At 71.0% G+C, this 47,667-nt stretch carries 45 protein-coding genes and 1 rRNA gene; 14 read left to right on the top strand and 32 right to left on the bottom strand.

The window, feature by feature from the left end:
- Positions 1-917: IS256 family transposase (locus AB4Z14_RS20395; RefSeq protein WP_442276814.1), on the bottom strand; the 917-nt coding region annotated here is incomplete at its 3' end.
- Between the two features lie 630 nt (positions 918-1,547).
- Between AB4Z14_RS20395 and AB4Z14_RS20400 the strand changes: the two genes are divergently transcribed.
- Complete coding sequence (locus AB4Z14_RS20400; protein WP_442276815.1) at positions 1,548-2,048, top strand: GNAT family N-acetyltransferase; 501 nt, start codon at positions 1,548-1,550, stop codon at positions 2,046-2,048.
- A 90-nt stretch (positions 2,049-2,138) separates the two neighbouring features.
- On the opposite strand, the gene AB4Z14_RS20405 is transcribed toward AB4Z14_RS20400, so the two are convergent.
- Positions 2,139-3,017, bottom strand: coding sequence for a cytochrome P450 (locus AB4Z14_RS20405; RefSeq protein WP_442276816.1), 879 nt, complete (start codon positions 3,015-3,017; stop codon positions 2,139-2,141).
- Positions 3,018-3,579: 562 nt separating this feature from the next.
- Here AB4Z14_RS20405 and AB4Z14_RS20410 point away from each other — a divergent pair.
- Positions 3,580-4,251: an ABC transporter ATP-binding protein gene (locus AB4Z14_RS20410; protein ID WP_442276817.1), complete on the top strand. Its 672-nt coding sequence runs from the start codon at positions 3,580-3,582 to the stop codon at positions 4,249-4,251.
- Positions 4,245-5,300, top strand: a complete 1,056-nt coding sequence (locus tag AB4Z14_RS20415; protein ID WP_442276818.1) for an FtsX-like permease family protein — start codon at positions 4,245-4,247, stop codon at positions 5,298-5,300. The genes AB4Z14_RS20410 and AB4Z14_RS20415 overlap by 7 nt, the downstream gene beginning before the upstream one ends.
- A 73-nt stretch (positions 5,301-5,373) precedes the next feature.
- Here AB4Z14_RS20415 and AB4Z14_RS20420 read toward each other — a convergent pair whose 3' ends face one another.
- The 10 genes from AB4Z14_RS20420 to AB4Z14_RS20465 all read right to left on the bottom strand — a co-directional run bounded on the left by AB4Z14_RS20420 (position 5,374) and on the right by AB4Z14_RS20465 (position 18,383).
- Positions 5,374-7,050, bottom strand: a complete 1,677-nt coding sequence (locus tag AB4Z14_RS20420; protein WP_442276819.1) for a PucR family transcriptional regulator — start codon at positions 7,048-7,050, stop codon at positions 5,374-5,376.
- 65 nt (positions 7,051-7,115) lie between these two features.
- The gene (menC, locus tag AB4Z14_RS20425) at positions 7,116-8,234 is read right to left on the bottom strand and encodes an o-succinylbenzoate synthase (protein ID WP_442276857.1); all 1,119 of its coding nucleotides are present in this window, start codon (positions 8,232-8,234) and stop codon (positions 7,116-7,118) included.
- A 2-nt stretch (positions 8,235-8,236) separates the two neighbouring features.
- Positions 8,237-9,034: a GNAT family N-acetyltransferase gene (locus tag AB4Z14_RS20430; protein WP_442276820.1), complete on the bottom strand. Its 798-nt coding sequence runs from the start codon at positions 9,032-9,034 to the stop codon at positions 8,237-8,239.
- Positions 9,024-10,190 (bottom strand): M20 family metallopeptidase, encoded by a 1,167-nt coding sequence (locus AB4Z14_RS20435; RefSeq protein WP_442276821.1) that lies wholly within the window; start codon positions 10,188-10,190, stop codon positions 9,024-9,026. The genes AB4Z14_RS20430 and AB4Z14_RS20435 overlap by 11 nt, the downstream gene beginning before the upstream one ends.
- Complete coding sequence (locus AB4Z14_RS20440; protein WP_442276822.1) at positions 10,187-11,590, bottom strand: serine hydrolase domain-containing protein; 1,404 nt, start codon at positions 11,588-11,590, stop codon at positions 10,187-10,189. The genes AB4Z14_RS20435 and AB4Z14_RS20440 overlap by 4 nt, the downstream gene beginning before the upstream one ends.
- Positions 11,587-12,354 (bottom strand): ABC transporter ATP-binding protein, encoded by a 768-nt coding sequence (locus AB4Z14_RS20445; protein WP_442276823.1) that lies wholly within the window; start codon positions 12,352-12,354, stop codon positions 11,587-11,589. The genes AB4Z14_RS20440 and AB4Z14_RS20445 overlap by 4 nt, the downstream gene beginning before the upstream one ends.
- Positions 12,351-14,261, bottom strand: coding sequence for a dipeptide/oligopeptide/nickel ABC transporter permease/ATP-binding protein (locus AB4Z14_RS20450; RefSeq protein WP_442276824.1), 1,911 nt, complete (start codon positions 14,259-14,261; stop codon positions 12,351-12,353). The genes AB4Z14_RS20445 and AB4Z14_RS20450 overlap by 4 nt, the downstream gene beginning before the upstream one ends.
- A 2-nt stretch (positions 14,262-14,263) precedes the next feature.
- Positions 14,264-15,274 carry an ABC transporter permease gene (locus AB4Z14_RS20455; protein ID WP_442276825.1) on the bottom strand — a complete coding sequence of 337 codons (1,011 nt, stop codon included), beginning with the start codon at positions 15,272-15,274 and terminating at the stop codon, positions 14,264-14,266.
- Positions 15,275-15,292: 18 nt separating this feature from the next.
- Positions 15,293-16,882 (bottom strand): ABC transporter substrate-binding protein, encoded by a 1,590-nt coding sequence (locus AB4Z14_RS20460; protein ID WP_442276826.1) that lies wholly within the window; start codon positions 16,880-16,882, stop codon positions 15,293-15,295.
- 79 nt (positions 16,883-16,961) lie between these two features.
- Positions 16,962-18,383, bottom strand: coding sequence for a serine hydrolase domain-containing protein (locus AB4Z14_RS20465; protein WP_442276827.1), 1,422 nt, complete (start codon positions 18,381-18,383; stop codon positions 16,962-16,964).
- 116 nt (positions 18,384-18,499) lie between these two features.
- Here AB4Z14_RS20465 and AB4Z14_RS20470 point away from each other — a divergent pair, with 116 nt between their 5' ends.
- Both AB4Z14_RS20470 and AB4Z14_RS20475 read left to right on the top strand, forming a co-directional pair.
- Positions 18,500-19,969, top strand: a complete 1,470-nt coding sequence (locus tag AB4Z14_RS20470) for an amidohydrolase family protein (RefSeq protein WP_442276828.1) — start codon at positions 18,500-18,502, stop codon at positions 19,967-19,969.
- A gap of 445 nt (positions 19,970-20,414) precedes the next feature.
- The gene (locus AB4Z14_RS20475; RefSeq protein WP_442276829.1) at positions 20,415-20,714 is read left to right on the top strand and encodes a WhiB family transcriptional regulator; all 300 of its coding nucleotides are present in this window, start codon (positions 20,415-20,417) and stop codon (positions 20,712-20,714) included.
- 23 nt (positions 20,715-20,737) lie between these two features.
- Here AB4Z14_RS20475 and AB4Z14_RS20480 read toward each other — a convergent pair whose 3' ends face one another.
- The 8 genes from AB4Z14_RS20480 to AB4Z14_RS20515 all read right to left on the bottom strand — a co-directional run bounded on the left by AB4Z14_RS20480 (position 20,738) and on the right by AB4Z14_RS20515 (position 29,655).
- The gene (locus AB4Z14_RS20480) at positions 20,738-21,298 is read right to left on the bottom strand and encodes a hypothetical protein (RefSeq protein WP_442276830.1); all 561 of its coding nucleotides are present in this window, start codon (positions 21,296-21,298) and stop codon (positions 20,738-20,740) included.
- Positions 21,299-21,340: 42 nt separating this feature from the next.
- Positions 21,341-22,468, bottom strand: coding sequence for a PEP/pyruvate-binding domain-containing protein (locus AB4Z14_RS20485; RefSeq protein ID WP_442276831.1), 1,128 nt, complete (start codon positions 22,466-22,468; stop codon positions 21,341-21,343).
- Positions 22,469-22,565: 97 nt separating this feature from the next.
- Positions 22,566-23,309, bottom strand: coding sequence for an alpha/beta fold hydrolase (locus AB4Z14_RS20490; protein WP_442276832.1), 744 nt, complete (start codon positions 23,307-23,309; stop codon positions 22,566-22,568).
- Positions 23,306-24,166: an alpha/beta fold hydrolase gene (locus AB4Z14_RS20495; protein ID WP_442276833.1), complete on the bottom strand. Its 861-nt coding sequence runs from the start codon at positions 24,164-24,166 to the stop codon at positions 23,306-23,308. Before AB4Z14_RS20495 ends, AB4Z14_RS20490 begins: the two co-directional genes overlap by 4 nt.
- Positions 24,167-24,289: 123 nt before the next feature.
- Positions 24,290-25,966, bottom strand: a complete 1,677-nt coding sequence (locus tag AB4Z14_RS20500) for a helix-turn-helix domain-containing protein (protein WP_442276834.1) — start codon at positions 25,964-25,966, stop codon at positions 24,290-24,292.
- Positions 25,967-26,002: 36 nt separating this feature from the next.
- Complete coding sequence (locus AB4Z14_RS20505) at positions 26,003-27,424, bottom strand: FAD-binding oxidoreductase (RefSeq protein ID WP_442276835.1); 1,422 nt, start codon at positions 27,422-27,424, stop codon at positions 26,003-26,005.
- On the bottom strand, positions 27,421-28,725 hold the full coding sequence (locus AB4Z14_RS20510; RefSeq protein ID WP_442276836.1) for an MFS transporter: 1,305 nt from the start codon (positions 28,723-28,725) through the stop codon (positions 27,421-27,423). Before AB4Z14_RS20510 ends, AB4Z14_RS20505 begins: the two co-directional genes overlap by 4 nt.
- Before the next feature lie 195 nt (positions 28,726-28,920).
- On the bottom strand, positions 28,921-29,655 hold the full coding sequence (locus AB4Z14_RS20515) for a DUF72 domain-containing protein (RefSeq protein ID WP_442276837.1): 735 nt from the start codon (positions 29,653-29,655) through the stop codon (positions 28,921-28,923).
- Positions 29,656-29,790: 135 nt separating this feature from the next.
- On the opposite strand from AB4Z14_RS20515, the gene AB4Z14_RS20520 reads away from it, so the two are divergent.
- Positions 29,791-30,183, top strand: a complete 393-nt coding sequence (locus tag AB4Z14_RS20520; protein WP_442276838.1) for a VOC family protein — start codon at positions 29,791-29,793, stop codon at positions 30,181-30,183.
- Positions 30,184-30,294: 111 nt separating this feature from the next.
- Here the strand turns inward: AB4Z14_RS20520 and AB4Z14_RS20525 are convergent, their stop codons facing one another.
- The 4 genes from AB4Z14_RS20525 to AB4Z14_RS20540 form a co-directional block, all read right to left on the bottom strand.
- Positions 30,295-31,335: a zinc-dependent alcohol dehydrogenase family protein gene (locus tag AB4Z14_RS20525; protein WP_442276839.1), complete on the bottom strand. Its 1,041-nt coding sequence runs from the start codon at positions 31,333-31,335 to the stop codon at positions 30,295-30,297.
- Entirely contained in the window at positions 31,332-32,231 is a 900-nt protein-coding gene (locus tag AB4Z14_RS20530) for an NAD-dependent epimerase/dehydratase family protein (protein ID WP_442276840.1), read from the bottom strand. Before AB4Z14_RS20530 ends, AB4Z14_RS20525 begins: the two co-directional genes overlap by 4 nt.
- Before the next feature lie 100 nt (positions 32,232-32,331).
- Positions 32,332-33,021, bottom strand: a complete 690-nt coding sequence (locus AB4Z14_RS20535) for a response regulator (RefSeq protein WP_442276841.1) — start codon at positions 33,019-33,021, stop codon at positions 32,332-32,334.
- 112 nt (positions 33,022-33,133) lie between these two features.
- Positions 33,134-33,739 (bottom strand): TetR/AcrR family transcriptional regulator, encoded by a 606-nt coding sequence (locus AB4Z14_RS20540; protein ID WP_442276842.1) that lies wholly within the window; start codon positions 33,737-33,739, stop codon positions 33,134-33,136.
- Between the two features lie 68 nt (positions 33,740-33,807).
- On the opposite strand from AB4Z14_RS20540, the gene AB4Z14_RS20545 reads away from it, so the two are divergent.
- Positions 33,808-34,656: an alpha/beta fold hydrolase gene (locus tag AB4Z14_RS20545; RefSeq protein ID WP_442276843.1), complete on the top strand. Its 849-nt coding sequence runs from the start codon at positions 33,808-33,810 to the stop codon at positions 34,654-34,656.
- 98 nt (positions 34,657-34,754) lie between these two features.
- On the opposite strand, the gene AB4Z14_RS20550 is transcribed toward AB4Z14_RS20545, so the two are convergent.
- On the bottom strand, positions 34,755-34,970 hold the full coding sequence (locus AB4Z14_RS20550) for a hypothetical protein (protein ID WP_256793928.1): 216 nt from the start codon (positions 34,968-34,970) through the stop codon (positions 34,755-34,757).
- 126 nt (positions 34,971-35,096) lie between these two features.
- On the opposite strand from AB4Z14_RS20550, the gene AB4Z14_RS20555 reads away from it, so the two are divergent.
- On the top strand, positions 35,097-36,347 hold the full coding sequence (locus tag AB4Z14_RS20555; RefSeq protein ID WP_442276844.1) for a threonine/serine ThrE exporter family protein: 1,251 nt from the start codon (positions 35,097-35,099) through the stop codon (positions 36,345-36,347).
- Positions 36,348-36,555: 208 nt separating this feature from the next.
- On the top strand, positions 36,556-37,362 hold the full coding sequence (locus AB4Z14_RS20560) for a GTPase (RefSeq protein ID WP_442276845.1): 807 nt from the start codon (positions 36,556-36,558) through the stop codon (positions 37,360-37,362).
- A gap of 42 nt (positions 37,363-37,404) precedes the next feature.
- On the opposite strand, the gene AB4Z14_RS20565 is transcribed toward AB4Z14_RS20560, so the two are convergent.
- The 3 genes from AB4Z14_RS20565 to AB4Z14_RS20575 form a co-directional block, all read right to left on the bottom strand.
- A complete protein-coding gene (locus AB4Z14_RS20565; protein ID WP_442276846.1) occupies positions 37,405-38,982 on the bottom strand; it encodes a phospholipase D-like domain-containing protein in 1,578 nt (525 codons plus the stop codon).
- Between the two features lie 84 nt (positions 38,983-39,066).
- Entirely contained in the window at positions 39,067-39,945 is an 879-nt protein-coding gene (locus AB4Z14_RS20570; protein ID WP_442276847.1) for an RNA polymerase sigma-70 factor, read from the bottom strand.
- A complete protein-coding gene (locus AB4Z14_RS20575; protein ID WP_442276848.1) occupies positions 39,942-40,526 on the bottom strand; it encodes a carboxymuconolactone decarboxylase family protein in 585 nt (194 codons plus the stop codon). Before AB4Z14_RS20575 ends, AB4Z14_RS20570 begins: the two co-directional genes overlap by 4 nt.
- A 143-nt stretch (positions 40,527-40,669) precedes the next feature.
- Here AB4Z14_RS20575 and arr point away from each other — a divergent pair, with 143 nt between their 5' ends.
- Complete coding sequence (arr, locus tag AB4Z14_RS20580; protein WP_442276849.1) at positions 40,670-41,617, top strand: NAD(+)--rifampin ADP-ribosyltransferase; 948 nt, start codon at positions 40,670-40,672, stop codon at positions 41,615-41,617.
- 22 nt (positions 41,618-41,639) lie between these two features.
- Positions 41,640-42,203, top strand: a complete 564-nt coding sequence (locus AB4Z14_RS20585; protein WP_442276850.1) for a GNAT family N-acetyltransferase — start codon at positions 41,640-41,642, stop codon at positions 42,201-42,203.
- On the opposite strand, the gene AB4Z14_RS20590 is transcribed toward AB4Z14_RS20585, so the two are convergent.
- On the bottom strand, positions 42,181-43,233 hold the full coding sequence (locus tag AB4Z14_RS20590; RefSeq protein ID WP_442276851.1) for an NAD(P)-dependent alcohol dehydrogenase: 1,053 nt from the start codon (positions 43,231-43,233) through the stop codon (positions 42,181-42,183). The two genes, AB4Z14_RS20585 and AB4Z14_RS20590, sit on opposite strands and share 23 nt — an antisense overlap.
- 116 nt (positions 43,234-43,349) lie before the next feature.
- Here AB4Z14_RS20590 and AB4Z14_RS20595 point away from each other — a divergent pair, with 116 nt between their 5' ends.
- A complete protein-coding gene (locus AB4Z14_RS20595; protein ID WP_442276852.1) occupies positions 43,350-44,039 on the top strand; it encodes a TetR/AcrR family transcriptional regulator in 690 nt (229 codons plus the stop codon).
- A gap of 38 nt (positions 44,040-44,077) precedes the next feature.
- Here the strand turns inward: AB4Z14_RS20595 and AB4Z14_RS20600 are convergent, their stop codons facing one another.
- Positions 44,078-44,422 carry a DUF2200 domain-containing protein gene (locus AB4Z14_RS20600; protein ID WP_442276853.1) on the bottom strand — a complete coding sequence of 115 codons (345 nt, stop codon included), beginning with the start codon at positions 44,420-44,422 and terminating at the stop codon, positions 44,078-44,080.
- 106 nt (positions 44,423-44,528) lie between these two features.
- Here AB4Z14_RS20600 and AB4Z14_RS20605 point away from each other — a divergent pair, with 106 nt between their 5' ends.
- On the top strand, positions 44,529-44,888 hold the full coding sequence (locus tag AB4Z14_RS20605) for a VOC family protein (RefSeq protein ID WP_442276854.1): 360 nt from the start codon (positions 44,529-44,531) through the stop codon (positions 44,886-44,888).
- Between the two features lie 117 nt (positions 44,889-45,005).
- Here the strand turns inward: AB4Z14_RS20605 and xylA are convergent, their stop codons facing one another.
- On the bottom strand, positions 45,006-46,184 hold the full coding sequence (xylA, locus tag AB4Z14_RS20610) for a xylose isomerase (protein ID WP_442276855.1): 1,179 nt from the start codon (positions 46,182-46,184) through the stop codon (positions 45,006-45,008).
- 65 nt (positions 46,185-46,249) lie between these two features.
- On the opposite strand from xylA, the gene AB4Z14_RS20615 reads away from it, so the two are divergent.
- A complete protein-coding gene (locus AB4Z14_RS20615) occupies positions 46,250-47,440 on the top strand; it encodes an ROK family protein (RefSeq protein WP_442276856.1) in 1,191 nt (396 codons plus the stop codon).
- 101 nt (positions 47,441-47,541) lie between these two features.
- Here AB4Z14_RS20615 and rrf read toward each other — a convergent pair.
- A 5S ribosomal RNA gene (rrf, locus tag AB4Z14_RS20620) occupies positions 47,542-47,658 on the bottom strand.
- Positions 47,659-47,667: the final 9 nt, after the last annotated feature.

Consider the following 47,667-nt stretch of genomic DNA (forward strand, 5'->3'; position numbering starts at 1 on the left):
GGGAGCTTCTCGTACAGTCCCTCGAGGACCCGGTCGAACTGGGCGTTCACGGCCTCGGAGTCGGGCTGGTCATACACCGAGTGCAGTAGCGCCTTGACCCACCCCCACTGCGACTTCGGCGTCACGGCCATCAGGTTCGCGGCGTAGTGGGTGCGGCAGCGTTGCCAGGACGCGTTCGGCAGGGTTGCCCCTATGGCCTCGACGAGGCCGGCGTGCGCGTCGCTCGTGACGAGCGCGACGTCGGTGAGKCCGCGGGCSGTCAGGTCCCGGAAGAACCCGAGCCAGCCGGCGCTYGATTCTGTTGTGGCCGTGTGGATCCCGAGGACCTCACGGTAGCCGTCAGCGTTGACGCCGGTCGCGACCATCACCGCCACCCTCACGACCCGGCCGGCCTCGCGGACCTTCATCGTCAACGCGTCCGCGGCCAGGAACGTGTACGGCCCCTCGTGCAGGGGCCGGGTGCGGAACGCGGCGACCTGCTCGTCGAGGTCCTTGGCCATCACCGACACCTGCGACTTCGACAGGCCGGTGATCCCGAGCGTCTTGACGAGCTTGTCCATCCGCCGGGTGGACACCCCGAGCAGGTAGCAGGTCGCCACGACCGTCGTCAGSGCCGCCTCCGCACGGCGATGCCGCTYGAGCAGCCAGTCCGGGAAGAAGGTCCCCTCACGCAGCTTCGGCACCGCGACATCCAAGGTGCCGGCGCGGGTGTCGAGGTCACGGTGCCGGTAGCCGTTGCGCGTGTTGACCCGGTCGGGGCTGCGGACCCCGTACTCSGCGCCRCACACGCTGTCGGCCTGCGCGGACAGCARCGCGTTGATGAACGTGCCGAGCAGCTCACGCATCAGATCRGGRCTSGCCTGGGACAGCTGTTCGTGCAGGAAAAGGGCAGGGTCGATACTGGTGTTCGCGGTCATCGCGATGCTCCATTCGAGGGTTCTGTGAGAGGTTCACTCGAAGGATCACGCGGTGACCGCACCTGCATGTGCAGGGACACGCTCACCGGTGTCGTCGTACACCAACGCTATGGACTCAACTCCTCGGTACATCCAGACCGAAGCTCGAGCGATAACACTTCATTCCACTTCATTCCCTGGGGCGCCGGAGGAGGGGGAGGCATCTTCTGAATCGCCACCGACAACAGCTGCGACCTCGGCACACAGGACCTTGCAAGGCATTGTTCGCGACCGGGCACCGAGCGCACTCGACGCAGACCTGCACCGCCCCGCGTCACCTCGCCGCGTACGTCCTCCGTGGCGTTATGAGCGTCTTGACCTGCCGAGCAATCAGGTGCAGCGTGGACGGCTGGGGCCCTAGACCAGTGGGCCACTTCTCTGCACGAGGCCACCCCGCCTGGCGAACCCCACAAACGGCGGCCGAGCTGGGCAAGTACCTCCGCGTAGCCTTCTGCCAAGCGGAGCAGGTCGACCGGGATCGGTTCCCGACGTATGGCCAGCATGTGCTTCAGACATACCTGAGGGCTCTCATCGACTCTGCCCAAGTCACACAGGGGCACTGCCCAGTCTGCGGTGAGGATGTGAGTGGCCGTGTCGACAGACTTCGAGGTGGCGGTGCCGCGTCTGGCTGATGCTGAGGAACTGGCCCGGGTCCACGTTCAGGCGTGGCGGGAGGCCTACGCAGAGCTGCTCCCACAGCATTTCTACGATGACGCCGCGCGCGAGAGTCGGCAGGCGATGTGGTCGGGTCTGCTCTTACGGGAGGATGCCGGAGAGCGGTTCCGTGTCGCCCGGCGCGAAGGCAGGATCGTGGGTCTGGTCGCGTACGGTCCGGCCGCCGACCACCAAGGGCACCCGCCGGAGCGCGATGAGCAGCTGTATGCGCTCTACGTGCTGTCCAGCTGCTACGGCCACGGTGTCGGTCAAGCTCTCCTTGACCAGGCTCTCGGCGAGCGGCCCGCACAACTGTGGGTGGCCAAGGACAACGCGCGGGCTCGACGGTTCTACGAGAAGAACGGATTCACTGCCGACGGGACCGAGCACGTCGATCAAGATCTCGACGGGCTGGTCGAGATACGCATGGTGCGATAGCCGACGCCGCCGGCACGCCAGCAGGGCCCCGTGGATCCCGGCCGGCCGAACTCGAACGCCGCTTTCCGGGTCCATGAGCCACGAGGCGCATCATCCGCCGTCGAGCAGGACGGGAACGGCTGGAAGACCGTAGATGAAGGAGAGCTGCTCGCCGGTGACAAGGCTTGGCTCAGCCGCGCGCAACCGGGGAAAGCGCACAGCCAACCGGGGCAACACCGCTCGCAGCTCGACGCGCGCCAGTTCGGCACCGATGCACCGATGCAGTCCATGACCGAACGCCAGATGACTCCGAGGCGCCCGATCCGGCATGAAGTGGGCGGCCGAGTCACCGAACCTTGCGTCACGGTTGGCTGCGCTGAGCGAGCAGACGACGAGGTCACCGGCGAGGATCTGCTCGCCACCGAGTTCCCCCTCGGTCAGGGCCACCCGTGGAAACGCCACCTGCACGACGGAGCTGTAGCGCAGGAGCTCCTCGACCCAGCCGTCCACACCGTCGGGGCCACCCTCTCGAAGGACGCAGGCCGCCGCGGGATCCGTCGCGAGCAGATGACCGCCGAGGGCGATCGCGCTCGCCGTGGACTCGAGCCCTCCCGTCCACAGACCGTCGGCCAGCCCCGCGATCTCGGTGTCGGTCAGCTCGGTGCCGTGATCGCGCACGAGGCGACCGATGAGCCCGGGTCCCGGGTGCTCACGTTGACGGCGCACGATGTCGAGGAAGTGGTCGATCGCGTCGGAGATCGATCCGAAAGGGCCGGATCCGGATCCCATCAGGTCGAACCGTGGGGAGCTGATTCGATGGAGCACGGCGTGGTCATCCTCATCCAGACCCAGCATCACCGAGATGGTGTGCGAAGCGACCGGACGAGCCAGGTGTGGCACGAGATCGACCGGATCTCCCTCTCCCCCCAGCTCGGAGACGTCGTCCAAGGCCTGCTCGACGATCCCTTCGATGAGCGGCTGCAGGTCCACGAGGCGGCGCCCGGTGAACTCAGGGACGAGCAAGCGGCGCAACCGCGTGTGCTCGGGTGGGTCGCAGAAGCCCAGTCCTCCCGGTCGGTGCTCCGCCGCGGCAGGTGCCCCGAGCCGGCCGACGAGGTCGTTGCTGTACGTCGCGGAGTCCGCGAGCACCGAGCGCACTTCTGCGTATCCGGTCACCATCAACCCACGGAAGCGGAGCGGCAGACGGAGCCTCGTCACCGCGGATCGGTCGAGCAGTGCCGGCACCGGGTCGAGCCCGTCCCGCCGCACGAGGGTGTAGGCGTCCTCCGGCAGCCGGGACCACACTCCCGCGTGCCAGCCGCGAGAATGGATCCAGCCGAGCATCCGAACGAGCGCGCGTCCGGCGGCCCTCTGGAGCAGCCCGGTTCGCATGGCACACGGTGGCACGTCGACGCGCGACGGTCCCGCTTTTCGCAACTTTGACAGCATGTCTCCGGATGCACCGCGAGATCGAGCCGGCACTGCCACGATGACCACTGAGGGACCGGCTGACGGCCGGGCCAGGGGCACCTCGGGGCGATGGGGGGTGAGGGTGGTGACGCGTCGTGCCGACCTCAGTGTGTCCGGCCTCACCGTGGACCTGGGGTCCGGCCCGAGCCGGGCTCGGCCGCTCGAGAACCTGTCCTTCACGGGCGGCGATGGTCGGCTCGTGGTGGTGTGCGCCCCGAGCGGCAGGGGCAAGACCACCCTGCTCTCGGTGCTCGCCGGCTTGTTGATACCCACTCAGGGCTCCATCAATTTCGCGGGCCGCGAGCTCGCACTCTCGTCACGCAGGGAGATGCTGCAGCACCGTCGCCACTGTGTGGGTCTGGTGTTCCAGTCGTTCAACCTGATCGCCAGTCTGGATGCAGTGGAGAACGTCATGGCGCCACTGCTGATGACGGGAGTCAGGCAGTCGGTCGCTCGTCGGCGCGCTGCCGAACTCCTGTCCGGGATGGGCCTCGACCACCGCCTGCACCACCGACCGGGCAGCCTCTCGGGCGGCGAACAGCAGCGGGTCGCCATCGCGCGCGGCGTCGTGGGGGATCCTCCGCTGTTCCTCGCCGACGAGCCCACGGCCCACCTGGACCAGGCGCAGGTCGGCGCGGTGCTGACACTGCTGCGCTCCCTCGTGCGCCCGGGTCGGCTGGTGCTCGTGGCCACGCACGACGCGCGGGTGGTGCAGGTCGCCGACGACGTCGTGGACCTGACTGCGCCATGCTGACCATCACGTTTCGCGATCTGCAGTGGCGAGCCCGGCGCATCGTCGTGGGCGTCTGCGCGGCCATGCTCGTCTTCGCCGTGACGCTCCTGCTCCAGTCCGTCCACGACAGCTTCCTCAACGAGACCGACCGGACCATCGCCTTCTTCGGGGGTGACAGCTGGGTCGTGACTCGGGGTCTGGCAGGTCCCTTCACCACGAACTCCCCGATGAAGGCAGAGGTGGCGCAACACCTCGCGGACCCGTCGCGAGCAGTCACAGCGACCCCGGTCGCGATCTTCCGACACGTCATCGAGGGGGCCGACGCGCGCGGTCTCAGCGACGTCAACGTCATCGCCTACCGCCCGGACGGTGTCGTCGAGCCTCGACCGACCGCTGGTCGCCCTCCTCGCGCCGACGGCGAGGTCGCGGTGGACGACAGCCTGGGCGTCCCCATCGGAGCGACCCTGACGCTCGCCGGCGTCCCGCTCACAGTGGTCGGAACCGTTGCGGGGCTGACCTACAACGGGGGCACGCCGACCGTGGTCATGACACTGTCTCAAGGCCAGTCCATCGCCTACGACGGCGAGGACATGGCCAGCGCGATCGTCATGCAAGGCCACCCCTCGGTCCTCCCGCCGGATCTGGCTGTCATGACGCCGCATGAGGTGCGCGACGACCTGCGCCGCCCACTGCAGGTCGCGACGCGGACCCTCGGCCTCCTCTCCCTCTTGCTCTGGCTCGTGGCCGGCAGCATCGTGGCTTTCGTCTGCTACCTCTCGGCCCTGGACCGGGTGCGCGACGTGGCCGTTCTCAAGGCCATCGGTGCCCCCTCGTGGCGGCTGTGCGCGACCCCGCTCATCGAGGGCCTCGCCGTGTCCCTTGCTGCCGCGGCCGGTGCGATCGTCCTCGCCTGGGCACTCGTGCCCGCCTTCCCGCTGACCATCAGCCTCGGCCTGTCCGCCTGTCTCGTGCTAGCACTGGTGGCGGTCGGCCTCGGGATCCTCGCGAGCCTTGCCGGTATCGCGCGAGTGCTCCGGGTCGACCCAGCGCTCGCCTTGGCCGGTGCCTAGGCGACGTCGCCACATCCGTGACCCAGCAACACGACCGCGCAGCACCGAGCGGTCGGGCCCCGCCCCCCTCGACTCAGCGAGGCGCCAGCATCCGCAGCTGGACCATCGCGGCGAACCGCTGCTCCGGATCGGTGATGTCTAGTCCGCTGACCTCCTCGAGCCGCCGCAACCGGTAGCGCAGCGTGTTGGGGTGGACGAACAGTGCTGCGGCGGCGGCGCGGACGTCGCCGAGCGCGTCCAGCCACGCCGCGAGGGTCCCGGTCAGGTCCGAGTCGTTGTCCTCGTCGTACGCCAAGAGGCGCGCGACGGGACCCACCGGCCGCTCACCGCGCGCCGCGGCGAGGTCGCGCAGCTCGAGCAGCAGGGACTGGGCGTGGACGTCGGCGAGGCGAGCGACCCGGTGTGCTCCGTGCCCCTCGCGGAGAACCCGCAGCACCCGGGTCGCCGTCTCGCGCGAGTCAGTCACGCCGCGGACGTCTTCGCCGACGCCGCCGATGCCGACCACGACCGGCAGGCGACTCCCGACCCGCTCGCAGAACTCCTCTGCCAGGCGGGCGGCTCGTTCCTCCGGCTCGCTGCCGGCCACGACAGCCAGCAGGCCGTATGCGATACCGCCGACCACAGCGACGGCCGAGCTGGGCGAGGATGCCGACAGGTGCAGGCTGAGCGCATCGGCAACCCGCTCGAGGTCACCGGAGCCACCGCCGGCCCCACCCCCGGTCGCACCGCCACTCCCACCGGCGGGCTGGGAGGCGCCGACCGCGCGGCCGTCCGGGTGGTCGGCACGCAAGGTCGCAGCGAGTACGACCACCGGCGCGCCGGCCAGGCCGAGCCGGCTCAGCGCGTCGCGCGCGCCGACACCACCCTCCAGAGCGGTGCTCACGAGGTCGGTGCGCAGCCGGCGTTGCACGTCGGCACCGGCGCGGACACGCAGCATGTGCAGGGCAACCAGCTTCGCGGAGTCCTGAAGCACGGCGCTCCGCTCGGGCGTGACCTCGCCGTCCATCGCCGCCCAGATGGAGCCCAGCACCTCGTCGCCCGCACGGACCGCGATCGCGACCCGCTGCTTGTTGACCGCGTCGGCCCCGAGGTCGGCCGGGTTCACCACCACGGGGCGGTGCTCACGGTAGAGCTCCCTGAAGACGCCGAGCTCGGTGAGCGTCTTCGCATACTTCTCCGGCACCTGGCGTCCGATGATCGTCTCGACCCGGGACGAGTCCGCCTCGTCCTGCCGACCGGAGAAGGCCAGCACGCGCGAGCTGCGGTCCTCGATCGTGACCGGCGCGTCGAGGAGTGCACCGACAGCGTTGGCCACGGCGAAGAGGTCGCCTGACGGCAGCCCGCCGATCGACTCTGCCCCGGCTGGCCCGATGTCGTCCTGGGCGAGGAGGGAGCGGAGCAGCGCGGTGAGCTGACCCCACGTCGCGCCACGGCGCAGGCCGAGCAAGGCGAGCCCGGCTTCCCGGACCGCCGCGTCGAGCGTGGGGCTCATCACCACGGGCGCACGGACGATCAACCCGATGGCGCCCTGGCGTCCGGCGTCGTGGACCAGGTCCGGGAGAGCGACGGACGGCACGCCGACGCCGAGCACGAGCGCGCCCGGTGGCTGGACCGGCTCGTCGTCCGGGTCGTGGATGACGATGCCGCCGATCTCTCCCTCGTGCTCGGGGTCGCCCGCGACCAGCTCCAGGAAGGAGTCCCCCAGGTCTTCGAGGACCCGTCCCAGGCTCGCACGGGGGCGTTGGCTCACCGACTCAGAATAGGGCTCGCCGGTGAGCCGAAAGGCGAGGCCGCCTTCCGTCGGCCCGACGCCCGTCAGAGCGTGATCCACTCGCTGGACGTGGTGACGGCGTCCAGGAGCTCGGGGATCGGGCTGACCCCGAGACCCGGCCCGGCGGGAACGTCCATGTACCCCTCGGAGATGGTCAGCGGCGCGGTGATGTCGGTCCGGTAGAAGCGGTCCGAGGCCGAGATGTCACCGGGGAGGGTGAAGCCGGGCAGTGCGGCGAGGGCCGCGTTGGCGGCCCGGCCGAGTCCGGTCTCGACCATGCCGCCGCACCACACGGCCAGCCCGTGGGCGGCTGCCACGTCGTGGATGCGCACCGCCTCGAGATACCCCCCGACGCGTCCGGGCTTGATGTTGATGATCGAGCACGCACCGAGCGAGATGGCGGCCGCCGCGGACTGCGCGGAGACGATCGACTCGTCGAGGCAGACCGGCGTCTTGATGAGCCGAGCGAGCTCGGCGTGGCCGAGGATGTCCTCCTCCTCGAGCGGCTGCTCGATGAGGAGCAGGTCGAAGTCGTCGAGCTTGGCCAGGTGACGCGCGTCGCGCAGGGTGTATGCCGTGTTGGCGTCGACCTGCAGGGGCACGTCGTCCCCGAAGCGCTCGCGTACGGCGCGTACCGGCTCGACGTCCCAGCCCGGCTCGATCTTGAGCTTGATCCGGACGTAGCCGGCGTCGAGGTAGCTGCCGACGACGTCGAGCAGCTGCGGGATGCTGTCGAAGATGCCGACCGACACCCCTGAGGGCACGCGTTCGTGGACGGCGCCGAGCTCGCGCGCCCAGGACCGCCCGTCGGCCCGCAGGTCGGCGTCGAGCACGGCCATCTCCAGAGCCGCCTTGGCCATCCGGTGGCCCTTGAACTTGTGGAGCACCGCGTTGACCGCGTGCGCGCCGTGCCGCTGCAGCTCCTCCGTCGAGGCCGCTAGCGTCGGGAGGAAGAAGCGACGCAGTACGTCGGCTGTCGCGTCGACGTACTCCGACGAGTAGAGGGGGTCCGACATCGCGACGCACTCGCCCCAGCCCTCACCGTCGGAGGTGACGGCGCGGAGCAGCAGGATGTCGCGCGCGGTCTGGGTGCCGAACGAGGTCCGGAACGGCGACACCAGCGGCATCGCGATACGGCGCAGCTCGACGCCTTCGAGCTTCACGCTCACGACAGATCTCCTTCGTGTGGCAGGACGAGGTAGCCCCGTTCCTTGTCGAAGCCGGCGACGTGCCCGCCGACGTCCAGGGCGCCCACCAGCTGGTCGCGCACCTTGGCGCGCCAGGCCCTCGCCTGCTCGGGGTCGGTGAGCCGAAGGGCCCCGATGTCACGCGGGACCTGCACCCACGAGGCAGCGGCACCGGGGGGCACGGTCGCCCGCACCGGCGACCCCGCACACGCCTGCGCCACCTCAGGCGAGGTCAGCGACCAGTGCACGAGGATCCGGTCGCTGTCGTTCCCACGGTTGATCGCATCGCTCATGGAGCCGTAGAAGTCGGGGAGGTACTCGGCGACACGGGCGCCGAGCTTCGCCAGGTTGAAGTAGGCGTTGCGGGAGACGAGCGGGTCATAGGTCCACTCGGTCAGGTCGATGCCGCGATCCAGGCACCAGGCCCGCTGGTGCAGCTTGAGCGCGAACCCGGCGTGGCGGCCGGCGACCGCATCCGTGACACCGGCGATGTGGCTGTGCATCGCGCGGGCGGCGGGCGTCGAGTGGAAGCCGACGCAGACGCCGACCATGCCCGCCTCGGGGCGCTTGGCGTCGAAGGCCCCGGCGACGTAGCTCTCCGCCTTGCCCATGGCGCGCAGCAGCTCGGCGCTCATCGGCGGGTTGTCGGGAGTGCCCCAGATCCGGCCGAGGACGGCGGCCGCATCCTGCAGCTCCTCGAGGGTGAGGAGCTCGCGCACGACGACGCGGGACGCGGCGGCGGCGGCGTCATAGGACGCCCACGGCTCAGTGGTCATGATGTGGCTCCTGGTTCGGTGGCGACGGTGCGAGCAGCTCCTCGATGAGTACCCGCAGCAGCAGGGTCCGGTCACCCAGTCGGTCGACGAGCACGTGCTCGTCCTCGGCGTGTGCTCCTCCGCCGACTGCTCCGAGCCCGTCGAGGGTCGGCACCCCGAGGCCGGCCGTGAAGTTGCCGTCCGAGGCGCCACCGACGGCCGCACGGGTCAGCTCGGGCAACCCGATTCGTGCGGCGATCGTCTGCGCCCGCTCGAAGAGCGGCAGCGACGCCGCCTCCTCCAGGGGGGGCCGGTTGATGCCTCCGTCGACCTGCACCTCGGCACCGGGCAGCACCGGCCGGAGCCCACGCAACGCAGCGTCGACGCGCTCCTGCTCCGACGCCGTCCACGCCCGTACGTCGACCGAGAACCGGGCGGAGGCCGGCACGGTGTTGACGGTGGTTCCGGACGTCGCCGCCGTGGGCGTCACCGTGGTGCCGGCACCGGGGTCGGCCAGCGCCGCGACCTCGTGCACCAGGTGGGCCAGCTCGAGGGTCGCGTTGACCCCCTTGTGCGGCTCCAGCCCGGCATGAGCGGCCCGGCCGGCGATGCAGATCTCGTAGAGCGACGTGCCCTTGCGGGCGGTCTTGAGCGCACCCCCGTCGGCCGAGGCCTCGAGCACGAGGACGGCCTCGGCACCGCGAGCCTCGTCCTCGATCAGCGCACGGGAGCTCGCGGAGCCGACCTCCTCGTCGCCGGTCACCAACAGCGTGACGCCGTCGCGCTCGCCCAGGTCCGCGAGGGCGTGCAGGGCCATCACCAGACCGGCGATCATGTCGAAGCACCCCGGCCCGCGCAGCACCCCGTCAGCGATCGTGAACGGTGACCGCGTCAGCGTGCCGAGCGGCCATACCGTGTCGTGGTGCGCCAGCACCAGGACACGGTGTGGCGCCGTCGGCGCACCGAAGCGCCAGCGCACGTGGTGTATGCCGTCGACGACGAGGCGCTCCGGCGCGACGCCGAGACGTTCCGTACCGATGCGAGCGACCAGGTCCGCCGAGCGTTCGACGGCGACAAGGTCGTCGGACGGCGACTCGCACTCGACCAGCTCGCGCAGGTCCGCGAGCAGCTCGTCGAGAGCCGGCCCAGCCGGACGAGTGTCGCCGAGCGTCGTCATGCACGCCTCTTCGGAGTGGCGCGCGCGCCGAAGTGGATGTACTCCTCGCCGGTGGGCAGGGCGTAGAAGCGGACCGGGTAGTACGCCTCGCTCTTGTCCGGCTTGACCGCGAAGAGGGCGTCGCCGACCGGGACCAGCTCGTGCACCTCGGGCTCCGCGGCGCCGGACGCCTCGGCGACCGGCCCCGAGACGGTGGTCCGCATCCAGGTCTTGCCGTCCTCGAGGTAGACCTCCTCGACGACGGACTCGCGGGCGTACGTGCCGAGGTACGGCGTCGCGTCGACCTCGACCGGCTCGGCGGGCAGCTCGAACCGCGCGGGGAGTCGCACGTCGGCGAGCGCCGAGAAGATCTCCTCGTAGAGGTCCTGGTAGAGCGTGATCGCGCTGCCGAGGTTGGTGTTGAGCGAGACGGCGATGCCCGCCTCCGGCAGCAGCCTGAGGAATGCGGCTTGGCCGATCGTGTTGCCGTCGTGGCCGATGGCTCGGTGACCGTTCCAGTCGCAGCGGAACCAGCCCAGGCCCCAGGAGTCGCCGAGCAGGATCTTCTCGGGGCACTCGGTCTGGTAGTCAGCCATGGCAGCGACGCTCTCCTCCGAGAGGACCCGCGTGCCGTCCGCCGCCAGGCCACCGGTCAGGTGCATCCGCGCGAAGGCCAGCACGTCGGCAGGAGAGGACGTGATGAGGCCGGCCGGTGCGATCGAGCGGGGCAGGCCCCAGACCGGTGCGGTCTCCGGCTCGTCGCCGCCCTTGAGGTGGCCCATCGCGTGGGCGAAGACCATGGCCTCCTCGGGCAGGGTCGTCGTGTGCGTCAGGCCGAGCGGGGCGAAGAGCCGCTCCCTCATCGCCTCGTCCCACGTCTTCCCGGTGACGACCTCGATGATCCGGCCGAGCACGGAGAAGCCGGAGTTGCAGTAGGACCACGTGGCACCGATGGGGTGGTTCTGCGCTGCATCACCGAGCTGGGCGACGTACTTCTCGAGCGCGTCGTCACCGCGGCCGGTGTCGGTGAAGACGTCACCGTCGACACCGCTGGTGTGGGTCAGCAGGTGCCAGACCGTGACCTTCTTGGTGACCTCCGTGTCGCGCAGCGCGAGCTCGGGGAGGATCTCGACCACCGGGGTGTCGAGCGCGAAGCGTCCCTCGTCCACGAGCTGCATGACGACGGTCGCCGTCCACACCTTGGAGACCGAGCCGATCTGGAAGACCGAGTCGGGCGTGGCGGGCTGCCCGGTGCCGGCGTGCAGGACACCGGTCGCGGTCGTGAAGACCTCGTCGTCGGCGCCGTCGGCACCGAGGCGCAGGATGCCGAGCTGGGCGCCGGGGACGCCGTGCTTCTTCACGAGCTCGGCGAACCGGGCTTCCCAGTGGGCGGTGTCGAGGTCGGGTCGGTTCGTGGTCATGGGGTGGTCTCCTTCGTGGGGATGTCGTGGCCGCCGGGGATGGCGGCCAGGAGCTGGCGGGTGTAGTCGTGTTGCGGGCGTCCGAGCACCTCGGCCGTGGGGCCGTGCTCGACGATCCGGCCGCCCTCCATGACGGCCACCTGGCTGGCGACGTAACGGACGACCGCGAGGTTGTGCGAGATGAAGAGCATCGAGAGGCCCAGCTCGCGCTGCATCTCCCGGACGAGGTTGAGCACCGCGCCCTGCACGGAGACGTCCAGCGCCGAGGTGATCTCGTCGGCGATGACGAGCCGGGGCCGGCCGGCGAGGGCCCTGGCGAGCGCGACGCGCTGCCGCTGGCCACCCGACAGCTCTCCGGGAAGGTGCCCGGACCGGCCGGGGTCGAGGTGGACCAGCTCGAGGAGCCGGGCGATCTCGGCACGACGGCCGGCGCGCGAGAGGCGTCCCGACTCGGGCCGGTAGAGCGCCTCGGCGATGCTCTCCCCGATGGTCATCCTCGGGTCGAGGGAGGAGAACGGGTCCTGGAAGACCATCTGGACGGGCCGGTGCCGACCCCGAAGACGGATCGGTTCACCGTCGAGCAGGATCTGTCCACCGTGGACCGGCGCGAGCCCGACGGCCGCCTTGGCCAGCGTGGACTTGCCCGACCCCGACTCCCCGACCAGGCCGACGATCCCGCCGTCGGGAACGGTCAGGCTCACCTCGTCGAGGACGGTGCTCGCGCCGTAGCGGACTGTCACGTGGTCGAACTCGAGCGTGCTCATGCGAGCGCCTCCTCAGCCGTCAGGACGTCGGCCGGCTCGTCGGCGTGCCAGCACGCGACGCGGCTCCCGCCCGGGCCTGCCGTCAGGGTCGGGTCCTGCTCGCGGCAGCGGACGGTGGCGAGCGGGCAACGCGCGGCGTACGCGCAACCCACCGGGACCTGCGCCGGCTCGACCGGGTGGCCGGGGATCGTGGCGAGGGGGGTGTCGATGTCGGTGGTCATCGCCGGCACGGCGGCGACGAGCGCGCGGGTGTACGGGTGTCGTGCCCTGGTGCGCAGGTCGGCGGTCGGCAGGTCCTCGACGATCCGGCCGGCATACATGACGAGCACGCGGTCGCAGACGTCGGCGACGACCGAGACGTCGTGGCTGATGAGCAGGAGAGCGGCCCCCTCCTCGCGGCGTACGTCCTGGAGCAGCGCGAGCACCTGGCTCTGCACGGTGACGTCGAGTGCGGTCGTCGGCTCGTCGGCGATGATGAGCCGGGGGCTGCCCATCAGCCCCATCCCGATCATGGCGCGCTGACGCATGCCACCCGAGAACTCGAAGGGGTACTGGCGGGCCCGGCGCTCGGGGTCGCGGACGCGGACGGCGCGGAGACGGTCGACGGCACGGGCCGACGCCTTCTTGCGATCGAGTCCCTGGTGGTGACGGCCGACCTCGGCCAGCTGGGCGCCGATCCGCATCGTGGGGTTGAACGAGGTCATCGGGTCCTGGAACACGACGGCGAGCGAGGTGCCCAGCAGTGTGTCGCGGGTCTGACCGGACGCCGCCTCCTCGAGCAGGTCGGTCCCGCAGAAGGTGAGGTGCCGGGCGTCGATGCTCGCCGGCTCCTCGATGAGGCCGGCGATCGACAGCGCCGTCAGTGACTTGCCGGAACCCGACTCGCCCACGACGCCCACGGCCTCGCCGGCGGCGATGCCGAACGAGACGCCGCGGACCGGCCGGACCGGACCGTTCGTCCCCGGGAAGGTGACCGAGAGGTCGCGGACGTCGAGCACCAGGTCGCCGTCGGCGGCGTGGTCGTGGGGGATGTCGGTCACCGGCGTCTCGTCGGTCGGCACCCGCAGCGTGCCGGTGCCCGTCGGCGTGGAGATCCCGAAGACCCCGGCGATCGCCTCGCCGGTGAGGTTGAAGGCCAGCCCGGCGAGGACCACCATGATGCCGGGGCCGAGCGCCGCGAGCGGGTGCACGAAGATGCCGCTCAGGCCGTCCTGCATCAGCCGGCCCCAGTCGTACTCCGGCGCCTGGACGCCGAGCCCGAGGAACGACAGCCCGGCGAAGCTCAGCAGGATGGCGCCGGCGGTGATGGTCACGTTGACGATGAGTGGCTCGGCCACGTTGGGCAGCACGTGCCGGGCCATGATCCGGAAGCGGTTGACGCCCGTGATCCGCGCCGCGGCGACGTACTCGAGCCCGGTGACTCCGGCGACGAGCGTCTGGCAGAGGCGGGCGAGCCCCGGGGCGACCGCGAGGCCGATCGCCAGGACCGCGCCCCTCGCCCCGACGCCGAAGATGACGGCGAAGACGAGGACGAGGAGCAGCCCGGGGAACGCCACGAAGACGTTGACGAGGGCCGTGACGAGCCGGCCGAGCCGGCCGCCGAGCAGCTCCGGGGCGGTGCCGAGCACGAGGCCGATCACCGTTCCGAGCGCGGTGGCCACGAGCGTCAGCGTCAGCGAGAGTCGCGTGGCGACCAGGACCCGGAAGAACAGGTCGCGGCCCAGGTTGTCGGTGCCGAACCAGTGCTGCGCCGACGGACCGGCGAGGAGGTTCTCGGTGTCGACGACACTGGCCTTGTCGCCCCAGAGGATCGGGGCGAAGACGGCCAGGAGCACGATGAGCGCGAGCAGGCTCAGCCCGACGAGGCCGACGGGCGTCTTGACGATGCGAATCCAGCGCTGGGACATGACTAGAGCTCACCGATCGTGGAACGGGGGTCGAGCACGGCGAGCGCGACGTCGACCAGGGTGTTGATGACGAGCACACCGAGCCCGTAGACGAGGACCGTGCCCTGCACGACCGGGTAGTCCTTGGTGACGATCGACTGGACGATCGTGCTGCCCAGCCCGGGCCAGGAGAAGACGTTCTCGACGAGGACCGTGCCGGCGACCATCGAGGCCAACAACATGCCGCCGAGGGTGAGCGTCGCCGTGACCGCGTTGGGAAGCGCGTGCCTGAGGTAGATGCGTCGGGCGGGCAGTCTCTTCCCCCGAGCCGTGCGGACGTAGTCGGTCTCCAGCACGGCGAGCATCTCGACGCGGACGATGCGCGCCAGAACGGCCGCCGGACCGATGGCCAGGGCCAGCACGGGCAGGACGTACGACGAGGCGTCGGTTCGGCCTGCGACGGGGAACCACCCGAGGCCGACCGCGAACACGGCGACGAGGGCGACGCCGACGAGGAAGTCGGGGATCGCGCCGAGCACGACGCTGCCACCGGCGAACGCCAGTTCCGTGCGGCGGCGCCGGCCGCGCCTGGTCGCGACCGCGACGGTCACGCCCAGCGGGACGGCGACCGCGATGGCGACGAGGAACGCCAGGACAGCCAGGGAGGCCGTGGCGGGAAGCCGCTGGCTGATGGTCTCCGAGACGGGTAGCTGGGTCGTGATCGACTCGCCCAGGTCGCCGTGGAGCAGGTTGCCGAGGTAGTGCACGTACTGCGTCAGGAGTGGGTCGTTGAGGCCGAGCGCCTGTCGCTTGGCCTCGACCAGCTCGGTCGGGGCCGTCATCCCGAGGGCCGCTCGGACCGGGTCGCCCGGGACCAGGTGGATCATCAGGAACGACACGGTGACGAGCACCCACAGCGACACCAGCAGCCGCCCCGTACGACGGAGCGCGAAGCGTGTCCACCTCCCACCCAGCCGGCCCTGTGGTTTCGGGACGGACCGGGGCGGAGCGGCTGCCGGTGTCAGTGTTGTCATCTCGCGGTCACTTCCCGATCAGCCGAGCATCCGGATGCTGGTGGGCACGATGCTGCCGAGGACGTCCATCTCGGCGCCCTTGCTGAAGAACGGCAACAGGCTGTTGGCGAACAGGACCACGTCGTTGGCCTTGAACAGCGCGGCCTCGGCAGCCAGCCAGTCAGGACAGCTGTCGGCGCCGACCTTGCCCATCGACTTCTGGACGCTCGCGGAGTAGTCCGCGTTGGTGATGCCCGACATGTTGTTGCCGCCATCCGTCACGGCGGGCCCGGAGAAGAAGGGCACACCCTGCTCAGGCGTGTTGAGGTTCAGCGGCTCCCAGGCGAGGTCCCAGTCGCCGGTGCCGAACATCGCGTTGACCATGCCGGTCTCGTCGAGCTGCTTGGCCTTGACGGCGACGCCGAGCTTCTTCCACGCGTCCACGGCGAGCTCGGACGCGGCGCTGCCGCCGGAGCCGAGCGAGGAGTCGTAGAGGAAGGAGAGCGACAGCGGCTTCCCGGCCTTGGCGCGCATGCCGTCGGCGCCCTTGACCCAGCCGGCGGCGTCGAGCGCCGCCCCGGCGGCGGCCACGTCCGAGCCGAGGACGTTGCCCTCGACCGACGAGCCCGTGCAGGCGGCCGGCGCGACGACGGCGAGCTGGGTCGCCGGGCCGCCACGGTCGGAGGTGATGACCTTCTGCAGCTGGGCCAGGTCCAGCGCCTGGGTCAGGGCCTGCCGAACGGCCGGGTCAGAGGTGGCGTGGGCCTTGTCGTGGTTGTACCACTGCTCGCCGACGATGGCTTGGGCGTCGTCGTGGTCGAGCTTGGCCGCCTCGAGACGGGTGGCGTCCGGCCCGTGGATCGCTGCCGCGTTGAGCGCGCCGGAGAGGAGCTGGTTGGCGGCCGTCGTCTCGTTGGGCACGACCTTGACCTGGATCGTGGCAGGCATGCCCGTCGTGGCGGTCGTGGCGCCGGCCGGGCCCCACGTGTAGCCGGTGCGGATCGCGTAGGTGTAGTGGTCCCCGGGCACGGCCTCCTTGAGCGTGTAGGGACCGGTGCCGGCCGTGCCGGCCTTGAGCGAGGCGCGGTCCTTCAGGCCGGAGTCACAGACCATGGGCAGGTTGGCGAACGAGTCCAGCACGAAGGGCGACGCGGAGGCGAGGGTGACCGTGAGGGTGCTGCCACTGGCCTTGGCCGTCGCACCTGCCGGCACGAACACCCCGAGGAACGGGCTCTTGTTCTTCGGGTCCTCGACGTAGCTGATGTTGTCGGCCGCGGTCTGCGCCGTGAACGCCGCACCATCTGCGCACGTGACCTTGGGTGCGATGTCGAACGTCACCGTCTTGCCGTTGACCGACCACTTCGACGCGAGGCCGGAGGTGACCTGCCCCTTGGCATTGACGGAGACGAGGCTGTCGTAGGCGAACTTGCTGACCTGGAAGAGCGGGCTCGACGCGCTGCCCTGGGGGTCGAGTGCCCCGGGGTCTGCGGAGAGCGCCATCGTGAAGGTCTTGCCGGCGGCATACGTGCTGGCGCTCGAGCCGCCGTCGGACCCACCGCAGGCGGTGAGGCCGACAGTGGCCACGGAGAGGGAGAGCGCCAGGATGGCGCTCGAGCGGACCGGCCTCATGGGCGTTCCTCTTTCTTCGGGCTGCTTCGGGTGGGGCTGTGACATGCGGATGGGTACAGCTGGTTCGACCGGTGCCGCGTCACTCGACGCGGGCGACCACACGGCCGTAGTGGACGTACTTCGCCTGGTCGGCGCCCGAGGCGCTCGTCACCGAGCCGATGAAGGCGAAGACGACGTGGATGCCGCGGTAGTCCTCGACGGTGATGAGGCTGTCGTCGACGAGGTGCACGAGCTCGAAGCGGATCGGCTTCTCACCGATCTCGGCGTGGATGTCCTTGGGCTGCCGGTCGAGCCAGACCCGGCCGTCCGGGTCCTGGCTGACGGTGATGTCGTAGATGGTGTCGGCGTAGTGGCCCAGGTAACGGCTGACGTCCACCTGCTGGGGGTCTGCCGGTGGGGTCGGGCGGGCCGGCAGCTCGACGCCGGTGAGCCGGGTGAGGAGCGTGGCGACCACGTCGTTGAAGAGACCGAACACGTCGCCGCCGTTGGTGAGCATCGCGATGGCGACGCCCGCCTCGGGGACGACCCGCAGGAAGGCTGCCTGGCCGATGGTGCCGCCGTCATGGGCGACGACGGCGCCCTGGGGCGCGTCGAAGAGCTCCCAGCCGAGGCCCCAGGCGTCGCCCATGCCAGCGAGGCGGGGGAGGTCGATCTCGCGGGACTGCATCGCCTGCACCGACTGGGCGCTGAGCACACGGGTGCCGTCGGGCGCGACGCCGCGGTCGAGGTGCATCCGCACGAAGCCGAGCAGGTCGGTGGGGGTCATCGCCAGCATCGACCCCGCGGGAGCCTTCGAGCGCGCCAGCGCCCAGGAGGTCGCGGGCGCCAGCTCCCCGTCCTCACCGGCGACGTGACCGGTGGCGGCACGATGCCGGATCGCCTCGTACGGGCTCGGGCTGACGCGCTCGAGACCGAGGGGCGCCGCGATGCGCTCGAGGAGGACCTCGTCGTACGGCTTCGCCCGGAGGACCTCGACGAGGCGGCCGAGCACGACGAACCCGGTGTTGTTGTAGGAGAAGGTCTCCCCCGGCGCGAAGAGCTGGGGGAGGTCGGTGAGGGTGGCGACGTACTTCTCGATGGCATCCTCGCCGCGGCCGGTGTCGGTGAAGATGTCGCCCTCGAAGCCGGCGGTGTGCGTCAGCAGGTGGCGCGTGGTGAGGGCCTTGGCGGCCTCCATGTCACCGATGACCAGCTCGGGCAGGTAGTCGAGCAGCGGCTGGTCGAGGTCGAGCAGCCCGTCGTCGACGAGCTGCAGGACGAGTGTCGTGGTCCAGATCTTCGTGATGGAGCCGATCTGGAAGACGGTTTCGGAGTCGACCGGCACCTGGGTGGCGAGGCTCGTGACGCCGCCGGCGGCGGTCGCGACCTCCCCTCCCGCCAGCACTGCGATCGTCGCTCCGGGGACCCCGTGCTCCGTGACGAGGTCCGCGAAGTTCTCAGCGAGCCAGGTGGCGGCAGCCTGCGGCGCGTCGGTGCCCAGTGGGCTGTCCTGTGTTGACATAACGGCACCGTAAGCGGTCCTCCGACGCGAGTGTTCGTCCGATCGGACAGCAACCGCTACTTGAGTTTGTGCGATTCGCTAGTGAGGCTGCGACGGGGACAGTGTTTGCTGAGGAGGTGCTGATTCTCCGCGGCGGGCGCGTGATCGACCCGCGCTCCGGGACCGAACGAGTAGCCGACGTGGCGGTGGACGGACGCTCGGTGGTTGCCGTCGCTCCGTCCCTCGCGACGGAGGGGGCCACCGTCGTCGACGTGACCGGACTCGTGGTCGGTCCAGGCTTCGTGGACCTGCACAGCCACGTCCACTCGATCGCGGGCCAGCGGCTGCAGGCGCTCGACGGGGTCACGACGACCCTCGACCTCGAGGCGGGGCTCATGCCGGTCAGGAGGGCCTACGCACGTGCGGCCGCCGACGGACGCCTTCTGCACTACGGCTTCTCGGCCTCCTGGGGCGACGCCCGGGCCGCGGTGCACCTGGGAGCGACGCCGGCGGCCGATCTCCACGCGTCGCTCAAGATGCTGGGCGACCCGGCATGGCAGCGATCGTCCTCGCCGTCCGAACGCGCCGCCTGGCTGCGGCTGCTCGAGTCCGAGCTCGAGGCCGGAGCGCTCGGCATCGGGGTCCTGATGGGCTACGCCCCGCGAACCGACCCCGACGAGTTCCTGGACGTCGCCCGCCTCGCGGCGCGGACCGGCACCGCGACCTTCACCCATGTGCGCGAGATCATCGAGGCCGACCCGACCACGCCGATCGATGGTTCGTTCGAGATCGTCCGGGCTGCGGCCGAGACCGGTGCGTCGATGCACCACTGCCACGTCAACAGCACCTCCCGCCGTCACGTCGACCGGGTGCTGGGCCTGCTCGACACGGCGCGGAGCAACGGATCCCGGGTGACCGTCGAGGCCTACCCGTACGGCGCCGGCAGCACCGCGATCGGCGCCTACTTCCTCGCCCCGGAACGGCTCGACGCCTGGGGCCTGCAGCCGGCGTCGCTCAGGCTCGTCGCGACCGGCGAGCAGATCGCCTCGGTCGCCCGGCTGGCCGAGCTGCGTGCGACTGATCCCGGCGCCGTCTGCGTCGTCTCCTTCCTCGACGAGGAGAGGCCCGAGGACGCCGCGCTGCTCCAGCGAGCGCTCGCCTTCCCGGACTCGATCGTCGCCAGCGATGCCATGCACGTGGAGTGGCCGGACGGATCGACCGACAGCCGCGAGTGGCCGCTCCCCGAGGGTGGGCAGACGCACCCGCGCACCGCCGGGACGTTCTCCCGCTCGCTTCGGCGGATGGTCGTCGAGACCGAGGCGTGGTCGTGGGCGGAGGCCTTCCGACGCTGCTCCTACCTGCCCGCGCAGGTGATCGCCGGTTTCGCGCCCGCCGCACGGACGAAGGGCTGGCTCGACGTCGGCGCGGATGCCGACCTGGTGGTCATCGACCCAGCCACCATCAGCGACCGCGCCACCTACGTCGACCCGACGCGGCCCTCCGTGGGAGTGCGACACCTGCTGGTCGACGGGACCTTCGTGGTGCGCGACGGCGCCATGGACGTCGGCGCCTTCCCCGGGCGTCCCATCGTGGCCGCTCTCGCCTGAACGCTCCGACGCAGCGGATCAGTGCGATGCGCGGACATCGCGGTACGCGTGGCCGGGACGAGGCGATCCTCGGCGCGTACCTGGGAAGTGAGGTGCGTCTTGCGCCCTGACAGGGCTCCCACCCGTCAGACGACTGTCACCAACGTCATGACCGGGTACACCTGCTCCCGAGCGCATCCACTGCGGATATGGAGCGACCGAACCGCCGCGCGGATCGCCAACCGCTCGTGCGAGAGGGTCGTTCGACCGTCCACACCACCGAAGACCGTGGTCAATCCCTTGCGCAGGTCTTGCGCAAACCCATACGCGGAGGCTATGTCGCAATAGGTGGTGCGCTCGTAGTGTCTTTCTTGGGCCTGGGGGCCTGAATGGCCGCGGCCGGTGGGACGGTCCGGGTCGGTGCGGTGGTCATGGGAGGCGCCGGGCCGGGGGAGGGATGGTTGTCATGAGTGCTGTCGCAACGGTGGATCTGTGGGTGGACGAGTGGGCCAGGGAGGCCAACTGTGCCGGCCAGGACCCTGAGGCGTTGTTCGTCCGGGGCAAGGCCCAGCATGACGCGAAGGCGGTCTGCGCGACGTGTCCGGTCCTCGCGCAGTGCCTGGCAGAGGCCCTGGACAGCAGGACGGAGTTCGGTGTGTGGGGAGGCATGACCGAGCGGGAGCGCCGAGCGCTGCTCCGAAAGCGCCCGGACATCGCGTCGTGGAAGTCTGCTCTTCGGTCGGGAATGGCCTCGCAGACCCGGTAGGCACGGCGCGTGGTCGACGGCGCTCAGCGTGTGATGCCCAGCGTGGCGATCAGGTCTTCGTGCAGCTCGAACCAGACCCGGTGACAGGAGTCGAGCTCGGTGGCGGTGAGCCACCTTGGATCATCGTCGGCCCTGAAGAGCGCAACCCTGAACCGTCGGTGGTATCCGGCGAACCGGGTCAGGCGAGCGGTGAGGTCGGCCTCGAGCGCCATGAGGGCTGGCGTGACATCGGTCAGCTGCACTCTGACCTGGTCGTAGGTAGCCGGCGACGGGCTGAGCTGGGCCGCCGAACACGCCGCGGTGACCGTCGCGTTGTACGGGAGGAACGCGTCGTGCACGTGAGCGAGCTCGTCTCGGCTGCCGACGCCGTCGAGCTCATGGGCGAGCTGGTCCTCGTTGGCGCGGCGACCGGCCTCGGTGAGGGACCAGCCCGACAGGTCACCGAAGGACGATGACGTGACCCAACCCTTGGCCGCGTAGTCGTCCAGCACCTCTTGGGTGGCCTCCGCGTCGAGGTCGAACCGGTCTGCGAGGACGACCGTGTCGGCAAAACCCTTGAGCCGCAAGGCATGCAGGGTCAACAAGTCCGGTGACGAAGTGTGCGCCATGCTTGCTCTCTGCTCGAGTCAGGGTCTCGCGCTGACCGTACCCTGCGTGCCGTCCACCGCGATGTGGCTTCCATCGACGATCCGTCGCATCGCGCCGCCGGCCACGACGACGGCGGGGACACCGGCCTCGCGCGCCACGATCGCGGCATGCGAGAGGAGCCCCCCGCTCTCGGTCACGACGGCACTGACGACGCTGAACAAGGGCGTCCAGGCGGGGTCGGTCGTGCGGCACACGAGGACGTCACCGGGCCGCACCCGCGTGAACTCGTCGAGGCCGTGCACGACACGGGCGACGCCGTTCACCCGGCCCGGACTGCACCCGACGCCGCTGACGAGGACGATGCTGGCCGGCCGGGCCGCAGGCGACCCGGGTGGTGAAGACGCCGTGGTGATCGGGCGGGCCTGGAGGAGCCACAGGGTGTCGCCGGAGATGGCCCACTCGATGTCCAGCGGATAACCCAAGGCGCCGTGCGCCTCCCGAGCGGTCCCGGCGATCTCGCGGATCTGGGCGTGGGTCAGTGCCGCTCGGCGCCGCTCCTGCGTGGGGACGGCGCTGCGGATCAGCTCGCCGTCGCGCCAGTCCAGGCGGGTCGCCTTCGACCCCACGGACCCCTCGACCGTTCCCAGCGCAGAGACGGTGAAGCGGTCTGGCACGACCTGGCCGTCGACCACCGACCCACCCAGACCCCACGCCGCCTCGATGACGACGTCGTCGAGGCCGGTGCGAGGGTCCTGGGTGAACACCACTCCCGCGACCTCAGCGGCCACGAGCCGTTGGACGACGACGGGGACCCGTGGAGGGGTGGCCGCCCCGGTCCGCACCGCATACGCGCGGACACGGTCGGCGGTACCTGACCGACCACACGCCAGGATCGCCGCAGCAGCCTCAGCGCTGCCCACGACGCCCAGCACGGTCTGAAGCTGTCCGGCGAATGAGGCAGTCGCCGAGTCCTCCAGCAGTCCGGAGGAGCGCACCGCCATGGGCGCACCCAGCCGATCGACGGCGGCACCCAGGGCCAGCGCGTCCAGGTCGCCCACGACGACGAACCCGTTCGGGACGTTGAAACCCGAACGGGACAGGAGCCCCAGACCCAGTGCTTTTCCACCGCAGGTCGCGTCCGCCTCGTCCAGCCCGATGATCGGCACGGGACCCACGGTACAAACCGTCGGGTCATCCTGAATTGGCCAACTCACCCGCAGGTCGGCGCTCTGGCCACGTCCAGCGGAAGCCGGAGGGGCGTAGCTAGGCGGGCTCGCCGACGAGAAGGTCGCGCACGGCGTCCAGAGTGCGCTCGGGGTCCTCGAGCCAGAAGTCGTGACCCACTCCCGGCAACCGGCGCACCTCCCAGCCGAGGGCGGCCAGACGCTCGCTCGTCGCGTCGGCCAGCACCGTCGGGGCGTCGTCGGACAGCAGGATCGTGGAGGGGACCACCGGTGCCGCGACGGGAGCCGGATGATGGGCGACATCGCGGAACACGTCGATGGTCATCCGCCGGTCGAACCGGGCGAGGGCTGCATCCCGCAGGCTGGCATCCGACGGCGACAGGGGCGGCCGACGACGGCTGCGACGCTTCTGCGCCAGCGCCGCGACGGTGAGCGTCACCGGAGCGAGGGACCAGAACAGTCGCCCGGCCAGCCCGTGCGTGGGGAGCGCCAGACGGAATCCGGGGTCGAGGTAGAGGGCGTGGACCGGGGCGAGCCGTCCCACGGCCCGCTCGAGCACCGAGCCACCGAGGGAGTGGCCGACGACGAGGTCGAGGCCGGTCGGAAGGGTCTCGACCAGGTCGTCGGCGAAGGCGTCGAGCGTGTAGAGGTCGGACCGGTCGCTCAGGCCGTGCCCGCGCAGGTCGGTCGTGGTCACCGTGGTGCCCCCTGCAGCGACCAGTCGTTCGGTCAGGCCGCCCCAGAGCCCACCGTCGGCACTGAGGCCGTGGACGAGCGCGACCTGTCGTGGGCCGTCGCCGTGCCGCTGCGTCGCGAGCCTCACCGGGCGTCCGTGGCCTCGTGCGCGGAGGAGGGCACCACCGAGGTGGTGGCGTCGACCTCTCTGATGAAGCCGAGCAGTGCCTCGTTGAACCGGTCGGGCTGGTCGAAGCTGATGGCGTGCCCAGCATCCTCGATGACGAGGGCGCGCCCGCGCGGAGAGTCGGCGACGGCGGCTGCTGCGTGCTCGCACGGCCAGATCTGGCTCTCCCGCCCGGCGAGCATCAACAGCGGGAGGGGAAAGCGCCGCACGACGTCGCGCCAGTCCTGCCGTGCATGGTCGGCGAGCAGCGGCAGGGTCTCGGAGGCCGAGGGGTCGCGGAACGCCGGCGGTGCGCCGAGCCGTTCCACGAGGCGGAGCATCTGCGAAGCGGACCGGTCCACGGTGCGACCTCGTCCGGTGTCGGGCACGCCGCCGGCGAAGAGCGTCCCGGCGTTGGCGGGCTCGTAGCCGTAGAAGCCGTGGTGCCATCCGTCGTCGTTGAGCATCTTCGGCGTCTGGTCGACGATGACGGCCGCCCTGAGCCGGGCCGGGCCGAACTGGTCGACGTAGGCCCACACGGTGTTGCCGCCCATGGAGGCTCCGACGAGAACCGCGTCGTCGAGCTGGAGGTGGTCCAGCAGCTCGCCCAGGTCGCGCCCGTGACGGGCCATCCGCTGGCCGTGCACGGGCGTCTCGGACTCGCCGTGGGCGCGCCGGTCGAAGGCGATCGCGCGGTAGCCCGCGTCGAGCAGGGCGTCGACGGTGAGCGCCCACGACGTGGCGGGCGCCGTGTAGCCGTGCACGAGGACGACCGGAGGTCCCTCTCCGTCATCGGTGTACGAGAGTGTGACGTCATCGGTGGTGCGGAAGGTCGGCATACCGTCTTGGCTCCTTCGGGTGCGGTGACCCGACGCTAGCCGGGGAGCAACCCTGGAACCATGGAGATCTCCTCCGTGCCGCACGGTCGAAGGTGGAGATGTGGACGGGCGGAAGCGACGACGTCAACCCGCGGGGCCGGACAGGAGGCGGTGCAGCCGCAAGGCGACCTGGAGCTCGAGGGCCCGGTCCGGTTCCTTCCAGCGCGGGCCGAGCACCTCGGTGACACGCTCGAGCCGCTGGTACAGGGTGTTGGGATGGATGTGGAGGGCCGCGCACGTGCGGGCGTGGTGACGGGCCTGCTCGAGGTAGGTCTCGAGGGTCAGGGCGAGGTCGCGCTGGTGCTCGAGGTCGTATGCGAGGAGCGGGCCCACCGTGGACTGCACGAACGTCGTGAGCCCCGCTCGCCCGGAGCTGCTGAAGAGCGAGCGGTAGAGCCCGAGCTCGTCGCTGGCGCTGCAGGACCCGGCACGGTCGAGGGCGATGAGCAGTGCTGCGGTCTGCCGCGCCTCCTCGTGGGCCGACCGGATCCCCTGCGGGCCGCCCACTCCGGCGGCGAGGCCCGTCGTGGGGGTCGCGGCGTCCTGACCGGTCAGTCGCCTGGCCGTCTCACGGGCGCGGTCGACGGTGGTGGGGAGGAGGACGACGACCTGGCCGGCATGGGCGGCCGACCATCCACCCAGCTCGGAGGCGAGCCGTGCGGCGAAGGCGGTGGCTGACGCGGAGCCCACGGGCTCCGCGTCCACGACGGCCACGGCGATCACGGCCTGAAGGTCGATGCCGAGGGCCCGGGCTCGGCGCAGCAGGCTCGTCTCGTCGGCGTGGGTGGAGAGCAGGGCGTGGATGAACTCGCCGCGGGTACGCAGCTCGGCCTCGGCCACCGACCGCTCGGAGGCGAGCAGCACCGCCACGGTCGTGGCGCCGATGCGCAGCAGGCGCAGGGCCTCCTCGTCGTCCTCGGCCGTCGGCGCGGCCACGAGGTCGCCGCCGTGGCCGTTCGGCAGGTCGACCGGCACGACGAGGCCGCCGTCGGCAGGGGTGGCGCCGGCGAGGGCGCGCCCGTCGGCGTCGCGGACCTGCACGACCAGACCGGCCGACCGCTCGAGCGCCGTGACGACCGCGGCGACCCCTTCTCCCCGGATCACGATGTCGTTGAGGACGTCGCGCAGGTCGCTCGCGCGCTGGCGGCTCTCGCTCACCGCCCGCAGTGTCTCGTTCGTCGACCGCAGCTCGGCCGCGGCGGCGCGTTCCCGGTCGAAGAGGTCGGCGGTGCGCAGGGCGAGGGCGGCGTGGGCCGCCAGTCCGGCCAGGAGCTCCACGTCACGGTCGCCGAAGGAGCGTGGTCGACGATCTGCGGCGAGCAGGACCCCGAGGGTGTCGTCACCGACGACGAGCGGGACCCCCAGGATGCCGCCCAGCTGCTCGCTCAGTGCCGCCGCATCGGTGCCCTCGCCGTGCGGGAACCGGGTGTCCTCGAGGTAGCGCTCGCTCGCCACCGGGCGCCCCGTCGCCAGGACCTGACCCCCGAGACCCTGCCCCGACTCGAGCTCGATGCCGCGCATCGCCGCGCCCATCGCACCGTCGACGACCTCGATCCTCAGCAGCTGGGCGCGGAGCAGCATGATGTAGGCCACGTCGACGCCGAGCAGCCGTCGCGCCTGTCGTGCCACCTCGTCGAGCACCTCGCGGGTGTCGTGCAAGGCCCCGAGTCGACGGGCGAGGTCGTTGAGGACGGCGAGCTCGTCGGCGCGACGGCGGAGCTCGGCCACCGACTGCGCGACGTCGTCGTCTCCTCCGCCCACAGGCCCATCCTGACCCATGGCAGGTCGGGGCACCCGTCAGGCGATGACCTTTCCCGGGTTGAGCAGCCCCTTGGGGTCGAGGGCCCGACGGATCGAGCGGTGCATCTCCACGACGACCGGGGACAGCTCGGCCTCGAGCCCTGCGCGCTTGAGCAGGCCCACGCCGTGCTCTCCGGTCACCGTGCCGCCGCAGGCCAGGGCCTCGGCGATGATCTCCGCGAACGCGGCCTGGGCCCGCATCTGCGCAGCCTCGTCACCCGGTGGGGTGATGATGAGCGGGTGCAGGTTGCCGTCCCCGGCATGGGCGATGTTGGCGATGAGGACGTCGTGTCGCTCCCCGATCGCCTGCACCCGAGCCAGCATGTCCGGGACCCGCCCCACGGGGACGCAGACGTCCTCGGTGAGGACCGGCCCGAGCCGCTCGAGCGCCGGGTAGGCGAGTCGCCGCGCCGCGAACATCGCGTCGGCCTCGGCGTCGTCCTCCGACCGGGCGGCCCACGTGGCCCCCGAGCCCTCGAAGCAGGCCAGCACCGACTCGGCCTCGGCGATGCCGGCAGCACCGGGACCGTCGACCCGGGCGAGCAGGATGGCCTCGCAGTCGGCCTCGATGCCGAGGTTCTTCCAGTCGTTGACGGCGGTGAGACAGTGCCGATCGAGCAGTTCCAGCGCCGACGGCACCGCACCGGCACGGGCCACGGCGGCGACAGCCTCACCGGCCGCCACGAGCGAGTCGAAGAAGCCGACGATCGTGTGTTCCGGCGGCCGAGCCGGACGCAGCCGCACGGTGACCTCCGTGACCAGCCCGAGCGTGCCTTCGGAGCCGACGAGCAGCGACACGAGGTCATAGCCCGCAACCCCCTTGGCCGTCTCGCGGCCGAGGCGGACCAGCTCGCCGGTGCCGGTGACCACCTCGAGGGCCAGGACGTAGTCGCCGGTGACGCCGTACTTGACGCAGCACACTCCGCCGGCGTTGGTCGCGACGTTGCCGCCGATGGTCGACCACGGCGAGCTGGCCGGGTCCGGCGGGTACCAGAGGCCGTGCTCGGCACAGGCCGCACGCAGGTCGTCGTTCACGACGCCCGGCTGGACCACCGCGAGGCGTTCGACGGGATCGATCCGCAGCACCGCCGTCATCCTCTCGAAGCTGACGACGATCCCACCAGCCACGGCATTGGCGCCGCCGGACAAGCCCGTGCCGGCCCCCCGCGGCACGATGGGGACCTCGTGCACGAGGCACCACCGGACGATGGCGCGCACCTGCTCCGCATCGGCCGGCCGGGCGACCGCCAGGGGGGCCGCCCACGGCGCCCACTCGGCCTCGTCGTGGCAGTACCGCTCCACCGACACCGGGTCGGTGATGAGCGTGCCTGCCGGCAGCTGGTGCGCCAGCACACGGAGGTCGGGAGCCCCGGGGGTGCCCGGGCGGCCCGCCACGTCAGGCAGGGACGCGACGGTCATCGCACTGCCTTGATCGGCCGCACGGCCAGCGCGCCGAGCATCACGAACACGATGCCGGCGACGAACAGCACGGGATAGCCGCCGGTGAGGGTCACGAGGCCCGCGGCGATCGAGGGACTCATCGCCTGCGGGAGTGTCGTGGCCAGGCCCAGGATGGCCAGGTCGCGGCCTGCGCTGCTCGCGCCCTGGAGCCGGGCCGGCAGCACCTCGGTCATGAGGGCGAGGTCGATCGAGATGTAGGCACCGAACCCGAGCCCGAGGAGGAACGCGTAGGCCAGGACGCCCTGGGTCGTCGGCACGAAGAGCGGGATGGCGAGTGCGATCGACATGACGACCGACGACCACACGATGAAAGGCTTGCGTCGTCCCACCCGGTCGGACACCCAGCCGCTGACGACCGCCGAGAGGAGGACGCCGAACAGGAGGACGACACCCATCGTCGCGGCGAAGGAGTTGGACTCGGCGTCGCTGAGGCCGATGTAGTCGCGCAGGATGTACAGGCCGTAGGTCTGTGCGCCGTAGAAGCCGATGACCATGAGGAAGCGCGACCCGAACGCCCACGCGAAGTCGGGGTGCTGGCGGGGGTCGACCCAGAACCCACGCAGGAACTCCGTGGCGGTCGTCCGCTGCCGCGGCAGGTCGGTGCTCGACTCCTCGCGGTTCACCAGGACGAAGACCGCGATGATGACGAGGACCAACGCCGAGAGGATCGCGTAGGGAAGCCTCCCGCTGGAGGCGGTGCCGCCGGCGACGACGGCGCCCACGGCGTTGCCGATCGTGATCCCGACTCCGATCATCGCCGAGACACCGCCGCGACGGGCGGCGGGGTAGCGGTCGGGCACGAGAGCCGTCGCGGCGGCCTGGATGGCGTTGACGCCGACCTGGACGGCGAGCCACACGAGGGCCACGCCCAGGACCGACTGTGCCAGAGGAAGACCGATGAGGAAGCCGCTCGTGACCAGCGCGCCACCGACCATCCACGGCGTGCGGCGCCCGAAACGCGACCTGGTCGCGTCGGACAGGGCACCCGCGACGGGCTGGGCGAAGATGTTGGCGATGAAGGCCACCGTGGTGACGATGGCGAGGTTCCCGATCTTGCTCGCCTCGTCGAGCCGCGCCACGATGTTCGGCAGCAGGATGCCGGCGCCCCCCGAGTTCACCGCGAGGATCGCGACGTAGACGAGCAGGAGGCCGAAGGACATCCGGCGCAGCTTGGGGGCTGCGGCAGCAGGAGCGTCGGCGGCAGGTGGGGTGTCGGGGGCCTCGGAGAGGACGGGGACAGGGGTCTCGCTCAGCGCCATGGGAAGCTCCTGGCTCGGTGGGCGGCCTCGTCGCCGCTCGATCGAGGCCGACGCTACGCAGCCCGGGGGCGCGCCACGATGGACCATTCCTCCATCGATGGCGCAGCTGCACAGGTGAAACCTCTAGTACGCAACCGCCCACTGTGAACGCCGATACCGCCGCGAACAGGCGCCCGCATCCTCGGATCGCGCCTTTCACACAGCGTTGCTCGAGAGCAGGTCTAGGAAGCGTTCTGCGTCGCCGGTGCGCGGCAGGTTGTTGAACATGACGTACGGCCTCGGGCGGCCGTCGACCAGGTCTCGTAAGCGGCGGAGCTCGTCATCGGTATGGACGTGGCGCGAGCCCGTGGTGCCGTGCAGGCGGTAGTACGTCTGCTCCGGTGTCACCGTCTCCGTCTGCATCGGGTCCACCACGTGCACCAGGTCCAGTTCGGCACAGAGCTCCTTGAGCAGCTCCGTGGGCCACTCACCACGGGGCTCCCACAGCAGCCGACCGGCCGGCCGCTTCACCTGAGAGATGAAGCTCCGCAGCCGACCGACGTTCTCGACTGTCGGGCGAAAGCTCTTCGGGCACTGGAGCAGCACCGCGGTGGCCCGCAGGAGGCGGGCGCACTCGAGAGTCCGTCCCCAACCCGCCAGGACCTCAGGCGTCGTCCGGAACCCTCCCACCCGTCCGTTGGCACTCTCCGGCAGAGGCTGTTTCAGACGGCGGTAGGTAGGGCTGTTGGACTCATGGGTGACGATCTGCCACGCCTTCATCGTGAACTCGAAGTCGTCGGGCACCTGGGTGCGCCAGCGCGTCAGCACGGCGTCCGCCGGCGGGTCGTAGAAGGTGTTCTGCACCTCGAGGACGTCGAAGCGTCGTACGTACGCCGCCTGAGAGACCGTCCAACCGCAGAGCCCTACCCGAACGTCCACGGACCTACCCATACCCGGTGCGTCGGATGTCGAGGCTCATGACGGCCAGTCGAGGCACAGGTGGTGAGGTCGAGTTCCGGGCGGTGACGCGAGGACGACAATGGCAGGCGTCCGTCCACGCTGCATCGAGGAGGTCAGGCCGTGCCGTTGAGCGAGTTTCCCCTGAGAGCGTCGGTGGCGGTGTCCGACATCGGCCGTGCGGTCGCGTTCTACGAAGGCAAGCTGGGTCTCGAGCCGCTGGGATCCGGGCCCAGCGCCCAGATCGCCGACGGCGGCCGTGTCTACGGCTCCGGCGGCGCGCTGGCCCTCAACGTCTACCAGTCACTGACAGCAGGGACGACCTCGGCGACACTCGCCACCTGGTACGTGGATGACCTCGACGACGTCGTCGACGAGCTGGCCGCGGCCGGTGTCGAGCTCGTCCACTACGACGGATTCGGGCAGGACGTGAGGGGGATCGCCCCGCGAGCCGGTGGCGGTCGCATCGCATGGATCCAGGACCCGGACGGCAACACGTTCGCCCTCGAGAGCGGCACCTGACGTCCAGCGGCCCCACCACAGAGCCACGCATTCCGTATGCGGAGACCGCGCCCGCGTGTTCTCCGGGTCGACCTGCCCGATCGCCCCAGCCCTCCGGGGGCAGCGGCGACATCAGAGACTGATGACGGTCATGCCCGTGGTTCCCGAGGTGTCCATCGCGGCGAGGGCGGCGGCGCCTTCGTCGAGGCCGATGACCTGGCCGACGAGGTCAGCCGGGCGGAGCGTGCCGTCCTCGATCAGGCTGAGCATCGCCGGGTAGTCGCAGGCGGGCATGCCGTGGGAGCCGTAGATCTCGAGCTCGTGGGAGATGACCTGGTCCATAGGGAGCGGCGGGGTCGAGTTGGGTCCGAGCAGCAGGCCGGCCTGCACGTGGCGGCCGCGGCGACGCAGGCTTCGCAGCGAAGCAACGGCCGAGTCAGGTGACCCGAACGCGTCGATCGATACATGCGCTCCGCCTTGGGTGACTTCTCGGATCAGCTCAGCGACGTCGTCTTCGGCCGAGGCATCGATGAGACCCACAGCACCGGCTCCCAACGACCCAGCGCGTTCCAGCGCAGCCCGGTTCACGTCGACGGCGATCACCCGCGCTCCGAGTGCAAGCCCGATCATCACCGCCGACAGCCCGACCCCGCCGCACCCGTGCACGGCCAGCCACTCGCCCGCGCCAAGGCGCCCATGTGTCGTCAGAGCCCGGAACGCCGTCGCGAACCGGCACCCCAGCGATGCCGCCGTCACGAAGTCGACCGAGTCCGGCAGGCGCACGAGGTTCGTGTCGGCTGCGTGGATCGCCACGAGCTCGGCGAACGACCCAGGCCCCGTGAAACCAGGCTGTGTCTGGTCGGGGCACACCTGCGCCTCGCCGGCCAGACACCACGAGCACACACCACAGCCACACACGAAGGGCACCGTCACGCGGTCGCCGACCACCCAGTCATGCACGCCAGCACCCACCGACGCCACGACACCGGCCAGCTCGTGACCGGGGATGTGCGGCAACGACACGGGGTCGTGCCCCTTCCACGCGTGCCAGTCCGAACGGCATACGCCCGTCGCCCTCACGGCGATGACGACGCCACCGTCCGGACACGGCGGCTCGGGCACGTCCCGCAGCTCCGGCATACGCCCGTAGTCGTCGTAGACGACGGCCTTCACGACGCGTGCGGGTCCGTCAGGACGTCACGCCACGAGTGCTGAGGCGAGTAGCCGAGCAGGTCGCGCGCCTTGTCGATGGAGTAGAAGGTCTCGTTGCGCCCCATCGGCCGCCGCAGCTCCACCCCGTCGTAGAAGCGCTCGCGCACCTCGTCGGTCGTCGCGGCGACGGACATGTCGGCGTTGGCGACGTTGAAGACCTCGTAGCCCAGCCCGTCGACCTCGAGGCAGCGCTGCACCATCTGGCCGAGGTCGCGGGTGTCGATGTAGGCGAAGATGTTGCGCCGCCGCAGCCCCGGGTCCGTGAGGAACGGCGGGAACATCTCGGCGTACTCGTGCGGCTCGATGACGTTGTTGATGCGCAGGCCGTAGATGTCGAAGCCGGTGCGGGCCTGGAAGGAGCGTGCCGTCACCTCGTTGGCGACCTTCGACATCGCGTAGGAGTCCTCCGGCACCGTCGGGTGCTCCTCGTCGACCGGCACGTAGAGCGGCCGCCGCTCGCCCTGGGCGAAGCAGACGCCGTACGTCGTCTCCGACGACGCGAAGATCACCTTGCGCACGCCGAGCCGCGTCGCGGCCTCGAGCACGTTGTACGTGCTGAGCACGTTCGTCGCGTACGTCTTCGCCTCCGACGTGAGCAGGATCGCCGGCACCGCGGCGAAGTGCACGACGGCGTCGTAGGCCGGCTTGGCCGGCAGGTCGAGCTCGTCGAAGCGCGCCAGTCCCGCGAGCGCCGAGTAGACCTCGCCGGCGTCGGTCAGGTCGACCCGGAGGTCGTCGACGGCCGTATGCCGTAGCGGGACGAGGTCGGCGTTCGTGACCTGGTGCCCCTGCTCGGCGAGGAACGTTGCAACGTGCTTGCCGGCCTTGCCGCTGCCGCCCGTGAAGAAGATGCGCATGCCTCGATCCAATCACCGATCCGGCGCACAACCCGGGCACGCTCGGACGGTGAGCCGCCAGACGCATTCCCGCGCCACGCAACGCACTCGGATCAGCTCTTCAGTCGACGCCGGGATCGATGAGCCGCTGGCGCACGGCATACATGGCCGCCTCCATGCGCGTGTGCATCTGCAGCTTGTCGAGGATGTTGCGGATGTGGCTCCGGACGGTGTTCTCGGTAATGCTCAGCTCGTCGGCGATCTCCCGGTTGAGTCGGCCTTGCGCGACGCGCTGTAGGACGTCGACCTCCCGGTCGGTCAGGCTCGGGCGCAGCTCGAGCGCCGGCGTACGCGGCTGAGCCGGGGGTGAGGTGCTGATCTGTTTGAACTCGAGGAGCAGCTTGGTGGCCATCGCGGGCGAGAGCTGGGACTCGCCGTTCGCCACCCCACGGATGCCGGCCGCGATGTCCTCGATGACGCTCTTCAGGAGGTAGCCGTCCGCGCCGGCGCGAATCGCCTCGAAGAGGTCAGCGTCATCGTCGGAGCCGGTGAGCATCAGGATCAGCACCGAAGGGACGCGCTGCTTGATGATCCGGCACGCCTCGATCCCTCCGCGTTTCGGCATACCGACGTCCATGACGATGACGTCGGGAAGGAACTCCTCGGCCTGGTGGACCGCCTCGACCCCGTCGGCCGCCTGTGCCACGACCTCGATGTCGTCCTCGACGGCGAGCACGGTCTGCAGCCCCCGGCGGTAGAGGCCGTGGTCGTCAACGATGAGAACGCGGATGCGATCCGCGGCCGAGGTCACCGTCCCATCCTCGCGCACGACTGGGCCGGCTTGGCCGCCAGGTCCAGCTCGTCGAGGCGCGCCAGCCCGGCGAGCGCCGAGCACAACTCGCCGGCGACTGCGCGGCCGCCGGTCACGCCCCGACTGGTGGGAGCAGGGGGAGCAGCATCTCGCGGAGCGCCTCCTCGGTCTGCCGGGCGGTGAGCCCGCCGTCGAACCGCAGGATCCGCCACGTCGTGGCGTCACAGACGGCGACGACCTGGGCCAGCCGGCGTCTTCGCGTCGCCCTGTCGTGAATGCCGTCGAGGCGCTCGGCGAAGGCCTCCCGGCACCAGCTCACGTGGTAGCTGCGGCTGCGGGCGGCGAGCTCAGGCACACCGGGCGCCTGCCCCGCCTCGGCGTAGAGCTTGAGGATCAGCGCGCCGTGATTCTCGTAGTAGCGGACCAGCGAGTGCAGCGTGGCTTCGGGACTCTCCCCCACGGCGGCCGCACGGTCGGCGGCAAGGCGAGAGAGCTCGCGCTCGACCGTGGCGGCGAGCAGTCCGTGCTTCGTGCCGAAGCGCCGGATCACCGTCTGCACCGTGACGTCCGCCTCCGACGCGACGTCCTCGAGCCGGATGCGGTCGTACGGGACGTCGGCGTAGAGGCAGAGCATCGCGTCGATGATCCGCTGGCCGGTCCGCTCGGCCGCTTCCGCCCGGGCCGTCATCCGGTACGCACGAGCCGCCCCATCTTTCATGCGAGCAATGCTAACCTCAATATATTCATGTCAGTCTCAGTAAGATCAACTCAACCAAGGAGCACTCGATGGACCAGCACACCCCCGCCTCAGGCAGCGAAGGCACGCTCGACGAGAGCACCGCCCTCGTGCCCACCCGGCTCGGCCGGCTTCACGTCCGTCTCGTCGGCGACGGACCCACGACGGTGCTGTGGTCGTCGATGTTCGTGGACAGCCACACCTGGGATCCCGTGCTGCCGCTGCTGCCTCAGGGGCGCCGGTACGCCCTCGTCGACCCGCCCGGACTGGGACTCAGCGAGCCCCTGCGCGAGGCCAGCGACATCGCTGGCGCCGCCGACGCGGCCAGCGACCTGCTCGTCGGACTCGGCGTGGACGGGCCGGTCGACTGGGTCGGCAACGCGTTCGGCGGGCACGTCGGATTCAAGCTCGCCGCGCGACCCGGGCTGCTCCGCAGTCTCGTGGCCGTCAGCTCACCGGCCCAGCCGGTCGACGCGTCGCTGCGCCGGCAGATCACGCTCCTGCTCCCGATCCTTCGCACGGCAGGACCCGTGGGGCCGGTGCGCACGGCGATCCTCCAGGCCATGCTCACCGACGCCTCTCGCGACCGTGCGCCTCTGCGCCAGGTCGTGGAGGAGTCCTTGGCGCGCCCCACCCGCCGCAGCATGGCCCTGGCCGTCCGGTCCTTCATCCTCAACCGGGTCGATGTCACTGCCGAGCTCGCAGACCTCACGGTCCCGAGCCTCTTCGTGGCGTCCGACGACCGCGGCGACTGGAGTCCGCAGGATTCCGAGGATGCCGCCGCCGTGGCACCCGACGCCATGGCAGTGACGGTCGAGCGAGCTCGCACCCTGGTCCCGCTGGAGCAGCCGGCGGCCCTGTCCTGCCACATCCGCGGGTTCTGGGAGCGGCTCGCGTGATCGCACACCGACCGCTGACGGCACGTGAAGCGGCGGCTCGGGTCCGAGGGTCCGGATCCGAGCCGCCGCTGTCGATCACTGGGTGAGGAGCCGGCCTCTCAGCAGAGAGACTTTGCGACTGCGTTCTTGGCCTGGCCCCCGCCGACGGCCTGAACGAGCTGCCCCACGTTCTCGAATCCCGGGACGCCGCCGCTGTTCACCGTCTTGTGCACCTGACCGAAGCACGCCGAAGTGGACGGTGCTGCGGAGGCGCTGCCGGCGAAGCCGACCATGGCGAGAACGGCGATGGACCCCGTGGCGAGAATGCGCTTCATGAGACATCCCTTTCTGTTGGTGGGTGCGAGTCACCCATCAACACCTTTTCCGCACGGGGGATGCGTCCGGATGCAGCCCGCCCGGACTTTCTTCCCAGCGGCTCAACCGCTGACATGATGACGACCATGCAGGACGACGCGGACCGGCAGACCGAGACCCGCGCCCTGCTGGCCGAGCTCGGCACCGCCATGATCGCCACCGGGCAGCCGGTGCAGGAGATCGAGGAGGAGCTCACCGAGGTGAGCGCCCGCCTCGGATTCCCCGAGGTCCAGACCGCCGTCGGCCCCACCGGCCTCATGATCAGCCTCACCCCGGGTGGCCCGTCGACCTTTCGCTCGGCCCCTCCCGGCCTGCGCCTGCACCAGTCGGCGAGCGTCCGTCTCATCCGCCACCAGCTCGTCACCGGCGTGCTGACCATCCCCGCCGCCCGCGACGAGCTCGCCGCCACGGCCAAGCGCCCCGTCCAGCAGCCGGCGTGGCTCGTCGCCCTCGCCTGGCCCGTCCTCGCCGTCGGCATCGCCCTCATCCTCCAGCCCGGCTGGGCCAACATCGCCGCGGCCGCGGCCTGCGCCCTCATCGTCCTCGCCCTCGTCCAGCTCGCCGAGCGCTACGAGGTCGTCAAGGCGCTGCTCCCGACCCTCGCCGCCTTCGCCGTGTCCCTCGCCGTCTTCGGCGCCGCCAACGCCGGGCTCCTCGAAGGCCCGCTGCGCACCGTCCTACCACCGCTCGCCGTCCTGCTCCCCGGAGCCCTCGTCGTCAACGGCATGTCCGAGCTCGCCTCCGGGCACATGCAGGCCGGCTCGGCTCGGCTCACCTACGGCCTCGCGCAGCTCGGCCTCTTCGCGCTCGGCCTGCTCATGGCCACCGCCCTGCTCCGGGTCCCGACGCCGACCCTCGTCAACCTCCGCGTGGACGAGATCGGCTGGGCCGGCGCGGTGGTCGGCCTCATCCTCATCGGCGCGAGCATCTGCCTCATGGAAGGCGTCCCGCTGCGCATGCAGGGCTGGGTCCTGCTCGTGCTCAGCCTCGCCTTCGGCGCCCAGGTGGCCGGGCAGGAGGTCGGCTCGATCGCCCTCGGCGGCTTCCTCGGCGCCATCGCCGCGAGCCTCGGCGCGAGCGTCGTCGAGCTGCGCCGCCCGCAGCTGCCGCGCCTCGTCCTCTTCCTCCCCGCCTTCTGGCTCCTCGTCCCCGGCAGCCTCGGCCTCGTCGGCGTCACCGAGCTCGCCGCCGGACGCGAGTCGGCCACCGACGTCGCCCTCGGCCTGCTCGGCGTGGCCATCGCCATCTCGCTCGGCCTGCTCGTCGGCTCCTCCGTCGGCCGCGCCCTGCGCGGGCGGCTCGCGACCCCCGTCGCACGCGTCGACCCCACCACGTGAACCGCGGCCACGGCATACGACCCCCACGGCATACGAGGGCACGGCATACGACCCCACGGCGTACGGCTAGAGTCGGAGACGCAACACCCTGTCCTCTCGCCAGGACGGGGTGTTGCGCGTTGCCCGCCGGTGCGGACAGCGCCACCGGGGGTACGGAACGTAGGCTCTAGGGTCAACTGGCCCCAGACCAGCACGCCGAGGAGGCACCGTGTCTCAGACTTCATCCCGGATCAGGACGATCCTGCCGACGTCGAGTCGCACCGCATTGGGAGCGACCGTCGCCACCGGTCTGCTGACCGCCCTCGCCCAGGCCCCCGAGCGCCTGAGCCGGCTGCTGCGCGACCGCTACCCCATGGTCGCCGTGACCGGCATGACCGGCGTCGGCAAGAGCCAGCTCGTCGACCGCCTCTCACGCCGCTCGACCGACGACGCCGCCGCCGAGGTCGGCTCGGCCACCATGGAGCGCCGCACCCGCAAGGGCGCCAAGCTGCACGGCTTCCGCTTCCTCGTCGTCCCCGGCGACAACGCCGCCACCCGCCTCGCCGCCCTCGACGAGGTCTTCCACGACGAGCCGGTCGACGGCCTCATCCACGTCGTGGCCAACGGCTACGCCACCCCGCGCCGCGCCGGCGGCACGAGCGGCGTCGCCACCGCGACCCGCGAGGAGCAGCTCGCCGCCGAGCTCGAGGACTGGACCATCACCTCGCACCGCATCGCCTCGCTGGCCGTCCGCCGCAGCAAGCCGATCTGGCTCATCATCGCCGTGACGAAGACCGACCTCTACCCCGACGGCGTCGACGAGGCCGTCCACTACTACTCCCCCGGCAGCGGCACGCCCTTCGGCGACAAGGTCGACGCGCTGCGCGCCCTCGCCGGCGGCGCCAAGCTCTCGATCGACGTGCTCCCCGTCTCCAGCCGGGGCGGCGACCGCAAGTCGCCCCTGCCCGAGAAGCGCGCCGGCGCCATGGTCGACGCCCTCGCCACCCGCCTGGGCCAGCTCAGCGGCCACGCCTGACCCGGGGCATTTCCGAGCGGCACCGACCGGTACCGACCGACGTCAGTAGCGGTCGGTCTCCCGGAGCGCCTTCGGCCGGCCGTCGGGGTCGTGGATCAGGTCGAGCGGCAGCGGCGCCCACGCCCGCTGACCGGCCGTGAGCTGCGGCATCGGCAGCAGGCGCAACCGCCCGGGCGGCCGCGCCCCGTACCTGCCGCCCGCGTGCCAGGCCTCGAGCTCTGCGGCACGGCTCGCATAGGCCTCGAACATCCCTGCCGGATCGAGGCAGTCGTCCATCGCCGCCTCGAGTCCGCGGTCGCCCACCGCCTTCAGCCGGTCGAGGTGCTCGGCGGCCAGCCTGAGCCGCAGGTCGCGGGCATACGCCTCGTCGAGCACGACGGCCGACAGCTCCGAGTCGTGCGTCCACGAGCGGCGGCTGAAGTTGTCCGAGCCGATGCCGGCCCACGTGTCGTCGATGACACAGACCTTGGCATGGACGTAGACGGGGACACCGGCATGGTTCTCGAGGCCGTATGCCGCCACGCGGCCGGGAGCGACCGCCTTCAGTCGGGCGATCGCTCGGTCACGACCGAGCAGCTGCGGCACGCGGTTGACCCCGTCGAGGTCGGGGACGAGCGGGATGACGACGACGAGGTGCAGGCCCGGCTGCATCCGCAGCTGCTCCTCGAAGACGCGCGCCACGTCGTGGCCCCAGAAGTACTGGTCCTCGACGTAGACGAGACGCTCCGCCCGCTGCACGGCCTTGGCGTAGCCCCGCGCCACGCTGCGCTCCCCGCCCCTGGCGAAGGGATAGTCGCGGCCGTGCCTGAGGTCGGGATAGGTCCGGAGGAGCTGCACCGTGTGGTCCCCGGCGGGCGGCGGCGGCGGCCACTGCTCAGGGAGCGGCGCCGGCGAGCTCGCCAGACCTCGGGCCTGGTCGGCCGCGCGTCGCCACGGAGCCCGCGTCAACGGCGTCGGGTCCTCCCACCGCTCCCGGAAGACCGTCTCGACGTCGTGGACCGCCGGCCCCTGGATCGCCGTCTGGACGTCGTGCCACGGCGGGTGCGCGCCGTACTCGTCGGCGAGGCGCTGGGGCTGCGGGTCACCCTCGTGCGTCGCGTCGTCCCGCCGGTTGTGCGCGAGGTCGATCCCGCCGACGAACGCCACGTCGCGGGTCGGGTCGTCACGGTGCCGGATGACGACGAACTTCTGGTGGTGCGATCCACCCGTGCGCACCCGCATGTCGAGCAGCACCTTGGCACCCCGCTTCGCCAGCTGCTCCCCGAGGTGACGGTTCTCCGTGGCGAAGAAGCCGGTCTGGTCGAGGTGCGAGCGCCACACCAGCCCGTAGACGACGACGCCGCGCCGGTCCGCACGGGAGAGCACCTCGACCACCTCGCTGCCGGGCTCACCCGTCAGCCGTTCGTCGCCATCGCCCTGCCAGTCGGTGAAGAGCACGAGATCGCCCGGCCCCGTCGCCTCGAGCGCGTCGTGCAGCGCGCGGAAGTACGTCGCGCCGTGGATGAGCGGACGCACGTGGTTGCCCTCGGACCACGCCAGATCACCGTGCAGCGCGTCGACCCGGGTCGTCGGGTTGCCGCGCTCGGCCCGGGTCAGCAACCAGTCAGCAGGCTCGACCATGCACCGAGCATGCCCCATCCGGGACGGCCGCGAGCGCTCCCGACGGCATACGCGTCCGTCGATCGCGTATGCCGTGAGCCGGGGTCAGCGGGTCAGCTCGGCCTCCTGCCCCAGCCGCTCGAGCTTCATCGGGTTGCGCATCGCGTAGACGTGGGTGATCCGGCCGTCCTCGACGTCCACGCTCACGACCGTCGTCCCGAAGGCCGGCAGGTCGATCCGCACCGCACGCCCGCCGTTGAGCGACAGGGTCGCGATCTGGGCCCCTTCGCTGACGCGGGGGAAGGCCGACAGGAAGTTCGCCACCCGCTTGGCGCCGGTGACCGGATGCCGGGCGGCCTGAGCCAGCCCGCCGCCGTCGGCGACGAGGACGACGTCCGGGGCGAGCACGTCCATGAGCGCCTGCACGTCACCGGTCGTCACCGCGGCCATGAAGCGCTCGAGCACCTGCTCCTGCTCCGACCGGTCGACGGCCACCCGGGGACGACGGGCCGCCACGTGCTCGCGCGCGCGGTGGGCCACCTGGCGCACCGCCGCCGTCCCCTTGCCCACGGCCTCGGCGATCTCGTCGTAGGGCACATCGAAGACCTCGCGGAGCACGAAGACCGCCCGCTCGGTCGGGGTCAGCGTCTCGAGCACCGTGAGCATCGCGATCGACACGCTCTCGGCGAGCTCGACGTCCTCGGCGACGTCCGGGCTCGTGAGCAGCGGCTCCGGCAGCCACTCGCCGACGTAGTCCTCGCGCCGGCGGGCGAGCGTCCGCAGCCGGTTGAGCGCCTGCCGGGTGACGATCCGCACGAGGTAGGCCCGCGGGTCGCGCACCTCGGCGCGCGCGTCGTCACCGAGGTCGGCCCACCGCAGCCACGTCTCCTGCACGACGTCCTCGGCGTCGGCCGCCGACCCGAGCATCTCGTAGGCCACCGTGAAGAGCAGGCTGCGGTGGTCGAGGAACGGGTCCCGGCTCATGCCGTCGAGCGTACGGCCGTGCGCTCGGCCATCGGCTTGAGACCGCACGCCGACGCGAAGCCCTCCGACTCGATGCCGAGGGCGACGTTCGAGCGCGTCGTGAGGTTGGCGTAGCCGATGACCGTCGTCAGCTCGACGACCCCGGCGTTGCCGAGCTGCCCCTCGAGGCTCTCGACCATCTCGTCGGTGACGGTGGGCGGCGTCTGGCTCATCGCCTCGGCGTACGCCATGACCTCCCGCTCGAGCGGCGTGAAGACATCGGACTCGCGCCAGCGCGGGATCTCCCGCGCCCGATCGACGTCGAGGCCGTGGTTCTTGGCCATGAAGTAGTTGAAGTCGAGGCACCACGTGCAGCCGACGAGCGACGCCACGGCCATGTGCGCGAAGGACTTGAGGCCCTCGTCGCACGCGTCCCACTTCTGCAGCTGCTGCCCGAAGCGCATGCCGGCCTTGAGCGCCGGGACGTGGTGCCACATGACACCGAGCGACTCGGGCACCTGGCCGAACATCCTGCGGCTGAAGACCTTCACGACAGCGCCGTACGCGCCAGTGATCGGCTTCGGCTGGATCCTGGTGGTCATGGTTACTCCTCGGGGGAACGTCGGGGTTGCGTCGACATGAAGACACCGTCCGCGCCCCGGATGTGACATCCCGCCGCCAAGACATCGAGAACGCCGGGCCGCAGCGTCCGCTCCCGGGTCGCCTCCGTGGAAAACTCGGAGGGATGCAGACCGGTGACTTCGAGCTGACGACGGACGAGCTCCGCGCCGTGGTGGCGTATGCCGTGTCGTGCGCCGAGCCCTCGCTCCTCCTCTTCGAGCGGGCTGAGCCTGACGACCCGCGCCCCGCGGCCGCGCTCGACGCGGCGCGAGTCTTCGCCGAGGGTGCTCCGCGCTCGCGCCTCCAGCGGACGGCCGCTACCGACGCCCACCGTGCCGCGAAGGAGGCGTCGACCGAGCCCGCCCGGCACGCGGCAACCGCTGCGGGCGACGCTTCCGCGGCGGCATACCTCCACCCACTGGCCAAGGCGACGCAGGTGCGCCACATCCTCGGGGCGGCGGCCCATGCCGCCCGGGCGGCCGAGCTCGCCCGGGGCGATGACCCCGTCGTCGCGGAGTACGTCGTCACGGCTGCCGCGAAGCGGGCCACGCCAGAGCTGCTCGACGTGCTCGGTCGCTACCCGCGAGCGCCGCACGGGCGCACCCGGGTCGCCGCGCTCATGACCCGGCTCGACAGCCTCCTCCGCGACCCGCCGCCCACGCCGCGCGTCGTCGACGACCCGGGCCCCTTCTTCCACGGGACGCGAGCCGACGTCGCCGTCGGCGAGCTGCTCACGCCGGGGTGGCGCTCCAACTACGGCTCGGGCCGGCAGTCGAAGCACATCTACCTCACGGCCAGCCGCGAGGGCGCACCGCTCGCCGCCGAGCTGGCCCGCGGCGACGGGCCGCCGCGCGTCTTCCGGGTCGAGCCCGTCGGCACGATCGAGGACGACCCGAACGTCACCGACAAGCGCTTCCCGGGCAACCCGACCCGCTCCTACCGCACGACGGAGCCACTGCGCGTCGTCGAGGAGATCGTCGGCTGGGAGCCGCCGCCGGCCGCGATGGTCGAGCACATCCGCTCCCGCATGGGCGAGCTGGCCGAGCTCGGCATCGAGGCCATGGACGACTAGGGACCGACCGAGGAGGGGGACGATGACGGACTACGAGGTCAAGGCGCTGACACCCGAGACGTGGGACGCGTACGCCGCGATGATCGAGCGGCACGGCGGCGTCTTCGGTGGGTGCTGGTGCACGTGGTTCCACACGATGAGCTGGGAGAAGGAGCGCGAGTACGAGGCGAACTGGGACCTCAAGAAGCGCCTGGTCGAGGAAGGCCGGGCGCACGCCGCGCTCGCCTTCGACGGGGACGAGGCCGTGGCCTGGGCTCAGTTCGGCTCTCCCGCGGAGCTGCCCAACATCTACCACCGCAAGCAGTACGAGGAGGAGCTCGACCTCCTGCCCGACTACCGGATCACGTGCATCTTCGTCGACAAGCGCCACCGCCGGCAGCACCTGTCGGACCTCGTGCTGCAGGGCGTCCTCGACCTCGTGGCCGCGTCCGGTGGCGGGGTCGTCGAGGGCTATCCGCACGACAACGACGGCAAGAAGAAGTCGGTCCTCTACGACGGGACCCGGGCCCTCTACGAGCGGGCCGGCTTCGACTACGTCCGGGCCAAGGGCCAGGGCAACTGCGTCATGCGCCGGACCGTGCCGTGACGGCGATCTTGCCGCGGACCCGGCCGGCCTCGAGGTGCCTCATCGCGTCCACGGTCTCGGCCATGGGGTAGGCCCGCTCGAGACTGGGCACGACCTGGCCCGACTCGAGGAGCGCGGCCAGCCGCACGTAGTCGGCGCCCCGCTCCTGTGCGATGACGCTCGTCAGGCGCTGACCGCTGAAGGCCGACGACAGCCGCGCCCGGAGCTGTCGGCCCATCGTGCCGCCCGTCCAGTCGCCGCCGCCCTCGCCACCGACGAGCACGAGGGTGCCCCTCGGCGTGAGCGCGCGCCGCAGCCGGGAGAGCTCGGACAGGCCCGCGATGTCGATGATGAGGTCGTAGTGGCGCGTCCCGTCCGCGACGTCGTCGACGGCGTAGTCGAGCACGTGGTCGGCACCCAGGGCACGGACGAGGTCGGCCTTGGCCGCGCTGGCCACCCCGGTGACCTCGGCCCCGGCCGCCTTTGCGAGCTGGACGGCATACGACCCGACTCCGCCGGAGGCGCCGGTGACGAGCACCTTCTGCCCCTCGGCCACTCGGCCCGCGTCGACGACGGCCTGCAGGGCGGTGCCCCCGGAGATGGGGACGACCGCGGCCTGCTCCCACGTCACGGTGGCCGGACGGTGGGCGAGCTTGTCCTCGCGGGCGACCGCGTACTCGGCGACCGAGCCCGGGGCGACGCCGAAGACCTCGTCGCCGACGGCGAACGCCGTCACCTCGGAGCCGACCTCGACAACGACGCCGGCGACGTCGCGGCCGATGACGGGCTGCTTCGGCGACCGGAGGCCGAAGACGAGGCGCAGCAGCCGCGGCTTGCCCTGCATGAGGTGCCACGTGCCGCGGTCGAGGCCGGCGGCACGGACTTCGACGAGCACCTTGCGGGGACCGAAGACGGGACGGGCGATCTCGGCGACGCGCAGGACGTCGGACGTGCCGTAGCCGTCCTGGACGACGGCCTGCATCGTGCTCGCGACCGGGTGCGACTGACCTGACGCGCTCCCACCGATGACGGCGGCCGGTTGGTCCTTCATGACTGCTTCTCCCTCGTCAGCGGCGCGCCCATCGCGTCGTACTTAGTACGAACACGATAGCGTACTAAGTACGACGCTGGCTAGGGGCCAGCGAGACGAGCACCGAGAGGCACGACGTGACGACGAGCAGAGGCGGCAGCCCCGCGCCCTCGACCCGCGCGGCGCTGAGCCGGGACCGGGTGCTCGACGGGGCCATGCGCGTCGCCGACGACGGCGGGCTCGGCTCGCTGACGATCCGCGCCGTCGCCGAGCAGCTGGGCACCAAGCCGATGTCGATCTACCACTACGTCGGCGGCAAGGACGAGATCATCGACGGCATCGTCGACCGCGTCTTCGGCGAGATGGATCTGCCTGCCACTGAAGGGGACTGGCGCGCAGAGATGCACCGCCGCTGCGCGTCCGCGCGCACGGTCCTGCGCCGCCACCCGTGGGCCATCCCGCTGCTCCAGTCACGCACGAGCCCGGGGCCGGCGACCCTGCGTCACCTCGACGCCGTCATCGGCTGCCTCCGCGGCGCCGGCTTCTCGCTCGCACTGACGGCACACGCGTACGCCCTCATCGACTCCTACGTCTACGGCTTCGCCATGTCCGAGGCCTCGTTGCCGATCAACGGCCCGGAGACCGTGGGCGAGGTGGCCGAATCGATGATGCTGGAGTACCTCGCCGCCGACTACCCCAACCTGCTCGAGTTCACGACCGGCCACGTCCTGCTGCCGGGCTACGACTTCGGCCTCGAGTTCGACTACGGCCTCGACCTCGTCCTCGACGCGCTCGAGGCGCGGGTGCGCCGCGGCACGGCGTCCTAGACGGTCGCACCGTCACACTGCCCCAGTGCCTCAGTGCCTCAGGCTCGGAGGACCTTCTCCATCGCCTTGCCCTTGGCGAGCTCGTCGACGAGCTTGTCGAGGTAGCGGATCTTCTGCATGAGCGGGTCCTCGACCTCCTCGACGCGGATGCCGCAGACCGTGCCGGTGATCGCGGACGCCTTCGGGTTGAGGTGCGCCTGGTCGAAGAAGCCCTCGAAGGTCGTCTCGGCGGCCAGGTGCTGGTCGAGCTCCTCGTCGTCGAAGCCGGTCAGCCACTCGATGACCTCGTCGAGCTCGGCCTTGGTGCGGCCCTTGCGCTCGAGCTTCTTCACGTAGAGGGGGTAGACGGACGCGACGGACGTCGTGAAGATGCGGTGCTCCATGCTTCGAGGGTAGCGATGCCGCCGACGCCGGACCGCGCGTGGGACGGGGAAGAAGCACACGGCATACGGACGCTTTTCGTCCGGGAGACGTCATAGCGTTCTCGCCATGGCCATCGCTCGCTATCCCAGCTTCGTCATCGACTGCCCCGACGCGGAGGCACTCGCCACCTTCTACGGCACCCTGCTCGGCTGGACGGTCAAGGCGTCCGACGGATGGGGCGAGATCCGCGACACGGAGACGGGCCAGTGCATCTGCTTCCAGCAGGTCGAGGACTTCAGCTCGCCCCAGTGGCCCGGCCAGGTCGTGCCGCAGCAGATGCACCTCGACGTCATGGTCGAGGACCTCGACGCGGCCGAGCCGGAGGTCCTCGCGCTCGGTGCGACCAAGCACGACACCCAGCCGGGCACGTCGTTCCGCGTCTTCCTCGACCCCGCCGGCCACCCCTTCTGCCTCTGCGTCGACTGACACGACGACTGACCCGTCGACTGACACGACGACTGACCCGTCGACTGACACGACGACTGACACGACGACCGACACGTCGACGGACGCGTCAGCCGCCAGCGCCCGCGCTCGGGCAGCTCAGCCGACGAGGTGCTCGAGCGCGAGCTGGTTGAGCCGGACGAAGCCGTAGTCGCGCTCGGCGGCCTTCTCGGCGTCGAAGCCGTCGTCGGTCGCGAGGAAGTCCTCGAGCGACTCGCCGGCACCCAGGGTGGGCTCGGCGAGGTCGAGCACGCCGGCATACGCCCACGCCTCGGCGGTGCGCGGGTCGGCGCGGAAGGCGGCGGCCTTGTCGGCGAGCAGGAGGTACATCGCCATGCACGCCTCGGCCGACTCCCACACGCCGTCCATGTACTCGGTGCGCGACGGCTTGTAGTCGAAGTGCCGCGGACCGGTGTAGCGCGGCCCGTCGGGCACCCCCGGGAAGCCGTTCTCGAGGAGGTCGACGGTGAAGAAGGCCGAGACGAGGTCGCCGTGGCCGAAGACGAGGTCCTGGTCGTACTTGATGCCGCGCTGGCCGTTGAGGTCGATGTGGAAGAGCTTGTCGCTCCACAGCGCCTGGCCGAGCGCGTGCGTGTAGTTGAGGCCCGCCATCTGCTCGTGCCCCGTCTCGGGGTTGAGGCCGACGATGTCGCCGTGGTCGAGCTCGGCGATGAGGGCCAGGGCGTGCCCGACGGTCGGGAGGAAGATGTCGCCCCGCGGCTCGTTCGGCTTGGGCTCCAAGGCGATCCGCAGGTCGTAGCCCTGGGACTTGATGTAGCCGGCGACGGTGTCGAGGCCCTCCTTGTAGCGGTCGAAGGCGGCGTGGAGGTCCTTCGACCCGTCGTACTCGCTGCCCTCGCGACCGCCCCACATGACGAACGTCGAGGCGCTCATCTCCGCAGCGAGGTCGACGGCCCGGAGCACCTTGCGCAGGCCGAAGCGGCGCACGCCGCGGTCGTTGGCCGTGAGTCCGCCGTCCTTGAAGACGGGGTGGCTGAACGTGTTCGTCGTGACCATCTCGATGGTGAGGCCGGCGCGGTCGGTCGCGTCCTTGAGCTGCCCGGTGATGCGGGCGCGGGTCGCGTCGTCGGCGTCGAAGGGGAAGACGTCGTTGTCGTGGAAGGTGATGCCCCACGCGCCGAGCTCGGCGAGCTTGTCGGAGTACTCCCACGGGTCGAGGACGGGTCGCGTCGGACCGCCGAAGGGGTCGGTGCCGGTCCAGCCCACGGTCCACAGGCCGAAGGAGAACTTGTCGTCGGGGGTGGGCTGGCGCGTCATTGCGACTCCTCGAGATGATTAGTTGTGTCATGCAACTTACGTCGTGGACCGGCTAGGGTCAAGGCATGGCCAACCTGCGCCAGGCGAGTCTGCGCCACGCGAACCTCGCCCTCGTCGCGCGCACCGTCCTCGCCGCCGACTCCCCACCGTCTCGCGCCGACGTCGCGGTGGTCACGTCGCTGACCCGCTCGACGGTCTCGCGCCTCGTCGACGAGCTCGTCGACGGCGGCATCCTCGAGGAGGTCGAGTCGGTCGTCGGCGGGCCGGGACGCCCGGGTCGTCCGGCCACCCCCCTCCGGGCGTCGACCGGTCGCTTCGCCGCGCTCGGCCTCCAGGTCGGCGTCGGCCACCTCACGGTGCGCCTCGTCGACCTGACGGGGACGGTGCTCGCCGAGCGGCTCCAGACCGCAGACCTCGCAGGCTCACGCCCCGGGAGCACCCTGCGTCGTCTGAGGACGATGGCCGGCCGGGTCCTCGAGAGCGCCCCCCTCGGCTGCCACGTCGTCGGCGCCGGCCTGGCGCTGCCCGGCATCGTCGACGTCGGGGCCGGTCGCCTGCTCAGCGCCCCCAACCTCGGCTGGGAGGACGTCGTGCCCGGCGCCGCGCTCGAGGCCGCACTCGGAGGACTGCCCCTGCGCATCGGCAACGAGGCCGACCTCGCCGCGCACGCGTACGCCCATCCGGCACCCGGGCGCGACAACCAGCCCCAGGACTTCATCTACCTCAGCGGTGAGGTGGGCATCGGCGGAGCGATCGTCGTCGACGGCGACGTCATGACCGGCCGTCACGGCTGGGCCGGGGAGATCGGCCACGTCTGCGTCGACCCCGACGGACCCCCCTGCCGATGTGGCTCCACCGGCTGCCTCGAGCAGTATGCCGGCCGGCTCGCCATGCTCGACGCCGCGGGACTCGACGCGTCCACCACGCCGTCCGAGCTGGCGGCCCGGGCCCGGGACGGCGACGAGAAGGCGCGAGCGGCCACCCGATCGGCAGCCCGGGCTCTCGGCGTCGCCCTCGCGGGCGTCGTCAACGTCCTCGACATCCCCACCGTCGTCCTCGGCGGACACCTCGCGCAGGTGGGTGACCTGCTCACCCCGGAGGTCGAGGAGATCCTCGGCAGGCGGGTGCTGTCAGGACGCTGGGTCCGTCCGCGGGTCGTCATCGCGTCGGACGACCCCGCGCCCGGAGCCATGGGGGCCGCCCTGCTCGCCCTGGACGAGCTCGTCCGAGATCCCGTTGAGGTGCTCGGACACTGAGAAGAGCGCCTTTCCGTCGGGAAAGGCGCTCTGGTGGCGTGAGTGGACGCAGAAATGCGACAACCCCGCCAGGTGTCCTGGCGGGGTTGTCGTGAATGGTTGTCCGGCTGCGTCCTACTCTCCCACACCGTCACCAGTGCAGTACCATCGGCGCTGAAGGGCTTAGCTTCCGGGTTCGGAATGGAGCCGGGCGTTTCCCCTTCGCTATGACAGCCGAAACTCTATGG

This window comes from Terrabacter sp. 2TAF16 (genome assembly GCF_052115065.1).
Lineage (GTDB): Bacteria > Actinomycetota > Actinomycetes > Actinomycetales > Dermatophilaceae > Terrabacter.

What these genes read in the sequence shown, in the direction of transcription:
- AB4Z14_RS20605 (WP_442276854.1), top strand. Translation starts at nt 44,529, where the DNA reads ATGGCCATCGCTCGCTATCCCAGCTTCGTCATCGACTGCCCCGACGCG.
- AB4Z14_RS20450 (WP_442276824.1), bottom strand. Translation starts at nt 14,261, where the DNA reads ATGTCCCAGCGCTGGATTCGCATCGTCAAGACGCCCGTCGGCCTCGTC.
- xylA (WP_442276855.1), bottom strand. Translation starts at nt 46,184, where the DNA reads ATGACGCGCCAGCCCACCCCCGACGACAAGTTCTCCTTCGGCCTGTGG.
- AB4Z14_RS20565 (WP_442276846.1), bottom strand. Translation starts at nt 38,982, where the DNA reads ATGGTCGAGCCTGCTGACTGGTTGCTGACCCGGGCCGAGCGCGGCAAC.
- AB4Z14_RS20510 (WP_442276836.1), bottom strand. Translation starts at nt 28,725, where the DNA reads ATGGCGCTGAGCGAGACCCCTGTCCCCGTCCTCTCCGAGGCCCCCGAC.
- AB4Z14_RS20435 (WP_442276821.1), bottom strand. Translation starts at nt 10,190, where the DNA reads ATGACGACGCTCGGCGACACTCGTCCGGCTGGGCCGGCTCTCGACGAG.
- AB4Z14_RS20545 (WP_442276843.1), top strand. Translation starts at nt 33,808, where the DNA reads ATGGACCAGCACACCCCCGCCTCAGGCAGCGAAGGCACGCTCGACGAG.
- AB4Z14_RS20575 (WP_442276848.1), bottom strand. Translation starts at nt 40,526, where the DNA reads ATGACCACCAGGATCCAGCCGAAGCCGATCACTGGCGCGTACGGCGCT.
- AB4Z14_RS20555 (WP_442276844.1), top strand. Translation starts at nt 35,097, where the DNA reads ATGCAGGACGACGCGGACCGGCAGACCGAGACCCGCGCCCTGCTGGCC.
- AB4Z14_RS20465 (WP_442276827.1), bottom strand. Translation starts at nt 18,383, where the DNA reads ATGTCAACACAGGACAGCCCACTGGGCACCGACGCGCCGCAGGCTGCC.
- arr (WP_442276849.1), top strand. Translation starts at nt 40,670, where the DNA reads ATGCAGACCGGTGACTTCGAGCTGACGACGGACGAGCTCCGCGCCGTG.
- AB4Z14_RS20590 (WP_442276851.1), bottom strand. Translation starts at nt 43,233, where the DNA reads ATGAAGGACCAACCGGCCGCCGTCATCGGTGGGAGCGCGTCAGGTCAG.
- AB4Z14_RS20475 (WP_442276829.1), top strand. Translation starts at nt 20,415, where the DNA reads ATGAGTGCTGTCGCAACGGTGGATCTGTGGGTGGACGAGTGGGCCAGG.
- AB4Z14_RS20570 (WP_442276847.1), bottom strand. Translation starts at nt 39,945, where the DNA reads ATGAGCCGGGACCCGTTCCTCGACCACCGCAGCCTGCTCTTCACGGTG.
- AB4Z14_RS20550 (WP_256793928.1), bottom strand. Translation starts at nt 34,970, where the DNA reads ATGAAGCGCATTCTCGCCACGGGGTCCATCGCCGTTCTCGCCATGGTC.
- AB4Z14_RS20600 (WP_442276853.1), bottom strand. Translation starts at nt 44,422, where the DNA reads ATGGAGCACCGCATCTTCACGACGTCCGTCGCGTCCGTCTACCCCCTC.
- AB4Z14_RS20615 (WP_442276856.1), top strand. Translation starts at nt 46,250, where the DNA reads ATGGCCAACCTGCGCCAGGCGAGTCTGCGCCACGCGAACCTCGCCCTC.
- AB4Z14_RS20455 (WP_442276825.1), bottom strand. Translation starts at nt 15,274, where the DNA reads ATGACAACACTGACACCGGCAGCCGCTCCGCCCCGGTCCGTCCCGAAA.
- AB4Z14_RS20415 (WP_442276818.1), top strand. Translation starts at nt 4,245, where the DNA reads ATGCTGACCATCACGTTTCGCGATCTGCAGTGGCGAGCCCGGCGCATC.
- AB4Z14_RS20445 (WP_442276823.1), bottom strand. Translation starts at nt 12,354, where the DNA reads ATGAGCACGCTCGAGTTCGACCACGTGACAGTCCGCTACGGCGCGAGC.
- AB4Z14_RS20440 (WP_442276822.1), bottom strand. Translation starts at nt 11,590, where the DNA reads ATGACCACGAACCGACCCGACCTCGACACCGCCCACTGGGAAGCCCGG.
- AB4Z14_RS20530 (WP_442276840.1), bottom strand. Translation starts at nt 32,231, where the DNA reads ATGCGCATCTTCTTCACGGGCGGCAGCGGCAAGGCCGGCAAGCACGTT.
- AB4Z14_RS20585 (WP_442276850.1), top strand. Translation starts at nt 41,640, where the DNA reads ATGACGGACTACGAGGTCAAGGCGCTGACACCCGAGACGTGGGACGCG.
- AB4Z14_RS20505 (WP_442276835.1), bottom strand. Translation starts at nt 27,424, where the DNA reads ATGACCGTCGCGTCCCTGCCTGACGTGGCGGGCCGCCCGGGCACCCCC.
- AB4Z14_RS20495 (WP_442276833.1), bottom strand. Translation starts at nt 24,166, where the DNA reads ATGCCGACCTTCCGCACCACCGATGACGTCACACTCTCGTACACCGAT.
- AB4Z14_RS20515 (WP_442276837.1), bottom strand. Translation starts at nt 29,655, where the DNA reads ATGGGTAGGTCCGTGGACGTTCGGGTAGGGCTCTGCGGTTGGACGGTC.
- AB4Z14_RS20430 (WP_442276820.1), bottom strand. Translation starts at nt 9,034, where the DNA reads ATGACCACTGAGCCGTGGGCGTCCTATGACGCCGCCGCCGCCGCGTCC.
- AB4Z14_RS20540 (WP_442276842.1), bottom strand. Translation starts at nt 33,739, where the DNA reads ATGAAAGATGGGGCGGCTCGTGCGTACCGGATGACGGCCCGGGCGGAA.
- AB4Z14_RS20460 (WP_442276826.1), bottom strand. Translation starts at nt 16,882, where the DNA reads ATGAGGCCGGTCCGCTCGAGCGCCATCCTGGCGCTCTCCCTCTCCGTG.